The sequence below is a fragment of the Pseudomonas zhanjiangensis genome (assembly GCF_041027545.1).
In the GTDB taxonomy this organism is placed as follows: domain Bacteria; phylum Pseudomonadota; class Gammaproteobacteria; order Pseudomonadales; family Pseudomonadaceae; genus Aquipseudomonas; species Aquipseudomonas zhanjiangensis.
In genome coordinates, this window is sequence record NZ_JBFTEG010000003.1 from 280,195 (window position 1) to 335,168 (window position 54,974).

The following is a 54,974-nucleotide window of genomic DNA, read 5'->3' on the forward strand; positions in this document are numbered from 1 at the left end:
TCACGGGCCTCTGGTGGCCGAAGGCGTGCTCAGCGGTATCGCCGAGAGCCTGGCCGTGCAGGGTTATGATGAGTGCAGCGAAATGCCGATCTGGCGTTTGCACGTGCAAGCCGAATTGCGTCGAATCAACGGTGCCCGCAGTTCCCATCAGGGCAACTACCAGTTCCGCCCGGAAAACTGAGCGGCGCGCTGGTGGGTAGTTGAGCAGCCGGCGCCAACGTCGGCGCGGCCGGCTCTGCGCCCATTGATCCTCGGCCTCTCCACAGGTTTATCCACAGGTTCTGGGGATAGAGTGCCGCCCTGCAACAAGGCGTTTCGGCGGCCTTGTCTGAGTAGGCGTGCTGGGTATACTTCGGCGGCCGTCTTGATCCTACTTGTGAGAATTCATGGAACGCTTTATCGAAAATGCGATGTACGGGTCGCGCTGGTTGCTGGCGCCCATCTACTTCGGCCTGTCTCTGGCGCTGTTGGCGCTGGCGCTGAAGTTCTTTCAGGAGGTGTTCCACATCCTGCCCAGCGTGTTCGCCCTGGCCGAGGCGGACTTGATCCTGGTGTTGCTGTCGTTGATCGATATGGCCCTGGTCGGCGGCCTGCTGGTGATGGTGATGATCTCCGGTTACGAGAACTTCGTTTCCCAACTGGATATCGACGAAGGCAAGGAGAAGCTCAACTGGCTGGGCAAGATGGATTCCGGCTCGCTGAAGATGAAGGTGGCCGCCTCGATCGTGGCGATCTCTTCGATCCACCTGCTCAAGGTGTTCATGGATGCCAAGAATATCCCCGACAACAAATTGATGTGGTACGTGATCATCCACATGACCTTCGTCTTGTCGGCCTTCGCCATGGGTTACCTGGACAAACTGACCAAGCACGACCACTGATCACCCCGTTCGCGCCAAGCCGCCCGTCCGTTGTACAACGGACGGGCGGTGTGCTTTCTGCCTTGTACTTTTGTTGCGCTGTACAAGAATTATCTTTGCATATGTTTTGTATAAATAATTGCAAGGAGGTGAGCTGATGAATCTGCACGACCTGTCCCTGCATGCCCGCGCCGGGCAGGTGGAGGAGCTCAATCTGATTTCCCTCGAGGGCGGCATCTACCTGCTCGAGGTGCGTATGGAAGGTCAGTCCCACCCGCTGGCCGACAAGCATGGAGAGACCTTGCACTTGCGCTCGGTCGAGCACGCCCGCGAACTGCTGCACGATCTGCCGGACGTGCCGTTCAATCTGGTGCATGCCGTGGTGCACGATGAAATGTGCGGGATGCAGGACGGCACCCAGGACACGGTAAGGGTGCCGATTCCGATTCATTCCGCCTGGTAGACGGCAGGCGATCGCCGGGCAGCCCTCCCTGCGAGTCGGCCCTGGCAAAGCGCCAAGGTCGCCCGTGCCGCTCGGTGTGCACCTTGATGAAAGTCTGCGTTGTTCTTTCCGGCGCCGGCAGCGGTGCCTTCTGAGCGAGTTGCTGCGTGCGCTGGACGCCTGGGTAGGGGGCTGTGGGCATCTGTGCTAGTCTGGCCGGCCTTTTTTCAACCCCGCGGAGCAGTGTCATGTCCGAACTCAATCTCTCTACTGACGAAACGCGCGTCAGCTATGGCATCGGCCGTCAGCTGGGTGGCCAGCTGCGTGACAATCCGCCGCCGGGCGTGAGCCTGGATGCCATCCTGGCCGGCCTGTCCGATGCGTTCGGCGGTCAGCCGAGCCGCGTCAGCGAGGCCGAGCTGTCGGCCAGCTTCAAGGTCATTCGTGACCTGATGCAGGCCGAAGCCCTGGCCAAGGCCGAGGCGGCGGCGGGCGCCGGTCGCGCTTTCCTCGCCGAGAACGCTCAGCGTGAGGGCGTCACCGTACTGGCTTCCGGTTTGCAGTACGAAGTGCTGACCGCGGGCGAGGGCGCCAAGCCTTCCCGCGAAGATACCGTGCGTACTCACTACCACGGCACCCTGATCGACGGCAGCGTGTTCGACAGCTCCTACGAGCGTGGTCAGCCCGCCGAGTTCCCGGTGGGCGGAGTGATTGCCGGCTGGACCGAGGCGCTGCAACTGATGGGGACCGGCAGCAAATGGCGCCTCTATGTGCCGAGCGAGCTAGCCTACGGCGAGCAGGGCGTCGGCAGCATTCCGCCGCACAGCGTGCTGGTGTTCGACGTCGAGTTGCTGGAAATCCTCTAAGCGCCCGTGCGGTGCGGATACCCCGGTGACAGTTGGCCGGGGCATCTGCACCGCTGGTGCAGCCGTCACGGGCGCAATGCCCGCGCGTAACAGTAGAGAAACAGGTTGCGTACCAGCTCCTTGAGCACCAGCGGCTCACTGGAGCCCAGTTCGTGCAGATCCAGCTCGCCCAGGTCGCGCAGCTCATCCAGAGCCGCTGCCTCCAGGGTCGCGCAGACTTCGCCGGTATTGCGGTTGAGGATGCGCAGGTAGGGTTGCGGCCTGTCCAGCCAGGCGTCAATCAAGTAGGTCATGGCTCATCTCCTTGGGTGCGAGTAGATGAGAATAATTCCTATTCAATTAATAGCAAGCGCTAATTGTTCCTCGCGCCGGTCAATAAAAAGCCCGTCACTATGGACGGGCTTTGTTGGCAGGCGGTTGTTTAGTGGGTGCGGGCGACGGCGAAGCGGCTCAGTTCGATCAGGGCGTCGCGGTATTCGCCGGCGGGCAGGACCTCCAGGCAAGCGATTGCGCGTTCGGCGAAGTCGCGCGCCTGGCGTGCGGTGTAGTCCAGGGCGCCGGCGGCTTCGACGGCATCGCGGATGCTTTCCAGATCCTCGATGCCACCTTTCTGGATCGCCTGGCGCACCAGCATGGCTTGCTCGGGCGTGCCTTCGCGCATCGTATAAATCAGCGGCAGGGTCGGTTTGCCTTCGGCCAGGTCGTCGCCGACGTTCTTGCCCAGGGTCGTGGCGTCGCCGCGGTAGTCGAGCAGGTCGTCGACCAGCTGGAAGGCCACGCCCAGATGATCACCAAAGGTGCGCAGGGCCTCGGTTTGCTCGGGAGTCGCGCCGGCCAGTGCGGCGGCGCTGTGGGTCGAGGCCTCGAACAGCATGGCGGTCTTGCCGCGGATAACCTCCATGTAGATGTCTTCGGTGGTGCTGGCGTCGCGAATCTTGGTCAGCTGCAGCACCTCGCCTTCGGCGATCACCCGGGTGGCCTTGGAGAGGATCTGCATCACCGGCATGGAGCCGAGTTCGACCATCATCTCGAAGGAGCGCGAATAGAGGAAGTCGCCCACCAGCACGCTGGGGGCGTTGCCCCATTGGGCGTTGGCCGTGCTGCGCCCGCGGCGCATGTCGGACATGTCGACCACATCGTCGTGCAGCAGGGTGGCGGTGTGCAGGAATTCGATGGTGGCGGCCAGCAGGCGCAGGCGGTCGTCGCTCAGGCCGAGGGCCTTGCCACTGAGCAGCACCAGCAGCGGGCGCAGACGTTTGCCGCCGGCGGAGATAATATAGTCGCCGATCTTCTCCACCAGCGGCACGCGCGATACGAGCTGCTGGCGGATGATGCCGTCGACAGCGGTAAAATCGTCCGCCACCACGCGGTAGAATGCCTGGGGTTGCATCAGCGACAGTGCTCCTCGAAGGTTGCGCGGCATGCTAGGGGGCGGGTGTTGGCCTGTCAAGGCAAGGCCCCTGGGTGCTTGCATGGTGTCGCTGGCTTGCGTACAATCGCGCACCCTGAACTTCCCCCTGGGCATTTCCCTGCCTTACGCAATTGCAAGGGCGTCCTTCCGGCCCCGAGCAGCCATGCCAGCCGACGACTATTCCTATAAAGCGCTGGGTGAGCAGGATTAACGGAGATTTACCATGTACGCAGTGATTGTTACTGGTGGCAAGCAATACAAGGTCACCGAAGGCGAATTCCTCAAGGTCGAAAAGCTCGAACTCGCCACTGGCGAAGCCGTGACTTTCGACCGTGTGTTGCTGGTCGGCAACGGTGACGACGTGAAAATCGGCGCGCCGGTTGTTGATGGTGCCAAGGTTGTGGCTGAAGTGGTTGGCCAAGGCCGTCACGACAAGGTCACCATCATCAAGTTCCGTCGTCGTAAGCACCACATGAAGCGTCAGGGCCACCGTCAGTGGTTCACTGAGATCAAAATCACCGGTATTCAGGCCTGATTCGTTTCGGCCTAATCCCTTTATAGGAGTATTGACTCATGGCACACAAAAAAGCTGGCGGTAGTACCCGCAACGGTCGCGACTCAGAAGCCAAACGCCTTGGCGTGAAGATGTATGGCGGTCAGGTCATCAAGGCCGGCAACATCATCGTGCGTCAGCGCGGCACCCAGTTCCACGCCGGTTACGGCGTAGGCATGGGCAAGGATCACACCCTCTTCGCTAAGGTCGAAGGCGTGGTCAAGTTCGAAGTAAAAGGCGCCTTCGGTCGTCGTTACGTGAGCGTCGTCGCGGCCTAATCGCGCGGTTGCTGGAAAAGCCCTGTCCATGCGACGGGGCTTTTTTGTTTCTTGGGGTTCTTGCCAAACTGTCCTGGGTGTAGCGTTCGTCTAGAGCGCAGGTCAATTTTGCAAGAACCTGGTGTTCCTTGCTGTAGTTAACCCGCCGAGATGCGGGAGGCGTATCCCATGAAATTCGTCGATGAAGTGTCGATTTATGTAAAGGCCGGTGACGGTGGTAACGGCATGATGAGCTTCCGCCGCGAGAAGTTCATCGAAAAGGGCGGCCCCAACGGGGGCGATGGTGGTGATGGTGGCTCGGTCTACATCGAGGCTGACGAAAACCTCAACACCCTGGTGGACTACCGCTATACCCGTCGCTTCCAGGCGCAGAACGGCGAGAAGGGTGGCAGTACCGATTGCACGGGCAGCAAGGGTGAGGACCTGATCCTGCCGGTGCCGGTTGGCACCACGGTGATCGATGCCTCGACCCAGGAGGTGATTGGCGACCTGACCAAGGCCGGTCAGCGCTTGCTGGTGGCTCAGGGTGGCTGGCACGGCCTGGGCAATACCCGCTTCAAGTCCAGCACCAATCGGGCGCCGCGGCAGACCACGCCAGGCAAGCCGGGCGATGCGCGCGACCTCAAGCTGGAGCTGAAGGTGCTGGCCGATGTCGGTCTGCTCGGCCTGCCGAATGCCGGCAAGAGCACCTTTATTCGCTCGGTGTCGGCGGCCAAGCCGAAGGTCGCCGACTACCCGTTCACCACCCTGGTGCCGAATTTGGGGGTGGTCAGCGTCGATCGCTACAAGAGCTTCGTGGTCGCCGATATTCCCGGCTTGATCGAGGGTGCCTCGGATGGGGCTGGCCTGGGCATTCGCTTCCTCAAGCATCTGGCGCGTACCCGTCTGCTGCTGCACCTGGTGGACATGGCGCCGCTGGATCTGACCGATCCGGCCGAGTCGGCGGCGACCATCGTCGAGGAGCTGACCAAGTTCAGTCCGGCGCTGGCCGAGCGCGATCGCTGGCTGGTGCTGAACAAGGCGGACCAGATGCCCGACGAGGAGCAGCAGGCGCGGGTCGCCGAGATCGTCGCGCGGCTCGACTGGAAGGGGCCGGTCTATGTGATTTCCGCCCTGGCCCGTCAGGGTACCGAGCAATTGTGCTACGACATCATGGATTACCTCGAAGCGCGCGCCGAGCGCATTCAGGAGAATCCCGAGTTCGCCGCCGAGTTGGGCGCCCTTAATCAGCGCATCGAAGACGAGGCGCGGGCGCAGCTGCAGGCGCTGGATGATCAGCGCGCGCTGCGTCGCGCCGGGGTCAAGGCAGTCGGCGCCGAGGAGGATGACGGCTTCTGGGATGAAGAGGATGATGAGGATGGCCCGGAAATTATTTACGTCCGGGATTAAGCAACTATTCAGCGCCGCTTAATTGCGGCGTTTTTGTAATGACGGGTCGCTGCTGGGGTTGGAAGATCATGCGTGACAAGGTGACCGGCGCGCGGCGCTGGGTGGTGAAGATTGGTAGTGCGCTGTTGACCGCCGATGGGCGGGGCCTGGATCGTGCGGCGATGGCGGTGTGGGTCAGGCAGATGGTGGCGCTGCGCGAGCAGGGCGTGGAGTTGGTCCTGGTGTCCTCGGGGGCGGTGGCGGCAGGGATGAGTCGCCTCGGCTGGGCGCTGCGCCCCAGTACCATGCATGAGTTGCAGGCGGCGGCGGCCATCGGACAGATGGTGCTGATCCAGGCCTGGGAGTCGAGCTTCGCCGAGCACGCCCGGCGCACCGCGCAGATCCTCCTGACCCATGACGACCTGTCGGATCGCAAGCGCTACCTCAATGCCCGCAGTACCTTGCGCACCCTGGTCGACCTGGATGTGGTGCCGGTGATCAACGAGAACGATACCGTGGTCACCGACGAGATCCGTTTCGGCGACAACGACACGCTCGCGGCGCTGGTGGCCAACCTGGTCGAGGCCGATCTGCTGGTGATACTGACCGACCGGGATGGCATGTATAACGCCGATCCGCGGCATAACCCTCAGGCCGAGCTGATTCACGAGGCGCGCGCCGACGATCCGGCGCTGGACGCCGTGGCCGGTGGTGTCGGTGGTGCGCTGGGGCGCGGCGGCATGCAGACCAAGTTGCGCGCGGCGCGGTTGGCGGCTCGCTCGGGAGCGCACACGGTGATCGTTGGTGGGGCGATCGAGCAGGTGTTGGCGCGGCTCAAGGCGGGAGAGCGTCTGGGGACTCTGCTGGCGCCCGAGCGTGGTCTGCTGGCGGCACGCAAGCAGTGGCTGGCGGGGCATCTGCAGACCCGGGGTACGCTGGTGCTCGATGAGGGGGCGGTCAAGGCGCTGTCCACTGGCACCAAGAGCCTGTTGCCGGTCGGGGTCAAGTCGGTGCAGGGCAGTTTTCGCCGGGGCGAAATGGTGGTCTGTGTCGCTCCCGATGGTCGCGAGATCGCGCGTGGCTTGGCCAACTACAGTGCGCTGGAGGCGCAGAAGATCATTGGTCGGCCGTCGGATGCGATCCAGGGGTTGCTGGGGTATGTCGACGAGCCCGAGTTGGTTCATCGGGACAATCTGATTCTGGTCTAGGGGCGCGTCATGCCGGTTGCTCGAGGATTGCTTGGCGTACTGCTGATGCTGCCGCTGGTTGCGGTCGCCGAGCAGATCGGCGAGGTTTCCACGGTATTCAAGTGGGTGGGGCCGAATGACAAGATCGTCGTCGAGGCGTTCGATGATCCCAAGGTCGAGGGGGTGACCTGCTATCTGTCGCGGGCCAAGACCGGTGGTCTGTCGGGTGGCTTGGGGTTGGCCGAAGATCGCGCCGAGGCGTCGATCGCCTGTCGCCAGGTCGGACCCATTCGGTTTCGCAGTGAGTTGCGGGCCGGCGAGGAGGTGTTTCGCGAGCGTACCTCCCTGGTGTTCAAGACCATGCAGGTGGTGCGCTTTTTCGATGAGAAGCGTAATGCGTTGGTGTACCTGGTTTACAGCGACCGAGTCATCGAGGGTAGTCCGCACAATGCGGTAACGGCCATTCCGATCCTGCCTTGGCCGGACAGGCCCTGATCACAAAGAAAACCCGAGTCGTACTCGGGTATTTTGGTTTTTCAGGGTCATAAAAAACCGGCCAGAAGGCCGGTTTTTTCGAGAACTGACAGCTTGTTAGGCTGCAGCAGCTTCGCCGAGCGCCTTGATGTGGGCGTTCAGGCGGCCTTTATGGCGCGCTGCCTTGTTCTTGTGGATGATGCCCTTGTCGGCCATGCGGTCGATTACCGGTACAGCCAGGGTGTAGGCAGTCTTGGCCAGCTCGAGGTCTTTGGCGTCGATCGCCTTGACCACGTTCTTGATGTAAGTGCGGACCATGGAGCGCAGGCTGGCGTTATGGCTACGACGCTTCTCAGCCTGTTTGGCGCGTTTTTTGGCAGAAGGTGTATTGGCCACCGTCAAGCTCCTCGAAATCTGGGGGATACAAACAAATAAGGCCGCGAATCATGCCGAGCTGAGGGGCGCCTGTCAAGCCTGTTGGCATTTATCCCTGCTGGCCTGACCAGTGGCAGGCCGCTACACTCGTCGCCTTCGCGCGCCGGTGAATTGTCCGCTGGCGTGTTCGCTCGCGGAAGTCGAATTATTACATGAATCTGCTCAAGTCGCTGGCTGCCGTCAGCTCGCTGACCATGCTGTCCCGTGTGCTGGGGTTCGTGCGCGATACCATCATCGCGCGCATCTTCGGCGCCAGCGTGGCATCGGATGCCTTCGTGGTGGCTTTCAAGCTGCCCAATCTGTTGCGCCGCATCTTCGCCGAGGGCGCGTTTTCCCAGGCGTTCGTGCCGATCCTGGCGGAGTACAAGACCCAGCAGGGCGATGAGGCGACTCGTACCTTTGTCGCCTACGTCAGCGGTCTGCTGACGCTGGTGCTGGCGCTGGTCACCCTGGTCGGCATTCTGGCCGCGCCCTGGATCGTCTGGATTTCCGCTCCGGGTTTCGCCGATGAGCCCGATCGCTTCTCCCTGACCACCGATCTGCTGCGGGTGACCTTTCCCTATATATTGCTGATCTCCCTGTCGTCGCTTGCCGGGGCGGTACTCAACACCTGGAATCGTTTTTCGGTGCCGGCTTTCGTGCCGACGCTGCTGAATGTCAGCATGATCGTATTCGCCTTGTGGCTGACGCCCTACTTCAATCCGCCGATCATGGCCCTGGGGTGGGCTGTGCTGGTCGGCGGTTTGCTGCAGTTGCTCTACCAGCTGCCGCACCTGAAGAAGATCGGCATGCTGGTGCTGCCGCGGCTGAACCTCAAGGATATGGGGGTATGGCGGGTGCTCAGGCAGATGGGGCCGGCCATCTTCGGCGTGTCGGTGAGTCAGATATCGCTGATCATCAACACCATCTTCGCCTCCTTCCTGGTCGCCGGCTCGGTGTCCTGGATGTACTACGCCGATCGCCTGATGGAGCTGCCGGCGGGCGTGCTCGGGGTGGCGCTGGGCACCATCCTGTTGCCGGCCCTGTCGAAGACCCATGCCAGCGCCGATCGCCAGGAGTACTCGCGGTTGCTCGACTGGGGCCTGCGCCTGTCCTTTCTGCTGGCATTGCCCAGTGCGGTGGCCCTGGCGGTACTGGCCGAACCCTTGACGGTTTCGTTGTTCCAGTACGGCAAGTTCGCCGCCCATGATGCGCTGATGACCCAGCGCGCGTTGATGGCCTATGCGGTGGGGCTGCTCGGCATCATCCTGGTGAAGATTCTCGCCCCGGGCTTCTATGCCCGGCAGAACATCCGCACGCCGGTGCGCATTGCCGTGGTGACGCTGGTCGCCACCCAGCTGATGAACCTCGCCCTGATCGGGCCTTTGGCGCATGCCGGCTTGGCCCTGGCGATCGGTCTGGGGGCCTGCCTGAATGCCGGGTTGCTCTATTGGCAGTTGCGCAAGGGCGATTATTTTCAGCCGCAGCCTGGTTGGGGCCTGTTCCTGGTCAAATTGCTGCTGGCGGTGGCGGCCATGGGGGGCGTGCTGGCGCTGGCCATGCATTTCATGCCGGCCTGGAGTGAGGGCAATATGTTGCTGCGCCTGTTGCGTCTGGGGGGGCTGGTGTCGATCGGGTTGGTGAGCTACTTCGGCATGCTGCTGCTGCTCGGCTTCCGCTTGCGAGACTTCGCCCGCAGGGCATTGAATTGATTGCCACTGGCGGGTGCTTGCCGCCTGTTGTCCGTCGGCCGGTGTGCGTATAATCGACCACTTTATGAGCAAGAAGCGCGTTATGCAGCTGGTTCGAGGCCTTCACAATCTGCGGCCCCAGCATCGGGGCTGTGTCGCCACCATCGGCAACTTCGACGGCGTCCATCGTGGCCATCAGGCCATCCTGGCGCGCATGCGTGAGCGTGCGGCCGAGTTGGGTGTGCCCTGTTGTGTGGTGATCTTCGAGCCGCAACCGCGCGAGTTTTTCGCCCCGGATACGGCGCCGCCACGCTTGAGTCGCTTGCGCGACAAGCTGGCCTTGTTGGCTGCCGAAGGCGTCGACCGCGTGCTGTGCCTGGCCTTCAATCGCCGCTTGCGCGAGCTGAGCGCTGCCGAGTTCGTGCAGAAGGTGCTGGTCGACGGCCTGGCCGTGCAGCATCTGGAAGTAGGCGACGACTTCCGTTTCGGTTGTGATCGTGACGGTGACTTCGCCTTCCTGGAGCAGGCCGGCGCGCGCGAGGGCTTCACGGTCGAGGCCGCGGCGACTGTCGAACTGGACGGTGTGCGGGTCAGTAGCACCGGCGTGCGCAGGGCGCTGGCCGCCGGCGACTTCGAACTGGCCGAGCGCCTGCTCGGGCGGCCGTTTCAGATTGCCGGACGGGTGCTGCACGGGCAGAAGCTGGGTCGTCAACTGGCGGCGCCGACGGCCAATATCCAGCTCAAGCGTTGCCGGGTGCCGCTGAGCGGGGTCTATCTGGTCAGCACCCTGATCGATGGCCGGCCCTGGCCCGGCGTCGCCAATATTGGCGTGCGACCGAGCGTGGCCGGCGATGGTCAGGCCCACCTCGAGGTGCATTTGCTGGACTTTGCCGGTGACCTGTATGGCCGGCGTTTGACGGTGGCGTTCCACCACAAGCTGCGCGATGAGCAGCGTTTCGCCTCACTCGAGGCACTGAAGACGGCAATTGCTGCCGATATTGCCGCTGCCCGTGCCCATTGGCGCACTTAAAGCACCTAGTGCCAACCGCTTAGAAGAGCCTGAGATGACCGACTATAAAGCCACGCTAAACCTGCCTGACACCCAGTTTCCGATGAAGGCCGGCCTGCCGCAGCGCGAGCCGCAGACCCTGCAGCGCTGGAATGACATTGGCCTGTATCAGAAGCTGCGGCAGATTGGCGAGGGTCGGCCCAAGTTCGTCCTGCACGATGGCCCGCCCTACGCCAACGGCAGTATTCATATCGGCCATGCGGTCAACAAGATCCTCAAGGACATCATCACCCGTTCCAAGACCCTGGCCGGCTACGACGCCCCCTATGTGCCGGGCTGGGACTGCCACGGTCTGCCGATCGAGCACAAGGTGGAAACTACCTTCGGCAAGAACCAGCCGGCTGACCTGACCCGCGAGCGCTGCCGCGCCTATGCCGGCGAGCAGATCGAAGGGCAGAAGGCCGACTTCATCCGTCTCGGCGTGCTCGGCGACTGGGCCAATCCGTACAAGACCATGGATTTCGCCAACGAGGCCGGCGAGATCCGCGCCCTGGCCGAGATGGTCAAGCAGGGCTTCGTGTTCAAGGGGCTGAAGCCGGTCAACTGGTGCTTCGACTGCGCCTCGGCCCTGGCCGAGGCCGAGGTCGAATACCAGGACAAGACGTCCGATGCCATCGATGTCGCCTTCGCCTGCGAAGACACTGACAAGCTGGGCACCGCCTTCGGTCTCGCCAGCCTGGCCAAGCCGGCCAGCGTGGTGATCTGGACCACCACGCCCTGGACCATTCCGGCCAACCAGGCGCTCAACGTGCACCCCGAATTCGACTACGCCCTGGTCGACTGCGGCGACCGATTGCTGCTGCTGGCCGAAGAGCTGGTCGCAAGCTGTCTGCAGCGCTACGGCCTGCAAGGCGAGGTGATCGCCACGGCGAAAGGCCAGGCGCTGGAGCTGATCCGCTTCCGTCATCCCTTCTACGAGCGTTTCGCCCCCATCTACCTGGCCGACTACGTGGCCCTGGATGCCGGCACCGGTATTGTCCACTCGGCGCCGGCCTATGGCGAAGACGACTTCCGCTCCTGCACCGGCTACGGCATGAGCAACGACGAGATCCTCAGCCCGGTGCAGAGCAATGGCGTCTACGTCGAATCGCTGCCGTTCTTCGGCGGCCAGTACATCTGGAAGGCCAACCCGAATATCGTCGCCAAGCTGGCCGAGGTCGGCAGCCTGCTCAAGCACGAGCCCATCCGCCACAGCTATATGCACTGCTGGCGGCACAAGACCCCGCTGATCTACCGCGCCACCGCGCAGTGGTTCGTCGGCATGGACAAGGTCATCAACGATGGCAGCTCGCTGCGTCGCCGCGCGCTGGACGCCGTCGAGCAGACCAAGTTCGTTCCGGCCTGGGGCCAGGCGCGCCTGCACGGCATGATCGCCGGGCGTCCCGACTGGTGCATCTCGCGCCAGCGTAACTGGGGCGTGCCGATTCCGTTCTTCCTGCACAAGGAGAGCGGCGACCTGCACCCGCGCACCGTCGAGTTGATGGAGGCGGTGGCAGAGCGCGTCGAGCAGCAGGGCATCGAGGCCTGGTTCAAGCTGGATGCCGCCGAGCTGCTCGGTGACGAGGCCGCGCAGTACGACAAGATCAGCGACACCCTGGACGTCTGGTTCGACTCCGGCACCACCCACTGGCACGTGCTGCGCGGCTCGCACCCGCTCGGCCATACCAGCGGCCCGCGCGCGGACCTCTACCTGGAGGGCTCCGACCAGCACCGTGGCTGGTTCCATTCGTCGTTGTTGACCGGCAGCGCGATCGACGGCCATGCGCCCTACAAGGAACTGCTGACCCACGGTTTCGTGGTCGACGAGAACGGTCGCAAGATGTCCAAGTCGCTGGGCAATGTGGTCGCCCCGCAGGAGGTCAACGACAGCCTGGGCGCCGACATTCTGCGCCTGTGGGTGTCGTCCACCGACTATTCCGGCGAGATGGCCGTGTCCAAGGTCATCCTCCAGCGCAGCGCCGACTCCTACCGGCGCATCCGCAACACCGTGCGCTTCCTGCTGTCCAACCTCAGCGGCTTCGATCCGGCGCAGCACCTGCTGCCGGCTGCCGACATGCTGGCCCTGGATCGCTGGGCGGTGGATCGCGCGCTGCTGCTGCAGCGCGAGGTGGAGGAGGCCTACGGCGAGTACCGCTTCTGGAACGTCTACCAGAAGGTGCACAACTTCTGCGTGCAGGAGCTGGGCGGCTTCTACCTGGACATCATCAAGGATCGCCAGTACACCACCGCGGCCGACAGCGTGGCGCGACGCTCCTGCCAGACCGCGCTGTTCCATATCGCCGAGGCGCTGGTGCGCTGGATCGCGCCTATCCTGGCGTTCACAGCCGATGAAATCTGGCAGTACATGCCGGGCGAGCGCGGTGAGTCGGTGATGCTCACCACCTGGTACCAGGGCCTGAGCGAGCTGCCGCAAGGGTTCGAGATGGATCGGGCGTTCTGGGATCGGGTGATGGCGGTCAAGGCCGCGGTCAACAAGGAGCTGGAGAATCTCCGTGCGGCCAAGGCCATCGGCGGCAGCCTGCAGGCCGAGGTCACGCTGTATGGCGAGGCGTCGTTGCTCGCCGACCTGGCCAAGCTGGGCGATGAACTGCGTTTCGCCCTGATCACCTCGACTGCCGTGCTGGCACCGCTCGACAGCGCGCCGGCCGATGCGGTAACCACAGAAGCAGCAGGGCTCAAGCTGAAGATCGTCAAGTCCGCCCATGCCAAGTGCGGCCGCTGCTGGCATCACCGCGAGGACGTCGGCGTCAACCCGGCCCACCCGGAAATCTGCGGTCGTTGCGTGGAGAATATCGAAGGCGCCGGCGAGGTCCGTCATCATGCCTGATGCCGGCCGATTCGGGCGCCTGCCATGGCTGTGGCTGAGCCTGGCGGTGTTTTTGGTCGACCAGGCCAGCAAGTTCTATGTCGAGGATGTGCTGAGTCTGTACCAGCAGGTCGTGGTCATTCCCGGCTATTTCAGCTGGACCCTGGCCTACAACACCGGTGCCGCCTTCAGCTTCCTGGCGGGCGCCTCCGGTTGGCAGCGCTGGCTGTTCGCGTTGATCGCGATCGTCGTCAGCGCCGTGCTGGTGGTCTGGCTCAAGCGCCTCAAGCCCGGGGAAACCTGGCTCGCCGCGGCGCTGGCGCTGGTGCTCGGCGGCGCCTTGGGCAACCTGGTCGACCGGGTGCTGCTCGGCCATGTGGTCGACTTCATCCTGGTGCACTGGCAGCACCGCTGGTACTTCCCGGCCTTCAATGTCGCCGATACCGCCATCACCCTCGGCGCCATCCTCCTGGCGCTGGACATGTTCAAAAGCAATCCTTCGGGAGAAGTCACCCATGACTGATGTACGAATCGGCCCGAACAAGGAAGTCACCCTGCATTTCGCCATCAAGTTGGAAAACGGCGAGGTGGTCGACAGCACCTTCGATAAGCGCCCGGCGACCTTCAAGGTCGGCGATGGCAATCTGCTGCCGGGTTTCGAATCGGCCCTGTTCGGCTTCAAGGCCGGTGACAAGCGGGCGCTGCAAGTGCTGCCCGAGCAGGGTTTCGGTCAGCCGAATCCGCAGAACGTGCAGGTCATGCCGCGCTCGCAGTTTCAGAACATGGAACTCTCGGAGGGGCTGCTGGTGATTTTCAACGACGCCGCCAATGCCGAGCTGCCGGGGGTGGTCAAGGCCTTCGATGACAGCCAGGTGACCATCGATTTCAATCACCCGCTGGCCGGCAAGACCCTGAGTTTCGAGGTCGAGATCATCGAGGTCAAGGCGCTCTAGGCGGGGTCACCGCTCCAGTGGCAGCGCCTTGGCCGCGCTGCCTCCGCCCGGCGGCCATCAGCGCTCCCGCGCCGTTGTCGTATTACACTGCCAATCCAGTCTCCGCGTGCCGAGAGTCACCATGCATATCAAACTCGCCAACCCCCGCGGCTTCTGCGCCGGCGTCGACCGCGCAATCGAGATCGTCAACCGCGCCCTGGAGGTCTTCGGCCCGCCGATCTATGTGCGTCACGAGGTGGTGCATAACAAGTTCGTGGTCGAAGACCTGCGCTCGCGCGGGGCGGTGTTCGTCGAGGAGCTGGACCAGGTGCCGGACGACGTCATCGTCATCTTCAGCGCCCACGGTGTATCCCAGGCCGTACGCAACGAGGCCGAGCGACGTGGCCTGAAGGTGTTCGATGCGACCTGCCCGCTGGTGACTAAGGTGCACATGGAAGTGGTGCGCTACAGCCGCGAGGGCCGCGAGTGCATTCTCATCGGTCATGCCGGTCACCCGGAGGTCGAGGGCACCATGGGCCAATACGACGCTAGCAACGGCGGCGCCATCTACCTGGTCGAGGACGAAGCGGATGTGGCGCGGCTGCAGGTGCGCAACCCCGAGGCTCTGGCCTTCGTCACCCAGACCACCCTGTCGATGGACGACACCAGCAAGGTCATCGATGCCCTGCGCGCCAGGTTCCCTGGCATCGGCGGGCCACGCAAGGACGATATTTGCTACGCGACGCAGAATCGCCAGGATGCGGTCAAGCAACTGGCTGCCGAGTGCGACGTATTGCTGGTGGTAGGCAGCCCCAACAGCTCCAACTCCAACCGCCTGCGCGAGCTGGCCGAGCGCATGGGTACCCCGGCCTACCTGATCGACGGCGCCGAAGACCTCCGGCGTGAGTGGTTCGAGGGCGTCAACGGCATCGGTATTACCGCCGGCGCCTCGGCCCCGGAAGTGCTGGTGCGCGGGGTGATCGCCCAGCTCCGGGCCTGGGGGGCGACGGCTGAAAGCGAACTGGCGGGCCGGCCGGAGAACGTGACTTTTTCCATGCCCAAGGAGCTGCGCGTCCAGCAGCTCTGACCCCGGTGCCCGGTTCGCCACTGCTCAGCAGGTCCCTGGCGCATCCTTCTGCCGGCGCACTCGGCCGCTGGCGCTCAGCACCAGGCGCCTGACTGCCTGCGTGCCCGTGGCATGGCAGAGAGTCAGGGTGCCGGCCTGAAAGGCGCCGCTGAGCAATTCGGCGTTGCCTAACGCGGTGTAGCGAATATAGCGCCGGACCGGCGTATTGCCTTTGACGACGATGCCCTTGGGCTGATTGGCTTGCTGCAAAAGGAGAGGCTCCCCTGCATCGAACTGGCCGTTGTTGTTCGAGTCGACGTATACCTGCCAGCCGCTTGTCCAGTCGCCGTCGCCATTGTCGACCAGCACCGGCCAGCGCCGTTTGATCGACTCGCTGCGAGCATAGGCCAGAGTAGCGCTCAGGGTATTACTGGTCGCGACCAGCTGTTGGCTGCCCATGAGTTGCTGCGCGCCAGGCACGCCGATGCTGGTCAGCAACGCGAGGACGCTCAGCGTGGTGAGTAATTCTGGAAGGGTGAAGCCGTAAGCGAGACGGTGCATGGCATCCGTGCCTCTGAAGCGAGTATCCCGCCGTCCTGGCAGGGGATGTGCCGATCGTCACCGATGCGGCTCCGGCTGTCGTGCCGGACGGTGTATTTCTCCGGCCGGCCTATAAGCTCTAGCTGGCATGGCCGATATTGCAAGTAGCGGTCTTCGACTGGTCGGGCTCGCCGGGTTCTTCGCCCGCGCTGGCCGTTCATAGGCGCGAAAGCGCCAGCTGTCGAAATTCGCTGCTGGTTAGCGGTATTCGAGGATAAAGATTCGTACCCAGGCATGGGCAGGTTGGTCAATCAGACGGCGAGAGGGAGCAAGGTGAGGCGAATGAAGCAGCGCGGGTTTAGCCTGATCGAGTTGATGATCGTTATCGCAATCATCGGAATCCTGGCTGCGATCGCCTATCCGAATTATCAGGAATACATCATCAAGAGCAATCGCGCAGCGGCGCAGTCGGCGATGATGGATATTGCCAATCGCGAGCAGCAGCTATTGCTGGCTAATCGGACATATGTTGCCGCCGCCAATGCCGCCGCTTTCCAGGCCAGCACCGGCTATGTGCTGCCGACAGATGTGGCTGCGAGGTATGACTTCAGCATCACTCTGGGAGCGGGGGCGGTGCCTTCCTTTACGATTACATTTGTGCCCACGGGGCCTCAGGCTAGCGATGGGAACCTTACTCTCGACAGTCAAGGGGTCAAGACCCCGATTGCGAAGTGGTGATCATGCCCATGTCAGTCATTTTCCCTAGCCAGCGCGGCGTCACCCTGATCGAGGTGCTGGTCACTATCATCATCCTTTCCGTTGGGCTGCTGGGAATCGCCGGTTTGCAGTCGCGTCTGCAGACGTCCGAAATGGAGGCCTATCAGCGAGCTCAAGCGTTGATGCTACTGAATGACATGGCCAATCGTATCGCCACCAATCGTGCAAACGCAGCTAACTATGTTACTGGCACGGCCAGTCCGTTAGGGGTAGGGGGCGCCTGTCCAACCACCACCGCTACGCGTCAGCAGCGCGATGCTGGCGAGTGGTGCGCCGCGCTTCAGGGGGCGGCTGAAACTTCCTCAGGCGCCAGCGTTGGCGCCATGGTCGGTGGTCGTGGCTGTGTTGAGTCTCTGGGGAGCGGTCAATATATGGTGACAGTCACTTGGCAAGGTTTGACCCCTCTCTCAGCGCCACCGGCAGGGGTGGCTTGTGGCGCCAACAGTTATGACGGTCCAGCCGGCTCGGTTTGCTCGAATGATCGCTGTCGTCGTGTCGTCACCACCATCGTTCGAGTGGCTACGCTATGACAAGTTCGATTGCTTCCTGGCGGGGAAGGTGCACCAGTGTGATTGGCTGCCGCTTGCAGTCGGGGTTCAGCTTGATTGAATTGATGGTCGCCATGATCATTAGCATGCTGATCATGGGCGCGATACTGACGCTGTTTCTAGATCTGACCCGCACCAACGATGAGATGGCGAAGACCAATGCCCAGATCGAAAGTGGCCGATTCGCCGTTCAGTTGATACAGAGTGATCTGGCCCATGCGGGCTTTTGGAATGGCTATATTCCTCAGTTTGATGACTTGGCCGAGGACGGTGTGCCCAGCGATGTACCTACTGCGGTCCCAGATCCTTGTGCGGCCTACGCTTCCTGGGGCGCAGCTTACATAACCAATCTTCTGGGTATTCCGATACAGGCTTACGAACACGACGGCGTCCCCGGGAACTGCTCTGGAGTCGTGGCGAACCTGCAAGCAAACACCGATGTCCTTGTGGTTCGACATGCGGGAACCTGTACTCCAGGTGTGGGCAACTGTGAGGCGGATACTGCTGGCAAGCTGTATTTTCAGGCATCATTCTGTGAAGACGATGTCGGTGCCTATGTGCTCGGCACCAACGGCTTCACCCTTCATCCACGCACCACTGTGCCAGCTGGGTTGGCAAGTTGTGCCGACGCCGCTTCGACGCTATTCGCGCCGAAGCGCAAGTTTATTTCCAGTATCTATTACATTCGCGATTACTCCGTCACGCCGGGCGACGGCATTCCGACTTTGATGCGATCCCAATTTGATCTGGATACGGTTAGCGGCGAACTAAAGCACCTGCCGGCACAAGCATTGATCGAGGGCATCGAAGGGTTTCGGGTCGAGTTGGGGGTTGATAGCCTGAGTAAGACTGGCGCCGCCGTGGATTACGGCGCTGCGGTTAACTGGGCCGACCCTGCTGACCACACGATACCTACCAATCGAGGCAATGGAAGTCCAGACGGTAGTTTCGTCCGCTGCACCACGGCCAGCCCCTGTACAGCCAATACCCTCACTAATGTGGTCGCGGTCAAGCTCCATTTGCTGGTGCGTAATCTGACGGCCACGACGGGCTATACCGACAGCAAAACCTACAACCTGGGTGCTACCACGCTTGGCCCCTTCAATGACGGCTTCAAGCGCCACGTGTTTTCCACCGCCGTGCGATTGGTCAACATTTCCGGCAGGAGGGAGACGCCATGAGCCATCTGCTATCACCCAGATCCCAGCGTGGTGTGACCCTGATCGTTGGTCTGATCATGTTGCTGTTGCTGACCCTGGTCATTGGCAGCGCCTTTACGCTTAGCGGTACCAGCCTCAAGTCGGTCGGTAATATGCAGGCCCGTGACGAGTCGATAGCCGCCGCCAATATCGCCATTGAACAAGTGGTCAGTTCACCTTTCACAACGTCGCCCGGTGCCGAATCGATCGACGTTGACATCAATAATGACGGCGTCAGGGACTACACAGTGCAAATTGCCACGCCAGTCTGCATCAGTGAATCTGAGGTTCCCGCCGTTGTGATAGGGAAGGAAAGCGGTATTCGCGCCGGCGTAGTCACTCCGGACTCTCAGTGGAGCACCGTTTGGGCGATCAGCGCCCAGGTCACCGATCCTGCCAGCGGCGCGCTGGCAACGATACGTTCCGGGGTGCGCGTGCTGCTCACCGAGGCTCAGAAAAATACAGTCTGTCCTTAACGGGGCGTTTTGCAGGAGATCGTCATGAAGACGTTATTTCGGTTGTTGTCCGCAACCTTGCTGGCAGTAAACATGCCCGTGCATGCGGAGGACATCGATCTCTTTGTTGGGACGCCGCCTAGCGCGAATGCTGCGCCCAATGTGTTGATAGTTCTCGACAATACCGGTAACTGGAGCACGCCATTCTCCAATGAGATGGCTGCGCTCAGTTCGGTCATTTCTGGATTGCCAGTCGACAAGTTTCGAGTGGGCCTGATGATGTACACCGAGACGGGCAGCGGCAACTCGGGGAACGATGGCGCCTACGTGCGTGCTGCAATTCGCTTGCTCGATAGCGCCACCAAGAGTAAGTACCAGGCGTTGGTGAACAGCTTCGATTCGAACAATGACAAGGGTAACTCGGGCAAGAGTGCCAAGGCCATGGCCGAGGCCTATCGTTATTTTTCCGCCGGGGCGCCCTATGCGGGCAACAATAAGAACAAAACGGACTACACCGGAAACACCTACAACCCCAACCCGGCCGCTGTAGGCGCAGCACTGGCCCCCTCGCGGGCAGTCTGGGAGCTTACAGGCAATGCGCTTGCCTCCAAGACAGGAACGACCTACGCCAACCCCATAGCGTCGGGCTGTGCGAAGAATTTCATCATCTTCATCAGCAATGGTGCCAACCAGGATAGCAACAGCGATACCACGGAAGCGGAAGCGCTGCTGGTCGCGGCCGGCGGCAGCAAGACGGCTATCCCCATTTCCCCTTCGGGCTCCCAGGATAATGCCGTGGATGAATGGGCGCGCTTCATGAAGAAGAGCAGCATGGGTATCACTACCTATACGGTCGATATCAACAAGGTCACGACTGGCCAGGGGCCCGGCTGGACAGCTTTGCTGAAGAGCGCCGCGAACGTAAGTGATGGCAAGTATTTCGATGTGACTGCCAGCGGAACTCAGATTGCCGATGCCTTGAACGCGATTTTTTCCGAAATCCAGTCGGTTAACAGCGTGTTTGCCTCGGTAAGTTTGCCCGTCAGCGTAAACACCCAGGGTACCTATCTCAATCAGGTGTTTATCGGCATGTTCCGTCCTGATCAGGATTCCTTTCCACGTTGGGCTGGCAACCTGAAACAGTATAAGTTGGGGCGCACCAACGGCGTACTCAAGTTGCAGGATGCGGATAGCCAGCCGGCCATCAATACTTCGACCAACTTCGTGACCGAGTGCGCTCGCAGTTTCTGGACGCCCACGACGAAGGACAATTACTGGGCATTCAGGCCGAAAGGCGCCTGTCTGGCCGTGGCCGACTCGGACGTATCCAATTACCCAGACGGTAATGTGGTCGAGAAGGGCGGGCAGGGTTATTTGCTGCGTGGAGGAACCGCGCGCACGGTCAAGACCTGTGATCCGACCTTTGCGTCCTGCACCAGTTTGACCAACTTCGATACCAGCAATGCGGCGATCACCCCGTCACTGTTTGGTGCAACGGTCACCGCAACTGAGAAAAATGAACTGATCAATTGGGCGCGCGGCCTGGATCTGAATGATGAAGATACCGACGCAGTCACCTCGGGGGAAATGCGTCCTTCGTCCCATGGCGATATCGTTCATTCGCGTCCGGTAGCAATTAACTATGGTACCGAGGCCTCTCCACAGGTGGTGGTGTTCTACGGCGGCAATGACGGTGTGCTGCGCGCCATCAATGGAAATCGCACCGCAGGTTTTGGCTCTGTAGCCGCCGGGGCGGAGTTGTGGGCTTTCATCCCGCCAGAGTTCTACGGCAACATCAAGCGTCTCCGCGACAATACAACCACCATTAGCTATCCGGGGAACACCGCTGTGAGCCCGGCTCCGCAGCCGAAGGCCTATGGCATCGATGGGCCCATCACCGCGTTCAAAGGTACTCTGGCCGGAGTCGACAAAACCTTTATCTACGCCGGTATGCGCCGTGGCGGGCGGGCGATCTATGCGTTCGATGTAACAAACCCTGCCAGCCCATCGCTGAAGTGGAAGAAGGGTTGCCCGAATCTTGGCAACGATACAGGCTGCTCGACCGGCTTGACAGGCATTGGCCAGACCTGGTCATCAGCGCATGTGATGAACGCTTCGGGTTACGGCTCTGGTGCGTCTCCGATGTTGATCATGGGCGGAGGCTACGATACTTGCGAGGATGCCGACCCTAATTCATGTACGGCTTCCAGCAAGGGCAATAAGATTTATGTGCTGGACGCAGACACCGGGGACCTGTTGAAAACGCTGGATACCGATCGCAGCGTGGTCGGGGATGTCACTGTCGTGCCGGACAGCAGTGGTCTTGCTGTTTATGCCTATGCGGCCGACATGGGGGGCAATGTTTATCGGATCACCATAGGTTCCGCGGCGCCTGCAAGCTGGACGATTACTAAGATTGCCTCTCTTGGGTGCGCCACTACGGCGAACTGTGCGGCAAATCGCAAGTTCATGTTTGGGCCTGAAGTGGTTGTGTCGCAGGGGGCTTATTACCTGCAGCTCGGCTCTGGTGACAGGGAAAAGCCTCTGACCAGCTTTACCTCAGCAGCAGGAGTTACCAATTACTTCTTTAACTTGAAGGATGTGCCGACAGATGCTGGTTGGCTGACTGCAGAAAGCGCCAATTGCTCTGCAAATTTGATTTGCCTGAACTCGCTGCTGGCTATTACCACCAGTGCGACTCCGTCCCAGGCGGATTTGGATAGTAAGCCGAAAGGTTGGCACCTGGGCTTGGCTTCGACAGAGCAGGTGGTGACGTCTGCTGTTACAGTGTTCGGACAAGTGGCGTTCAATACCCATCAGCCAACCGCTCCTTCTGCCGGCAGTTGTACAAGTCTGGGAACCAATCGGGCCTACAGTGTTTCATACAAGGACGCCTCGAACCTATCAGGCGACCGTTTTGTCGTGCTCGAGGGCGGGGGGCTTTCGCCGTCTCCGGTGGCCGGTACGGTGAAGCTAGATAACGATGAAGAGGTTCCGTTCATATGCATGTTGGATTGCTTCGAGCCGCCTCCCGAGTACTCTTCCCTGGCACGGCCTAAAGCACGCGTATTCTGGAATATCGAACAATGATCGGGAGCGTGCAGGAAAAGGTCTCGCAGCGGTCCTGTAACGGGACTGTTATGCCAGCGGCCAGTCAGCTCGGCTTCACCTTGGTCGAGCTGATGATCGCTCTTGCCGTATTCGCGGCGCTATTGGCGGTAACCATGCCCTCATACAATGACATGACCTTGGGTAGCAAGCTGCGCTCCCAGGCTAATGAGCTGGTGGCGGGGGCGGTGTTGGCGCGCAGTGAAGCGATAAAGCGCAATGCATTTGTTCGGATGTGCGTGTCAGCAGATGGTGCGAGCTGCATTGCCGGGGGATGGGATCAGGGCTGGGTGGTATTTCATGACGCCGATGATGATGGGGTGCTGGATGCGGGTGAGACCGTGATTATGCGTCACCAGATGGCTGCATCCGGCTTCAAGATTATCGGCTCCGTTGCTTCCATGCGTTTCCAGCCAACTGGCGTCGGAGCCACCCCTGCGACGCTCACTGTCTGTCGTGCGACCCCGGAGGTCGGCGGTCAGGAGCGTGTGGTCAACATCACAGCCACGGGGCGAGCCTCTGTCAGCAAGACCAACAATGCTAGTTGCTAGCACTTAAGTTGGGGCTATAGGTGTATGCCGTGTGACTTCGACATGGCGGCGCGTCATAACGATCTGAGGTGATTGTGGCTTTGCAAGAATCAGTTGCGCAGTTCTGCCTGGTACTTAAGCGATTTCCCGTGGTTCTTGTGTAATCGAGCTGTTGGCCATTCACAAACGTTGGCTGAACTCCCTTTTGACTAGCCTTTCTGGCGAAAGTCTTGACTCCAGGCGTTGAAGCTGATCCTCGTTCAAGTGAGCCGTTGGTTGGGTTGTGCTCCCTGTCACGCGTCAATGCAGGGCCAAGTCGCATTTTTCGGTGATAGCAATTTAAAACGGTCGTACCACTCGGGTATCATCCTCGGGCGCAAAATAGCCGTCGGTCTGGAGTATTGGGCCGTTTGTCCAGGGAAGGGGCTTTGGCAGGGAAGGGAGAGTCGATCTGCGCACGTTGGTTGGATGACATCTATGGAGTGGATGCGATGTCGCAGAAAGGTTTTACCCTGATCGAACTGATGATCACCCTGGCTGTACTGGCGGTGCTCCTCGGTTTGGCCGCGCCCAATGTCGCCGAGTTGCTGCGCAACAACCGGGCGGCAACCGAGATCAATTCGTTTGCCGGCATGTTTGCCTTTGCCCGTAGGGAGGCCGTGCAGCGCGCGCAAGTCATCAAGATTCAGGGCCCCCTGGCTGCCGATGGCAGTTGGCAGGTGCTCAGGAGCAGTGACAGCTTGGAACTGCGTGTCTTTCCTGCGCTGGCATCCTTCGCCGTCAGTCCAGCTGGAGTGAAAAGCGTCGAGTTCGACAGCAGAGGCCAGTTGGCCGGTGGGGCGGCAGTCAGCTTTGACCTGCTGGCCAAGGACTCCGAACTCAACTGCGATGTCTATAACCGCACCCTGGCCATCGAGCTGTCAGGTGCGGCATCACTGAGAAAGCGAGGCTGCTGATGGATCGGCAACTGCAGAAAGGCGTGTCCCTCATCGAGGTGCTGGTCTCCGTGCTGATTTTTTCGGTCGGCCTGCTCGGGCTGGCGGCGTTGCAGCTCAACTCGATGAAGGCCAGCCAGACAGCCACCGTGCGTTCCCACGCGACCTTCCTGGCCTACGAGATGGGCGATCGCATGCGCGCCGCGCGAGGCGATGCGCAGGCCGGCTTCTACAACCTGGCGGTGGGCGCCGCGCTGCCCTGCGATCCGGCGCAGGAGAGCTGCCTGCCCTTTCAGCGCGATCTGGCCGAGTGGCGCAGCAACCTTGCCCGGCAACTGCCCAATGGCGACGGCGGTGTCGTCATGAATGGCGATCAGTTCACCGTCATCGTCCAGTGGAGCGAAGAGCGGGTAAACGGCAGCAATGCCCAACGCTTCTCCTTTGTGTCGCGAATCTGACGGAGTGGATATGCAGAGCCAACGAGGCTTCAGCCTTATCGAGCTGATGGTGGCCATGGTCATCGGCCTGATCATCAGTGGTGCCGTGCTTCAGGTGTTTATCAGCAACAAGAATACCTTTCAGTTGCAGAATGCCAGCGGCCACCTGCAGGAGAATGGGCGATTCGCCCTGCAGTACCTTGCCGCCGAGATTCGTCCAGCTGGCGTGGGAATGGGCGTTCGATTGGCGGAGGAAAGCATCTGCGTGGTCGGCACCAATGGCGCCGCCAGCGAATGGAACTCGATGAATCGGCCCATATGGGCGCAGCGCATCACCGCCAACGGCGCCTTGGGGGCTGTAGGGACAGACCAGCTCTCGCTGTTCGTCAATGACAATTGCGGCGCCTTTTTGACTGCTGGAGAGATCCTCAGGCCCGGGGTGAACGCCAACATCAAGGTCACCGCCTATTGCCCGAGCATGCAGCAGAATCGTGCCGTGATGGTCATGGACATCGAGAAGGCGGTGATCATTCGCGTCACCAACAAGCCGAACGCCAGTGGCAGTGGCGTGGTCACGTTGTCCCACGCCGCGGGAACCAACGACAAAGCCGCCAGCTGCGGCGGCTTCAAGTTTTCCGATATCGCCTTCACCGATCCAGCACGGGTGGTCGGCTTCAGCAGCAAAATCTTCTATGTAGCCGACACCGGCCGCAAAGACGTCGATGGCCAGGCCGTCCGCGCGCTCTACGTGCGCGACGTGTCCAGCGTTCCCGCCCAGAGCCAGGAGGTCGTTGAGGGCGTCGAGTCGATGCACACCCGTTTCGGCGTGGCCAGCACGAACAGCGTGGGGGTGCAGTCGTACATGACCGCCGCGGAGGTCGAGGCGGCCAATCGCTGGGGCGACGTACGTACCGTCAAGATCGATTTGCTCATGGTCAGCGATGGTCGGGCGCCGGGTGCGCAGGATCAGGCGATCGAGTTCGATGGCGCGGCCGTTGCCGCAGATGGGCGAATGCGCCAGGTGTTCAGCACCGTGGTGGCCTTACGCAACCGAATCGATTAGCGAGGCAGGGATGGGCAAGCAAAAACAAGAGGGCGCCGTGCTGTTGATCTGCCTGGTGATGTTGCTGGTGCTGACGATGATCGGAATCTCGTCGATGTCCAACAGCACCCTGCAGGAGCGCATGGCTGGCGGGGCGCGTGATTACAATCAGGCGTTCCAGGCGGCGGAAGCGGCGTTGCGGGTGGGGGAGGCCCATGTGCGTCAGCAGGTGGAGGCCAGTGCCGATCCCACTTTGTTGTTTCAAACCGCCAGTGCCTGTCCAGCCGTCACCGCCACGCAATGGTCGCCTCCGGCAGATCTGATAGGCACGCCGAAACAGCCCATATGCGAGGTCAGCAACTTTTATGGTGGAGCCGCCGGATCGACCTCGTTCGTTTGCGAGACCGACGGCTCGATCGCCGAGAACCGGGCGTTCGACTGCCTGAGTCGGACCTACCTGTTCAATGTCGAGGCCACCGGCTACGGCAGCGGTGATATCCAGGTTCGCTTGCAGTCGACCATCGCGATCGCCATTAGTGGCCAGAACTGATCAGAAGGATGCTGAGATGACTATGTCGAGATGCACGTTCGCCCTGCGTTCGCTGGTCGCCGGGCTGCTGAGTCTGGCGATTGGCCAGAGTGCCCTGGCGGCTTTTGCGCCCTCCCAGGTGCCGTTGAGCCTTGGGGGGCAGGTCGAGCCCAATATCCTGTTTCTGCTGGATGATTCTGGCTCAATGGATTGGGGGTTCATGCCCGATGAGCTGCGGCCTTCTTACTTGGATGAAAGCAAGCGTCCACCATCCAGCAGTGGCTGTAACGATCGAGGCAGCTACGCTGGAACCTATACCTACTTCTGTACTGAGGCGGGCCATCGCTACCTGGTCTCCAGCAAGCTGAATACCATTTACTACAATCCGGACGTTAGCTACCTGCCGCCACTCAAGGCGGATGGGACGCGCTATGCCAATGCCGTGTTCAGTTCGGCGTATCTGAATGGTTACGCTCAGTCCGGTACCACCATCAACCTGAGCAACAATTACTGGGCCATCCTGGACAATTTCTACCTGCCGTCCAGGGATGGATACAAGGGCTTCGTGGTCGGGCCGACCTCCGGCACCAGTCGGGCATTCTATTATTCGTTCATCAGCGGTTGCGGCAGCGCCACTGCCGACTCCTGCTACCAGCGGGTTTCGCTGCCCAGCACGGCTGCTGCCGAGCAGAACTTCGCCAACTGGTTTTCCTACTATCGAACTCGCATGATGGTGGCCAAGGCCGGGGTCAGTGAAGCCTTTTCCAAGCAGCCCGGCGACATTCGGGTTGGTTACGGCTCCATCAATCAGGATGCCGTAACCGTGGATACCGTCGGTACCACAACGGTCAGGCGTGGCGTGCGGCGCTTCGAGGGAACCGGGCGCACCGACTTCTATACGTGGTTGTTTGCCGTTCAGCGCAATGGCGGCACACCATTGCGCCGCGCACTGGGCGATGCCGGCGAGTATTTTTCCCGACAGGATCAATATGGGCCGTGGAGTTCAAGCCCGGGGAGTGCCGGGGGACAGGACTATTCCTGTCGGCAGAGCTATACCATCCTGACCACCGACGGCTACTGGAACGGCGCTGCCGCTTCCGAAGCGGATGCCCGGGCCAACGTCGACAATGGCAACGGCAACACGATCTCGGGGCCCGATGGTCAGTCATACCGCTATGCGCCCAAGTCGCCTTTCAATGACAACCACTCCAATACCCTGGCCGACGTGGCCATGCATTACTGGAAGCGTGATCTGTACCCGGATCTAGCCAATCGGGTGCCGACCAGCTCGGATGACCCGGCCTTCTGGCAGCATATGGTGACCTTCGGCGTCGGCTTGGGGGTTACCGGCTCTATCGTGCCGAAGACGGCCTTCGATGCGATCAAGAGTGGCGCCGCTATCAGTTGGTCCGACCCGGTACCCGACAGCGCTTCCGCGGCCAAGATCGACGACTTATTGCATGCGGGAGTCAATAGTCGTGGCGGGTTCTTGAGTGCGCAGAACCCGCAACAGTTCGCCACGGCCTTGAGCGAAACGCTGGCGGCGGTGGCCAACCGCACCGGCTCCAGCACGGCGGCCGTGCCCACTGCGCGGCGGTTGGATAGCGATAGCCTGGTCTATGAGGCGCTTTACTCCAGCGCCGACTGGTCCGGCAAGCTGCTGGCCAAGCGACCCATACAGACCAGCAATGGCCTGGTGTTCAACGAGGTGTGGGAGGCCGGCAGCAAGTTGAGCTACCCGACACGAAATTTGTTCTCCCATAGCGGCACGGCGGGCGTAGCGCTTTCCTGGAGCAGTCTTTCGACCGCCATGAAGGCCTACTTCGACAACGACCAGGCCTTGTTCGAGTACGTCATGGGCAGTCGCGCCAACGAAACGCCGGCCGGCCTCAAGTACCGCAAGCGCAGCTCCGTGCTTGGCGATATCGTCAATTCCACCCTGGTCATCGCCAACAAGCAGGACTGGGGTTTCAACGGGCGGGTACCTTCGCCAGCCAGCGGGCAGACCTACGCCCAGTTCGTCGCGGCCAAGGCCGCCAAGGCGCCTGCGTTGTTCGTCGGGGCCAACGACGGTTTCCTGCATGCGTTCAATGCCAACAGCGGCGATGAGCTCTTTGCCTATATGCCCAATGCTGCCCTGCCTGCGGTGAAGAACCTGGCCAAGACTGATTACAGTCACCGCTATTTCGTCGACGGCAAGCTGCACGTGCGCGACGCCATCCTCGGTGGTGCCTGGAAGACCGTGCTGCTGGGCAGCCTGGGAGCCGGCGGCAAGAGCGTGTTCGCCCTGGATGTCACCGATGCCGGCAGCGGTGGGTTCGGCGCCAGCAAGGTACTGTGGGAAGTCAAGGACGATGCCGACCTCGGTTATAGCTTCGGTGAGCCTCTGGTCGGGCGGATGAAGGATGGCAGCTGGGCGGCTATCTTCGCCAACGGCTATGGCAGCAGCAATGACGACTCGGTGCTGTTCATCGTCAACCTGGCCACTGGCGCAATCAACAAGGTCAGGGCGGGCACCGCGACCGGTGGACTCTCCAGCCCGTCCTTCGTCTACGCGGTCGATGGCAGCGGCAATCTCTACGTCAAGGATATCTACGCCGGTGATCTCAGTGGCAACCTGTGGAAGTTCAACCTCAACGGCTCCGGTAGCGGCGTGGATGACTTCGAGGTCGGCTTCAAGTCGGCCGGTAAGCCCCAGCCTCTGTATGTGGCCAAGGATTCTGCCGGCACGCGTCAACCCATCACGGTCAAGCCGGAGATCGCCTATCACCCGACGGGCCACGTGAACGGTGTGATGGTCTATTTCGGTACCGGGCGCATGTATACCTCCGGCGATGCGAGCGACAAGTCCGGGCAGACCTTCTACGGCATCTGGGACAAGCCCAGCAGTGGTGGCGCCACCTCCGCCTTCAGCGGGCGATCATTGCTGGAGGGGCGTACGATTCTGTTCGAGGGCAAGGCCTTCGACCGCGGGGTTCGGGTCCTGGATACGCCGACCAGTGCCGGGGGAATCGATTGGGCGAGCAAGCGCGGCTGGTACCTGGATCTGCGTTCACCGAAGAACGGCGCCGAGGGCGAGCGGGTGATAATCGGCCCTCGAATCCTGCTCAACCGCCTGGTCTTCGAAACGGCAATCCCATCGGCAGACCCCTGTCTGGCGGGTGGAACCGGCTGGACCATGGTGGTCGATCTGGCCACAGGCGGTCGCTTGAGCACGGTATTGTTCGATATGAACAAGGACGGCAAGTTTGACGAGGCCGACAATGTCGTCATCGATGCCGATGGCAACAAGCTGCCGGTCTCGGGGATAGGCTCGGAGAGTATTCCGACGGGGTCATTCGACCTGCTCGATGGCAAGAAATACTGGCTGTGCCGTGGTACCGGAGCGGACGACTGCATCCCTGCGGCCAATACCCTGAAGGTGATCGAAGGCCGGCAGTCCTGGAATCAGATTCGATGAAGCGCACGCACGGATTTACCCTGATCGAGTTGATGATCGTCATTGCGGTGATTGGCATCCTGGCCGCCATTGCCTACCCGAACTACACCGAGTACCTCAACCGAGCCAAGCGCGCCGAGGCCAAGACGGCCTTGATGGCGGGGGCGCAGGCGCTGGAGCGCTACTACTCGATACACGGCTCCTACCTGGATGCCGGCGGCAATCTGGCCGCCGTGTTCACCGCCCAGGTCCCGGGCTCGGGCACGGTCAATTACAACCTGGCGGCCCAGGGCAACCCGACCGCCACCACCTTCCTGTTGCAGGCCACGCGGGCCAACACCATGGCTGGTGACCCTTGCGGCGACTTTCGCATCTCCCATGCCGGAGCCCAGACCCTCAACGGGGCAACACGCACCGTGGCGCAGTGCTGGTAGTACACTGCCGGGGTTATGACGTATAACGGGCCGCTTTCGCGGCCCGTTTCTTTTGGAGGACCCATGCGGATCTTGGTGGTAGGTGGTGGCGCGATCGGCCTGTTGTCGGCGCGTTTTTTGGCCGCGCAGGGGGCCGAGGTGTGCCTGGTGGATCAGGGGGCGCTGGGCCGCGAGTCCTCCTGGGCCGGCGGCGGGATAGTGTCGCCGCTCTACCCCTGGGGCTACAGCCCGGCGGTCACCGCCCTGGCGCATTGGTCGCAGGACTTCTACCCGCAGCTGGGCGCCCGGCTGCTGGCCGACACCGGGGTTGACCCCGAAGTGTATGTCACTGGCCTGTATTGGCTGGACCAGGAGCAGGCCGAGCCGCTGGCCTGGGCCGCGCGGGAGCGGCGACCGTTGCAGGCGCTGAGCATGGAGGCGGTCTACCAGGCGGTGCCGGCGCTGGCGCGGCGCTATTCCCAGGCGTTATACATGCCGGGCGTAGCCAACGTGCGTAATCCGCGCCTGGTCAAGGCGCTGCGTGCCGCCCTGGAGGCCATGTCCAATGTCAGGGTGCACGAGCAGTGCGCGGTGAGCGGCTTTATCCGCGAAGGCGGGCGAATCTGCGGCGTGCATAGCACCCGAGGCGAGTTGCGGGCCGATCGAGTGGTGGTCGCGGCCGGCGCCTGGAGTGGCGAGCTGTTGCGCGGCCTGGGCGTCGGGTTACCCGTCGAGCCGGTGAAGGGCCAGATGATCCTGTACCAATGCGCGGAGGATTTCCTCGGCAGTATCGTGCTGGCCAACGGGCGCTATGCCATTCCACGGCGCGATGGCCACGTGCTGGTTGGCAGTACCCTCGAATATCAGGGCTTCGACAAGACGCCCACCGAGCAGGCCCTGGCCAGCCTCAAGGCCTCGGCGGTCGAGATGCTGCCGGCGCTCGCCGATGCCGAGGTGGCGGGGCACTGGGCCGGGTTGCGCCCTGGCTCGCCAGGCGGCGTGCCGTTTATCGGGCCGGTTCCGGGTTGTGAGGGGCTGTGGTTGAACTGCGGGCACTTCCGCAACGGCCTGGTGCTGGCGCCGGCCTCCTGTCAGCTATTGAGCGACCTGTTGCTGGGGCGCGAGCCGATTATCGATCCGGCGCCCTATGCGCCGGCAGGGCGACTGGGCTGAGACTCAATCGATCCCCAGCTTCTTCAGTCGATAGCGCATCGAGCGGAACGTCAGGCCCAGGCGCTGTGCGGCGGCGGTGCGGTTCCAGCGGGTCTCTTCCAGCGCCTGCATGATCAGCTTGCGCTCGATGTCTTCCAGGTGGTCTTCCAGGTTGTCGATCTGTGCCAGGCTGGCCGGACCGCCCTCGGCGGCTGCGCAGGCGTCCGCCAGGCGCAGGTCGGCGGCGCTGATGCGGTCGTCCTCGCACAGCGTATAAGCGCGTTCGAGCATGTTCTCCAGCTCCCGCACGTTGCCCGGGAAGCGGTAGTTCTTGAGTTTCTCCAGGGCCTCGGCGTCGAGCTTGGCGGCGCTCAGCCCCGTCCCTTCGGCCAGACGCTTGAGCATCACCTCGGTCAGCTGGGCGATGTCTTCGCGGCGCTCGCGCAGCGGCGGCACGCGCAGCTCGATGACATTGAGGCGATAGTAGAGGTCTTGGCGGAAGCGCTCGGCGGCGACCTCGGCGGCCAGGTCCTTGTGGGTGGCGCAGAGAATGCGCACATCGACCACCGTTTCCTGCTGGCCGCCGACCGCGCGCACGGCTTTTTCCTGAATGGCGCGCAGCAGCTTGACCTGCATCGCCAGCGGCAGGTCGGCCACCTCGTCGAGAAACAGGGTGCCGCCGTTGGCGGCCTGGAACAGGCCCTGCTTGTCCTCGATGGCACCGGTAAAGCTGCCTTTCTTGTGGCCGAAGAACTCGCTTTCCATCAGTTCCGAGGGAATCGCGCCGCAGTTCACCGGAACGAAGGGTTGCTCGCTGCGCGGGCCCTGTTCATGGATCAGGCGGGCGACCAGTTCCTTGCCGCTGCCGGACTCGCCGCTGATATACACCGGTGCCTGGCTGCGTGCGAGCTTGAGGATCTGCTTGCGCAGGGCCTTCATCGGCGGCGAGTCGCCGAGCAGGCGGCTGTCCACCGGGGTTTCGTCACCTGGGGCGCCATGCAGGCGCAGGGCGGTGGCGACCAGTTCGCGCAGGCGACCGAGGTCGACCGGCTTGGTCAGGAAGTCGAACGCGCCGGCCTTGAGGGCGTTGATCGCGGTGTCCAGGCTGCCGTAGGCGGTGATCATGGCCACCGGCACTTGCGGATGCCGCTGGAGGATATGCTGTACCAGTTCCAGGCCGGTGCCGTCGGGCAGACGCATGTCGGTCAGGCACAGGTCGAACGGCTCCTTGGCCAGCCACTCGCGTGCCTCCTTGACGTTGCGTGCGCTGCGGGTATCGAGCTTCATCCGGCCCAGGGTGATCTCCAGCAGTTCGCGGATATCGGGTTCGTCGTCGACGATCAGGGCTCTCTGGCGGGTCATGGTCAGCTCAGCTTGCGTGGATGGGCAAAGGTCAGGCGGAAACAGCTGCCGCCGCCCTCGCGCGGTTTGTAGTCCAGGCGCGCCTGGTTGCTCTCGCACAGTTCGCGGGAGATATACAGGCCCAGGCCGGTGCCCTTGTTTTCCGTGGTATAGAACGGTTCGAAGATATGATGCAACTGCTCGGCGGGCACGCCGGGGCCGTCGTCGAGTACCTCGAGCACCGGCAAGTCACTGGTGGCATCGCGGAACAGCTTCAACCAGACCTGGCCCTGCGGGTTTTTCTTTGCGCTGTAGCGTAAGCCATTCTGCACCAGGTTGGTCAGTACCTGGGTCAGCTGGTGCGGGTCCATGCGGGTCTGCACGGTACCTGCCTGGGTCTCGATATGCAGCGTCTGCCCGGCCGGGGCGGAGCTGCGAAACTCGCTGGCGAAGCGGTGCAGCCAGTATTTCAGGTCGAGCAGTTGCGGCTCGGCCTGACGGCGGCGTGACAGCTGCAGGACGTTCTCGATCACCAGGTTCATCCGCCGCGAGTGGTCCTGGATGATCTGTGCCAGGCGCCGGTCCGGGCCATGCAGGTCTTCCGACTCCTGCAGCAGTTGCGCGGCATGGCTGATGGCGCCTAGCGGGTTGCGGATCTCATGGGCAATGCCGGCGGTCAGGCGGCCGAGGGAGGCGAGCTTGAGCTGCTGCGCCTGCTGGGCGACCTGCGATATATCGTCGAGAAACACCAGGAAGTGCCGCTGGTCGGCGCGGTGCAACGAGATAAAGCTGGGCTGCACCACCGGTCCGTCGGACTTGGGCTGCAGGCTCGGCGGACGCAGGGTCGGGTTGTCCAGCCAGTGCTGCAGGCGCTTGATCAGTTCCGGGCAGTGCGGGTCGAGGATCTTGCCGGCGAGTGCCTCGCAGCCGAGCAGGTGCAGGGCGCCCTGGTTGGCCAGCTGCACCCGGTGCTGCTCGTCGAGTACCAGAATGCCGGTGCGCATGCGCTGCAGGATCAAGGCGTTCAGGGCTTCCAGGTTGGCCACATCGGCGGCGCGCTGTTCGGCCAGGCTCTCGCTGACCTGCAGGCGCCGGGTCAGCCCCTGAACCAGCAAGGCGGCGGCGAAGCACAGGGCGCCGAGGGCGCCGGCCTGCACGTACTGGGCGCTGGCCGCCGGGCGGCTGAGGCTGAGGTAGAAGGTCAGGTAGATCAGCGCCATCGCGGCGACGGCCGCGATCAGCAGGCCAATGCGCCCGCGCAGCAGGATGTTGGCGATGGCCACCGCGACTATCAGCAGGTTGCCGATACCGCTGGGCGTGCCGCCGGCCGCGTAGAACAGGGCGGACAGCAGGATTACATCGACCAGCGCCAGGCTGAAGATCTGCGCCAACCGCCTGGGCCGCTGCACCGTCACCGCGATCAGGATGTTCAGCACCAGGTAGAACCAGCTGCCCTTGCGAAACAGCTCGGTGTGAGCCAGGGTCAACAGCTCGCTGTCCATGTCGCTGGAAATCAGCACGACCAGCAGCAGGCCGATGCTCAGGCGGTACAGGTGATAGAGCCGCAGAACGCGGCGGCCCTGCTCCCCGCTGAGGGCTAGGGGTTCAACGCTCACCGGCTGTCGGGCCTTGCTCGAGGTGTGCCTGGCTGCAGTACCAGCGGTTCGCCTTGCTCAGCGCATGCTCGCGTGGCAGGTACACACCGCAATGGGCGCAGCGCACCATGGGAGCCGGACTGGCATGATCGGTATCGGGGCGAGGTGCTGGACGGGTCAGGCGCCGCCAGAACCAGATGGCGGCGGCGATGATGGCGATCCAGAACAGCAGGCGGAACAGGCCCATGACGCTCTCTCTTCGTGGCAAGGCTGGCAGTTTAGCTAAGGACGTCCCCCCAGCACAGCGCCTAAACCCTAAGCTGTGGATTGTTTCCCCAGGTGGCGATGCGGGACAATGAGCGGCATGTGGCGACCGAGTCGGCTGACCCGGCGCAAATGGAATTTACTTGGTGGAGGCGGCCATGAGCCAAACCCTGCGGGTCGTGATGGCCCAGTTGAATTTGCGCGTTGGCGACGTCCACGGCAACGTCGAGCGGATCATCGAGGCAGCCTGCAGCGCCCGCGACCAGTGGCAGGCGGACCTCATCGTGTTCCCCGAGCTGGCGCTGTGCGGCTATCCGCCGGAGGATCTGCTGCTGCGCTCGAGCATGCAGCGGCGTATCGAGCAGGGTCTGCAGCGACTGCAGAGCGAGGTGAGCGGCATCTATCTGGTGGTCGGTTATCCATGGCTGGAGGATGAGCAGCGCTACAATGCCTGCGCGGTGATCGCCGACGGCCAGCTGCTGGCCAGCTACTACAAGCAGATGCTGCCGAATTACCGGGTGTTCGACGAGAAGCGCTATTTCGCTCCTGGCAGCCAGCCCTGCGTCGTCGATATCAAGGGCGTGGCAGTGGCGCTGACCATCTGCGAGGACATCTGGTTCGCCGAGCCCATGGCCCAGGCGCGTGACGCCGGCGCGCAGCTGATGCTCAGCCTGAATGCTTCGCCCTTCCACCTCGACAAACAGCGCGAGCGTGAGGAGGTGCTGGCCGAGCGCGCCTGCGAAGGGCAGATGCCGATCGTCTACGTCAATCAGGTCGGCGGCCAGGACGAGCTGGTGTTCGACGGCGGCAGCTGCGTGGTCGATGCCGGCGGCCAGGTCTGTCAGCGCGTGCAGGCCTTCAGCGAGGGGCTCTATCCAGTCGATCTGAACCTCGCCGAGGCGCCTGTCGCGCCGCGTCCGGCGGCCTGCGCACCGCTGCCGGAGCTGGAGGCCAGCGTCTACCAGGCGCTGGTCATGGGGGTGCGCGACTATGTGCGCAAGAACGGCTTCAAGGGCGTGGTGCTCGGCCTGTCCGGCGGCGTCGACTCGGCCCTGACCCTGGCGGTGGCGGTCGATGCGCTGGGTGCCGAGCAGGTCGAGGCGGTGATGATGCCGTACCGCTATACCGCGCAGATCAGCCTGGAGGACGCCGAGGCCGAGGCCCGGGCGTTGCGCGTGACCTATCGAGTGCTGCCCATCGCACCCATGGTCGAGGCCTTCATGGGCACGCTGGCGCCGGTGTTCGAAGGCCTGGGGCGCGACACCACCGAGGAGAACTTGCAGGCCCGCTGCCGCGGCACGCTGCTGATGGCCATCTCCAACAAGAAGGGCTACCTGGTCCTGACCACCGGCAACAAGAGCGAAATGGCGGTCGGCTATGCCACCCTCTATGGCGACATGGCCGGCGGATTCGACGTGCTCAAGGACGTGCCCAAGACCCTGGTGTTCCGTCTCTGTGAGTACCGCAATACCCTGGGGCCGGTGATTCCGCAGCGGGTCATCGACCGGCCGCCTTCGGCCGAGCTGGCGCCCGACCAGAAGGACGAGGATTCCTTGCCGCCCTACCCGGTACTGGACGAGATACTCAAGCTGTATGTCGAGTACGACCTGTCGGCCGATGCCATCATCGCCGAGGGTTTCGACGAGGATACGGTGCGCCGGGTGCTGCGCCTGGTCGACCTCAACGAGTACAAGCGGCGCCAGGCTGCCGTCGGGGTGCGGGTTACCCAGCGCGGCTTCGGTCGTGACCGGCGCTACCCGATCACCTCGGGCTGGCGCATCGGCGACTGATGGCTATCGCGGTTGGCTAGCCCCGCCGCAAGGCGCAGGGCATAACGCATAAAAAAGGGAGGCCGCGGCCTCCCTTTTTTAGTTCTTTGGGTCTGTCAGTCGAACAGGCCGAAGGTCAGGTAGCTGAACCAGGAGCGGCGCTTGGTCTGGGCCTCATCCTGCTGCGGTGACTTGAGCTCGTCGGGAATCTGTTCCTCGGCGTCCTCGTACTGATGGATCACGTCCTGGCTGGCGCGGGTCACGCCGGGCGGCAGGGGGGTGTCGGTTTCAATCAGGCCGAGCGTGGCCTTGGCCAGCCAGGAGCGGTTGTCGTCTTCCTCTTCGCGTGGGACGAATTGGCCGTCGACCAGGCTCGGATGGTCCGGGTAGTTGAGCTTGAGGGTTGCCAGGCTGGTGGCTGCCAGCTCGTCCAGGGCCAGCCGCTGGTAGGCCTCGGTCATCACCGCCAGGCCGTCGCCGACCGCCGGGGTTTCCTGGAAGTTCTCCACCACGTAACGGCCGCGGTTGGCGGCGGCAACGTAGGCCTGGCGGCTCAGGTAGTAGTGGGCGACATGGATCTCGTAGGCGGCCAGCAGGTTGCGCAGGTAGATCATGCGCTGCTTGGCGTCCGGCGCGTAGCGGCTGGTCGGGTAGCGGCTGGTGAGCTGGGCGAACTCGTTATAGGAGTCGCGGGCGGCGCCCGGGTCGCGCTTGGTCATGTCCAGTGGCAGGAAGCGTGACAGCAGGCCACGATCCTGATCGAAGGAGGCCAGGCCCTTGAGGTAGTAGGCGTAGTCGACGCTGGCATGTTGTGGATGCAGGCGGATGAAACGCTCGGCGGCAGAGCGGGCGGCTTCCGGCTCGACGTTCTTGTAATAGGCGTAGATCAGCTCCAGCTGGGCCTGCTCGGCGTAGCGGCCGAACGGATAGCGCGACTCCAGAGCCTTGAGCTTGGTCACGGCGCTGGTATAGCTGCTGTTGTCCAGATCGGCTTGAGCCTGCTGGTAGAGCTCGGTCTCGCTGAGGTTTTCGTCGAGCACCTCGTTGGAGGAGCAGGCGGCGGTAAGGGCGAGAATGGCGATCAGCAGCAGGTGTTTCACGTGCATGGCGGCTTGCGTCCCTGTGACGGCGGCTGTCTTGGACAAGGCCGTCCTGTTATGATGGGCGCCCCCGGTATCCCTGGGGCAAAGACGCCGTATTTAACCACAAGCGTGTAGTCGAAACCAAAGGCTACGCCCCCCGCCGTTGCAGAGCATGTCTTCTATAAATAAGCAGGTCATTCAACTGGCTGCCGAGGTGCCGTCCGACATGGGCGGGCAACGTCTCGATCAAGTCGCCGCCCAATTGTTCGCGGAGCACTCGCGCTCGCGGCTGTCCGCCTGGATCAAAGACGGCCGTCTGACCGTCGACGGTGCCGTGCTGCGCCCGCGCGATATCGTCCATGGCGGTGCCCTGCTGGAGTTGTCTGCCGAACAGGAGGCCCAGGGCGAGTGGCTGGCCCAGGATATCGAGCTGAAGATCGTCTACGAGGACGATCAGATCCTGGTGATCGACAAACCCGCCGGCCTGGTGGTACATCCGGCAGCCGGGCATGCCGACGGCACCCTGCTCAATGCCCTGTTGCACCATGTGCCGGATATCGTCAATGTGCCGCGTGCCGGCATCGTCCATCGCCTGGACAAGGACACCACCGGGCTGATGGTGGTGGCCAAGACCATCGAGGCGCAGACCCGCCTGGTCGATCAGCTGCAGAAGCGCACGGTCAGCCGGATCTACGAATGCATCGTCATCGGCGTGATCACCGCCGGCGGCAAGATAGACGCGCCCATCGGACGCAGCTCGTCCCAGCGCCAGCGCATGGCGGTGACCGATGGCGGCAAGCCGGCGGTCAGTCATTATCGGGTGCTGGAGCGGTTCCGCTCGCACACCTACACCCGGGTCAAGCTGGAAACCGGCCGAACCCATCAGATTCGCGTGCACATGAGCCATATCGGCTACCCACTGGTGGGTGATCCGGTGTACGCCGGGCGCTTCCGCATCCCGCCGGCCGCCAGCCAGACCCTGGTGCAGAGCCTCAAGGAGTTTCCGCGCCAGGCCCTGCATGCGCGCTTCCTGCAGCTCGATCATCCGCTGACCGGCCAGCGCATGAAGTGGGAGTCGCCCTTGCCGGACGACCTGGTCTGGCTGCTGACATTGCTGCGCCAGGACCGCGAGGCCTATATCGGGTGAGCAGCTGGGCGCAAGACTGGCTGGCCCCGCAGTGGCCCGCACCCGCCCGGGTCAGGGCTTGCGTCACCACTCGCGCGGGGGGCGTCAGCCTGGCGCCCTTCGACAGCCTCAATCTCGGTGATCACGTCGACGATGATCCTGTTGCGGTGGCCAAGAATCGCCAGCGCCTGGTCAGCCTGCTGGGTTGCAAGCCGGCCTGGCTGCGCCAGGTGCACGGCATCGCCGTGGCGCCGGCCGATCCCGGCCAGGTGGCCGAGGCGGACGCCAGCTGGACGTCCAGGCCGCGCGTCGCCTGCACCATCATGACGGCCGATTGCCTGCCGGTGCTGTTCTGTGATCGCGCCGGCACCCGGGTGGCGGCCGCGCATGCCGGCTGGCGCGGTCTGGTCGGCGGGGTGCTGGAGGCGACCCTGGATGCCCTGGCTGTTCCGGCCGATCAGCTGCTGGCCTGGTTCGGGCCGGCAATCGGCCCGGGGGCGTTCGAGGTGGGCGCCGAGGTGCGCGAGGCGTTCATCGCCGTGCACCCGCAGGCGAGCGAGGCCTTCTCCGCCAGCGTCAATCCTGGCCGCTACATGGCGGATATCTACCAGCTGGCGCGTATTCGGCTGGCCGCGCGTGGCGTCACGGCGATCTTCGGCGGCGGGCTCTGTACCTACAGTGACCCACGCTTCTATTCCTACCGCCGCGCCTCTCGCACCGGCCGTTTCGCCTCGTTGATCTGGTTGGCCGACTGATCCATATCAACGTTGCGCGGCTTGAAACCCGCACAATCGACCTCATCTACTCTTCATCTCGCGGGCTTTCGCGTAGGTGCGATTCAACGCACCGGCCTGTGCATCCACCATGAGGGACGACTCTCCATGCGAATCGATCGTTTAACCAGCAAGTTGCAACTCGCCCTGTCCGATGCCCAATCCCTGGCGGTGGGCATGGACCACGCCGCCATCGAGCCACTGCACCTGATGCAGGCCATGCTCGACCAGCAGGGTGGCTCGATCAAGCCGCTGCTGATGCAGGTCGGCTTCGATGTGGCCAGCCTGCGTCAGGCCTTGAGCAAGGAGCTCGATCATCTGGGCAAGATCCAGAACCCGACCGGCGATGTGAACCTGTCCCAGGACCTGGCGCGCCTGCTCAATCAGGCCGACCGCCTGTCCCAGCAGAAAGGAGATCAGTTCATCTCCAGTGAGCTGGTGCTGCTTGCGGCGTTGGATGAAAACACCAAGCTGGGCAAGCTGCTGCTCGGCCAGGGGGTGAGCAAGAAGGCCCTGGAAAATGCCATCGCCAACCTGCGCGGTAGCGAGGCGGTGAACGATCCCAATGCCGAAGAAGCGCGCCAGGCGCTGGACAAGTACACCATCGACCTGACCAAGCGGGCCGAGGAAGGCAAGCTGGACCCGGTGATCGGCCGCGACGATGAGATTCGTCGTACCGTGCAGGTGCTGCAGCGCCGCACCAAGAACAACCCGGTGTTGATCGGCGAGCCGGGGGTGGGCAAGACCGCGATCGTCGAGGGGCTGGCCCAGCGCATCGTCAACGGCGAGGTGCCGGATGGCCTCAAGGACAAGCGCCTGCTGTCGCTGGACATGGGCGCGCTGATTGCCGGGGCCAAATTCCGTGGCGAGTTCGAGGAGCGCCTGAAGGCCGTGCTCAACGAGTTGTCCAAGCAGGAAGGACGGATCATCCTGTTCATCGACGAGTTGCACACCATGGTCGGCGCCGGCAAGGCGGAGGGTGCCATGGATGCCGGCAACATGCTCAAGCCGTCGCTGGCGCGCGGCGAGCTTCACTGCGTCGGCGCCACCACCCTGGACGAGTACCGCCAGTACATCGAGAAGGACGCGGCCCTGGAGCGGCGCTTTCAGAAGGTGCTGGTCGACGAGCCCAGCGAGGAAGACACCATCGCCATCCTGCGTGGCCTCAAGGAGCGCTACGAGGTGCACCACAAGGTGGCGATCACCGATGGCGCGATCATCGCCGCGGCCAAGCTCAGCCACCGCTACATCACCGACCGCCAGCTGCCGGACAAGGCCATCGACCTGGTCGACGAGGCCGCCAGCCGCATCCGCATGGAAATCGACTCCAAGCCCGAAGTGCTCGATCGTCTCGAGCGCCGGCTGATCCAGCTCAAGGTCGAGGCCCAGGCGCTGAAGAAGGAGGAGGACGAGGCGGCGCTCAAGCGCCTGGCCAAACTCAACGAGGATATCGCCCGGCTGGAGCGCGAGTACGCCGACCTGGAGGATATCTGGAAGTCGGAGAAGGCCGAGGTGCAAGGCTCGGCGCAGATTCAGGAGAAGATCGAGCAGGCCCGTCAGGAACTGGAGTCGGCCCGGCGCAAGGGCGACCTCAATCGCATGGCCGAGCTGCAGTACGGCGTCATTCCGGACCTGGAGCGCAGCCTGCAGATGGTCGACCAGCACGGCAAGACCGAAAACCAGCTGCTGCGCAGCAAGGTCACCGAGGAAGAGATCGCCGAAGTGGTGTCCAAGTGGACCGGCATTCCGGTGTCGAAGATGCTCGAGGGCGAGCGCGACAAGCTGCTGAAGATGGAAGGGCTGCTGCATCAGCGCGTGATTGGCCAGGACGAGGCCGTGGTCGCCGTGGCCAATGCTGTGCGCCGTTCGCGCGCGGGCCTGTCCGACCCGAACCGACCCAGCGGCTCCTTCCTGTTCCTCGGCCCGACCGGGGTGGGCAAGACCGAGCTGTGCAAGGCGCTGGCCGAGTTCCTCTTCGATACCGAGGAGGCGCTGGTGCGCATCGACATGTCCGAGTTCATGGAGAAACACTCGGTGGCCCGCCTGATTGGCGCGCCGCCCGGCTACGTCGGCTACGAGGAGGGCGGTTATCTGACCGAAGCGGTACGCCGCAAACCCTACTCGGTGGTGTTGATGGACGAGGTGGAAAAAGCCCACCCGGACGTGTTCAACGTGCTCCTGCAGGTGCTCGAGGACGGCCGCCTGACCGACAGCCACGGCCGTACCGTGGACTTCAAGAACTGCGTGCTGGTGATGACTTCCAACCTTGGCTCCGTGCAGATCCAGGAGCTGGTCGGTGATCGCGAGGCCCAGCGCGCCGCGGTGATGGATGCCGTTGGCAGCCACTTCCGTCCGGAATTCGTCAACCGCATCGACGAGGTGGTGGTGTTCGAGCCCCTGGCGCGCGAGCAGATCGCCGGCATCGCGCAGATCCAACTGGGTCGCCTGCGCCAGCGCCTGGCCGAGCGCGAGCTGAGCCTGGAGTTGAACGAGCAGGCCCTGGACAAGCTGATCGCCGTTGGTTACGACCCTGTCTATGGCGCGCGGCCGCTGAAGCGGGCGATCCAGCGCTGGGTCGAGAATCCGCTGGCGCAACTGATCCTGGCCGGCAAGTTCGAGCCCGGCAGCACCATCACCGGCACGGTAGTGGACGACGAGATCGTCTTCGCCTGAGTCGACGTCAACGCCCCGTCTCGGCATGCGCCGGACGGGGCATTGTTCATGGCGACGTCGCCACTTTTTTTGGGGGGGTGTCCGCATCAAGCGCCTAAGCGCTGACGGTCTCTCGCTGCGGCATTGGGGGGCTTGGGCGCTTCTGGCGGGTGGGGATTAAAGGTGCTCGAGCAGCAGCTCCAGCGCCTCGGCCTGATCCTGCGCCAGGTCGATGATATGGAAGCCTGCCCAGCAGTGTTGATCGTCCGCGGCCGGCCGGCTCCACAGGCAGTCGGCGGCCAGCCTGATCTCGCCGACGCCCTTGATCACCTGCTCGCTGACCAGGCGGCACTCGACCAGGGTGTCGGCCCGCTGCGGTGTGTCGCTGAACAGCATGAAGCCATCGCTGGAAAGATCGACGATCCGGCCGAGGCGTCTGCCGCTGTGCAATTCGAAGACCTCCAGTTGCAGTTCGGGAGTATGACGGCTGTTCTGTCGACGATCTTCCATGAATGGCTCCTTAGCGGGGTGTTGCCGCGCGCCCGGTGAAGCGCTGCAGCACGCGGTAGATGGCGGTGAGGGCGCGATCCATCAGCGGCGAGTTGCGTTCGTCACTGACAATGCGCGCCTGGCCTTGCTCCATTTCGCGAGCCAGTTGCGCCAGGGGCTTGATCGCGACCCGCTGGCCGCTGTGGTCGACGAACATGTAGTTGCGGGTGGTCGGGCTGAACCAGGACAGCTTCAGCGTGCGCGTCTGTCCGTTCTCGTCGAACTCGAACCAGGTGCCGAACTCGATGTGCATCAGCTGCTCGCTGAGCTGCTTGGCGGTGCTGGACAGTTCGGGCTGAGCAGGCTCGCCGGCATCTTCTTCGAACATGCTGCCGAAGGTGCTGGCGGCCAGCGGCGGGTTGAGCTTGGCGGCAAGCTGAGGTTGTTTGGCCTGGACGGCGTGCTGGCAGGCGACCAGATCCTGCAGCAGGCGGCGAATACCGTCCTCGTGGTAGCCGCCGAGCAGTTGCAGGCCCTTGCGCAAGTCTTCCAGCAGAGGCACGCGCAGCGCCTGCAGGCGCTCGCGCTCGGCCTCGTCGAGCAGGGTGCCGCTCCATGCCAGCTGTTCGGCCACTTCGCAGGCGCGCTGCCATTCGCCGCTTTGCGCCCCCTGGCGCAACAGGATGAACACCAGCACATCGGTCCAGGTCAGCTCGAGGAAGTTGCGAATGATCGGCGGTGGCTCACGCTGCTCCAGGCAGCCGGCGATCACTTCGAGTGCCTGCTGGCGGGCACTCAATAGTCTGTCGCGGCCCTTGGCGGCCTCCACCGCGCGGCGCTCGCGCAGCTCGACCTTGTGCTGGAGGGTCTGGGTGTACTGATCGAGTTCCTCGTGCAAGGCCTCGAACAGCAGCAGATCGCCACTGAAGCCATTGATCACCCGTTCCACTACCCATTGCATCTTGCTCAACAGGCCGCGCTCTTCGTCGCCTTCGCCATACATGACGCCCGCCTGGGCCAGTGCGTTGAGCAGGCGCCGCGCCGGATGCTGGTGCTGGGTGAAAAGCTCCTTGTCCTGCAGCGCCACTTTCAGATAGGGCGTATGCAGGTGGGACAGGGCGGTCTTGTAGCAGTCGGCCAGGCAGGTGTCGTCGAGAATGAAGTCGAACAGCATGCCCACCAGGTCGATGGTATCGGCTTCCTGGTCGGAGAGTTTCTGTTCGCCGGGTCGCGGGCTGTGGCTGTCCAGCTGCTGCTGCAGGTCGGACTTCAGGCCCTCGACTCGCTGCGGATTGCGCATGCGCTGCGCCAGGTCCTCGGCGGACTGGCGCTGCATGCGGTTGAGCGCCTCGAGCAGCTCGCTTGCGCTATAGGTGCGAGTGGCGCCTCTGGGGGCGAAGCTGGAGATACTCGGCGTGCCGCCGAGCAGCGGTGCGTCGGCGGCGTGGCGGCGGTGCTCGCCGAGCAGGGCGGACAGGCTGCTGAGCAGTGCGCTCGGATCGCTGGGGGGCGGGCCGCCGAGGTTGGGCGGCGCAGCCGAGGCGGGCGTCGCCTCGCTGCTCGGCGTGCCCGCCGGTGGCGGCGTCAGGCCGAGGGGCGTTTCCTCCACGGGCCTGCTCGCCGGCGGGTTGGCCGCTGGCGGCGTGGACGCGCTGCGGCGGATGCTGGGTTTGAGGTTGGGCAGAATGCCGGCGTCGATCAGGCGCTGGTTCAAGGCCGCATACAGGTTGTCCAGCCCGCGCATCACGTGCTGGTCGAACAGGCTGTAAAGGATGATCTTGATCCGTAGCGGCAGCGGGCAGGGCGTCAGGGCCTCGCGAAAGGCCTGGGCAATCATCTGCGGGCCGAACGGGTTGCCGTCCTCGCTGAGCTTGGTGCCGTTGTTGAGCAGTGCCAGGCGTTGCTCGAGGGCGTACAAGGGTTGCGCGCAACGCGCCTTGACCCGGCTGACCATATTGATGATCTGCAGGGCTTCTTCGTACTCCTCGTTCTCGATCAGACTCAGGCGCTCGGCTTCCAGGTCACCGGCGCTGGTCGCTGGCTTGAGTGTGCCCTGGAAGAAATCGGTGAAGTTCTGCGCCACCGCGCGCAGGTAGCTGCGCTCGATCTTGGGCCGCAGTTTGCGTATCTCGCGCATGCTGTCGAAGAACAGGCTTTGCAGCTGGTTGCTCTCGGCCTTGTCGGCACACTCGAACAGGGTGTCGTCGACTTGGCCGAACACCTGACCAAGGTGCTCGGCCAGGCTGTTCATCACCAACTGCCGGCAACTCTGCGCCAGCTCGCCAAAGCGCGGCTGGATGCCGCGGCTGGCAAGGGTGGTTCCGGGCTTGCCGGTGTGCGGGGGCTGGTCCTGGGTACTCATCCGAGCTTCCTGGCTAAAACAGCGCGGCCGGCATGTGCTGCACAGATCACGATCATAGGAAACATATAGCAGCCCACCGCCGACCTGCAAAGCATTGTCACAAAAGCAATTTAGGGGGTTGACAGGGGCTTCTGGAACCGTAAAATGGCGCGCCTCTGATACGGGAAACGGTTCACGCCAAAGCCGGTATCGGGGACTTGGAGGCACGAAGTTCCGCGATAGCTCAGTCGGTAGAGCAAATGACTGTTAATCATTGGGTCCCTGGTTCGAGTCCAGGTCGCGGAGCCAATCTTCCAGCCGGGGTATAGCGCAGTCCGGTAGCGCGCCTGCTTTGGGAGCAGGATGTCGGGAGTTCGAATCCCCCTACCCCGACCATTTTCGGGTCGTTAGCTCAGTTGGTAGAGCAGTTGGCTTTTAACCAATTGGTCGTAGGTTCGAATCCTACACGACCCACCACTTCAAGCTCGCTTGAATTCAAAGAACCCGCCAAGTGCGGGTTTTTTGTTGTCTGGCGTTTCTGCTCCGGCTGGCCATGGCCGCACTGGCCGCACTGGCCGCATGGCGGCCAGTGCGCTGGAGCGTCGTCAGTGCAGCTTCAGGCGCGGCTCGGTGCTGCGGCCGATACGGTCGCTGAGCATCAGTAGCAGGGTGCGCAGGGGGCCATACAGGGCCATCTGGTGCATGCGGTAGAGGGAGACGTAGAACACCCGCGCCAGCCAGCCTTCGAGCATCACGCTGCCCGTCAGGTTGCCCATCAAGTTGCCGATCGCCGAAAAGCTCGACAGCGAGATCAATGAGCCATAGTCGCGATAGTGGTATGTCGGCAGCGGCTGGCCATCGATACGCAGCTTCAGCGACTTGGCCAGCAGCGAGGCTTGCTGGTGCGCCGCCTGGGCGCGTGGCGGTACATTGCGTCCTTCGCTGTCCGGTTGCGGGCAGGCGGCACAATCGCCGAAGGCGAAGATATTGTCGTCGCGGGTGGTCTGCAGCGTTGGCCGCACCTGCAGCTGGTTGATCCGGTTGCTTTCCAGGCCGTCGAGGTCCTTGAGGAAGCCGGGCGCGCGGATGCCGGCCGCCCAGACCTTGAGCCCGGCGCTGATGCTCTCGCCCTGGGCGGTGTGCAGGGCGTCGCGGGTCACTTCGCGAACCGCGGCGTTGGTCAGCACCGTTACCCCGAGCTTCTCCAGGGTCTTGTGCACCGGCTTGCCGATGCGTTCCGGCAGCGCCGGCAGAACCCGTGGGCCGGCCTCGATAAGGGTGATGCGCATGTTCTCCGGACGGATGCGGTCAAGTCCGTAGGCCGCCAGTTCGCGCGCCGCGTGATGCAGCTCGGCGGCCAGCTCCACGCCGGTGGCGCCGGCGCCGACGATGGCCACGCTGATCTGTCCGGTGCTGCCGTCCTGGCTGGCGTGGGCGCGCAGGTAGTGGCTGAGCAATTGGCGGTGAAAGCGTTCGGCCTGCTCGCGGGTGTCGAGAAACAGGCAGTGCTCGGCGGCGCCCTGGGTGCCGAAATCGTTGGTGCTGCTGCCGACGGCCAGTACCAGGCTGTCGTAGCCCAGTTCGCGCTCGGGCACCAGCACCTCACCGCGCTCGTCGAGGGTGGCGGCCAGGCTGATGGTGCGGGCGGCGCGGTTGAGTCCGGTCATGCGCCCGAGTTGGAACTCGAAATGGTTCCACTTGGCCTGGGCCACGTAGTTCAGTTCGTCTTCCGAGGAATTGAGCGAGCCGGCGGCCACCTCATGCAGTAGCGGCTTCCAGATATGGGTCAGGTTGGCGTCGACCAGGGTGACTTTGGCTTGGCCGCGTTTGCCCAGGGTCTTACCCAGGCGGGTGGCAAGCTCCAGGCCGCCGGCGCCGCCGCCGACGATCACGATTCGATGGGACATGGTGCACTCTCACAAGGCTTTGAAAAAAGCAGGGGGAGTTCGGCTGGGCGAGCGCGAAGCAGCTCATAGCACCAGGCGACTCAGCAGGCGGCTCAGCAGGCCCAGGCCCATCACCACGGCCAGAATCACCAACAGCAGGCGCCAGGGCTTGAACGGCTGGCGTTCGACTTGATGCTGGGGGGCGCTCAGGTACTGCTCGACGCGTTGCTGGTCGTCGGGGCTCAGGCGGCTGGACATGGGGACCTCGATGGATCAGGCGGTATCGACGCGTGGCTGGCACGGTTGTCGTCAGGGGCCTGTGAATGGTGGCTATTCTAGCCGTGGGTTCGCCAAGGGCTCAACGCACAGGTCGTCATTCAGGCAGATAATGCCGCCTCGCAGTACGCGTGCGGTGATGCCGCCGTGGCCGCGCATCGCCTGGAAGGCGCCTGCGCCCAGGCGCTCCTCCAGGCGCGCGCAGGGTTGGCACCAGCCGGTGGTCTCCAGCACTGCCTGGCCGATGCGAAAACGCCGGCCCTTGAGGCTGAACAGGTTGATGCCGCTGATGGCGATGTTGCGGCGCAGGTCCCGCGGGTGTATCGGCTGCTCCTCCGGGCGGCCGAGCAAGGCGCTGATCACCGCCAGGTGTTCCCACTGGATCAGGGTGACCTGGCGTGCATTGCGTGGTCCCGCGCGACTATGGTCGCCGGTCAGGCCCGCTTCGCGGCGAGCTTCCACCGCGTCCAGTTCGAGCATTGCAGCGCGCGACTCGGGGCGTACCCCTATCCAGCGCACGCGACCTTGCTGGGGCACCGTGGCAAGCAGTTGCTGCAGCGGGCTCACAGGCTGATACCGACGTCGAACAATACGCTGCGGCCGAGGTTGCCGCGCAGGAAGTCCGGGGCGTTGGGGTGGGCGAACAGCACGCGGGCAAAGGTCGGCCCCACCAGCGACAGCGAACGCCAGCCCTGGCGCAGGTACTCGGTAGGCGGTGGAAAGTGGCTGTTGAAGTCGGGCGAGGCGCGCTTGAGATTGACGTAGGCGAGCAGGTCCAGCTCGCCGAGGTCGAGGCCGCGCTCCTGGTAGTTGTGGGCTTTCTTGCGCAGGGTTGGCGCCAGGCGCGCCTGCAGTTCGGCGGTGGGGATGCGCCGCGGCTTGGCTTCGCGGCGAACCAGCTGGCTCAGGGAGAAGGCGCTGCGGCGACGTTCCAGCTCGGCGCGCCACTCATCGTTCAGGCGCCGACCTTCGTCCAGCACGAAAAATACCTCGAAGTTGGCATCGCGAAACAGCACATCGGGGGGCTCCTGATCCGAGGGGCTGAACTCATCGAGGCGGTGGCCGACGTTGAGGGCTTGCAGCAGGCGCTGGCAGACCCAGCGCTCACGCTCCCACTTGCGGGCGTTGGACAAAAAAGCGTTGGCTTGTTCGGCCTGATGCGTGAGCAGGCGCAAGTAGTCGGAATCGTCCATAGCTGACAGCTTAGCCCGCTGGCGCGGCTGTCTGGTAGTCCCGGCGTGCCTGCGCAGGCCCGCGCGAGCGCTTTGGTCGCATGCAGGGCGCAGGCGCTAGGGGTGGGCCGGTGTAGACTGGCCGGGTCATCGTCAGGCCGCTGGATATCGTTCTATGATCGCTGCCGAACTGCTTTCGCCGACCAGTCAGGTGGCTGGCTGGTTGTTGTACCTGCCCGCATTGCTCTGGGCCCTGTGGCGGGCGCCCTGGCTGGAGCTGTTCAGCGATCTGCGCCGCCAGCACCTGCTGTTCGGCACTGCCGTCGCGCTGTTTCTCTTGTGGCTGGTGCGGCGCGACTTCGAGTCGGGCCTGTCCTATCACTTGATCGGCATGACGGCGGTGACCCTGCTGCTGGACTGGCCGCTGGCGATTCTGGTCGGCCTGGCCGCGCAACTGGGCATGCTCCTGGTCGGCTATCAGGCGCTGGCGGCGCTAGGCGTCAATGGCGTCTTGCTGGTGCTGATCCCGGTGTTGGTGACCGAGGTATGTGCCTTGCTGGTCGAGCGGGCGCAGCCGCGCAACCTGTTCGTCTACATCTTCTTCTGTGGGTTCTTTCCCGCCGCCCTGGCCGCGCTGTTGTGCGTCCTCGCCGGGCTGGGCGTGCTCTGGCTCGACGGGCTCTTTCCGATGCCGGTGTGGCTGACGGATTTCGTCGGCTATCTGTGGCTGGTGATTTTCCCCGAGGCCTTCATCAACGGCATGCTGGTTACCGCGCTGGTGGTGTTTTATCCGGACTGGCTGGAGACCTTCAATCGCTCGCGCTACCTGTCGGCGCCCTGGAAGGATGACGAGACGCCGCGTTGATGACGCTGGCTTCAGCGGATGAATCGGCACCTTGAATTTGTTCCAGGTCAACAGATAGGCGCTGGGTTCTGGCAATCTGCCGGGCGAGTGAGCGGCTTTGCCCTATGGCTTTCAAGGGGATCCGAGTCACGCTTGGGGAATCAGCGCAGAGGAGAGCAGGTTATGGGTGTACACGAATGGGCCAGGCAGGAGATCGACCAGGCGCTGCAGCGGGCGCACGAGCAGGGCTTCGACCCCCTGCTCGGCATGCGTGCGCTGCTCAGCGCGGTGGTGGAGGGCAATAGAGCCGGACGCGATGGCGCGGACCTCGCGGCCGAACTCCGATTTCTCGCCGACAACCTGGCCGATGACCAGGACTACGGCTTCATGCGCCCTTGAGCGCTCGAGCCTGGGCTGGCCGAGGCGCGTCGTCAGTGCTCGCGTGGCGGCAGTTCGCCTGAGAACAGGTCGTCCTCCAGTTCGTTGCCGGGAATCTTGTGTTCCTCGGAGGCCCAGGCCCCCAGGTCGATCAGTTTGCAGCGCTGCGAGCAGAACGGCCGGTTCGGGCTCTGCGGGCCCCACTCGACAGGGGCGCCGCAGGTCGGGCAGGCGACGGTAGTAGGGGTGCTCATGCTTGGCCTCCGCGTAGGGTCAGGTAGAAAGCGTGCAGGCGCTCGACTTCGCTGCGTAACCAGCTCAGATCGCGATCGTTGACCAGCACGTCGTGGGCGTGGCGCAGGCGCTCTTCCCGGTTGGTCTGGGCCCTGAGAATGGCCTGGACCTGCTCGGCCGAGGCCTGGTCGCGCAGCATGGTGCGTTGCACCTGCAGCTGCTCGGGGGCGTCGACCACCAGTACCCGCTGGGTCAGCTGGTGCTGGCCGGACTCCACCAGCAGGGGTGACACCAGGATGGCGTAGGGCGACTCGGCGCGCGCCAGATACTGCGAGATTTCCTCGCCGATCAGTGGGTGCAGCAGGGTCTCCAGCCAGCGGCGTTCAGTGGCGTCGGCGAACACGCGGGCACGCAGGGCGGCGCGATCCAGCTGGCCGTCGGCCAGCAGCACCTCGGGGCCGAAGTGCTCGACGATCTTCGCCAATGCCGGTCGGCCAGGCTCGACTACCCAGCGGGCGGCGTGGTCGGCGTCTACCAGGTGCACGCCCTGATCGACGAAGCACTGGGCGACAGCGCTCTTGCCGCTGCCGATGCCGCCGGTAAGGCCAAGAATCCAGGGTTTCATCAGGAAGAGCGGCTCTCGTGGCCCATAAACAGGGCTCCAATTGTAGAGCAGCAGTCGGCTCACTGGCCAATGGCGCTCGGGTCAATGCCCCAGGGCGCCTCAAGCGCCCGGAGGTCTAGCGGAACCCGGCGAAGTGCAGGTAGCTGGCGGTGATCTGGTCGCCCCAGAGCAGGGCGATCCAGCCGGCCAGCGCCAGGTAGGGGCCGAACGGGATGGGGGTGCTGGTTGCGGCGTTGCGCAGGCGCAGCATGATCACCCCGAGTACGGCGCCGACCAACGACGACAGCAGAATGGTCAGCGGCAGCACCTGCCAGCCGCCCCAGGCGCCGAGCATGGCCAGCAGCTTGAAGTCGCCGTAGCCCATGCCTTCCTTGCCGGTGATCAGCTTGAACAGCCAGTACACCGACCACAGGCTCAGGTAGCCGGCGATCGCGCCCCACAGCGCCGCTTCCAGGCTGGTAAACAAGCCGAAGTAGTTGGCGATCAGCCCCAGCCACAGCAGCGGCAGTACCAGAGAGTCCGGAAGCAGCTGGTGGTCGGTGTCGATCAGGCTCATCGCCAGCAGGCCCCAGGTCAGCAGCAACATGCCACCGGCCTGCCAGCTGAGGCCGAAGCGCCAGGCGACAAAAGCCGACAGCAGGCCGCAGGCCAGTTCGACCAGCGGGTAGCGCAGGCTGATGGGGGCCTTGCAGCTGGAGCACTTGCCGCGCAGGAACAGGTAGCTGATGACCGGAATGTTTTCCCAGGGGCGGATCTCGTGGCCGCAGTGCGGGCAACGTGAGTTGGGCAGGATCAGGTTGAAGGTGGGCGTGCTGGCGGGCGCCGGCAGCTCGAGGATTTCCCGGGCCTGGGCCTGCCAGTCGCGCTGCATCATCAGCGGCAGGCGATAGACCACCACATTGAGGAAGCTGCCGATCAGCAGGCCCAGCAGCAGGGCGACCAAAAGCAAGGCCGGCAAGCTGCCGGCCAGAAAGTCCAGGGTCATAGGTCAGCCAACCACCGCACCCAACTGGAAGATCGGCAGGTACATGGCGACGATGAGGCCGCCGACCAGTACGCCGAGCACAGCCATGATCATGGGTTCCATCAGGGTGGTCAGGTTGTCGACGGCGTTGTCCACCTCGTCCTCGTAGAAGCCCGCCACCTTGTCGAGCATCTCGTCCAGCGAGCCGGACTCCTCGCCGATGGCGGTCATCTGCACGGCCATGCTGGGGAAGATACCGGTGGTGCGCATCGAGAAATTGAGCTGGGTGCCGGAGGACACATCGTTGCGAATCTTGTGCACGGCATCGCGGAACACTACGTTGCCGGTGGCGCCGGCCACCGAGTCGAGCGCCTCGACCAGGGGCACCCCGGCGGCGAAGGTGGTCGCCAGGGTGCGCGCGTAGCGCGCGACCACCGCCTTGTACAGGATATCCCCGACGATCGGAGCCTTCAGCAGGGTGCGGTCGAGGAAGTCGCGGAATTTCTCCGAGCGCTTGTAGGTGGCCTTGAACGCAAACGCGGCGGCAAAAATGCCGAATACAAACAGGTACCACCATTCCTGCAGCCCGCGGGACATACCCACCACCATTTGGGTGAAGGCGGGCAGTTCTGCGCCGAAGCCTTGAAAAACTTCCTCGAACTGCGGTACCACCTTGATAAGCAGGATGGCGGTGACGATGATGGCGACCACTATCACCGCGATGGGGTAGGTCATGGCCTTCTTGATCTTGGCCTTGAGCGCTTCGGTCTTTTCCTTGTAGGTGGCGATACGGTCCAGTAAGGTTTCCAGGGCGCCGGACTGTTCGCCGGAGTCGACCAGGTTGCAATACAGGTCGTCGAAGTACAGCGGCTTTTTGCGCAGCGAGGCGGCGAAGCTGTTGCCGGCGGCGACTTCCTGCTTCACCTCGTCGATCAACTTGCGCATATTGGGGTTGTCGAAGCCCTCGCCGATGATGTCGAATGATTGCAGCAGTGGCACCCCAGCCTTCATCATGGTCGCCATTTGTCGGGTGAACAGGGCGATGTCCATCGGCTTGATCTTCTTGCCGGCACCGAACAGCGCGACGGGCTTCTTGCGCACCTTGAGCGGGTTGATGCCCTGCTTGCGCAAATGAGCCTTGACCAGGGCAGGGGACTGCCCGGCCAGCTCGCCCTTGATCTTGCCGCCTTTCTTGTCGGTACCTTCCCAGATAAAGGTACTGGTCTTGAGCGCTTTGGCCGCCATCGGTTAATCCTTGGTTACGCGGTTAACTTCTTCGAGGCTGGTGATGCCCTGCATGGCCTTCAGCAGGGCCGAGGCGCGCAGGTCATTGAAGCCGTCTTTGCGCATCTGCGCTGAGATATCAATGGAATTGCCTTCTTCCATGATAATCCGTTGCAGGGCGGGCGTGTTTTTAACCACTTCATATATCCCGACACGGCCCTTGTAGCCGCCCAGGCAGTTCTCACAGCCGCTCGGGTGGTGCGCATAGAGCTTGAAGGTGCCGATTTGCGCCTCCGGGAAGCCCTCTTCCAGCAGCGCTTCGCGAGGGACCTGTACCTCCTTCTTGCAGCTGCTGCACAGCTTGCGCGCCAGGCGCTGGGCGATGATCAGGTTGACCGAGGTGGCGATGTTGAACGAGGGTACGCCCATATTGCGCAGGCGGGTCAGGGTTTCCGCGGCGCTGTTGGTGTGCAGGGTGGACATCACCATGTGCCCGGTCTGCGCCGCCTTGATCGCGATGGAGGCGGTATCCAGGTCGCGGATCTCACCGACCATGATGATGTCCGGATCCTGGCGCAGGAAGGCGCGTAGCGCGGCGGTGAAGTCCATGCCCTGCTTGGGGTTGACGTTGACCTGGTTGATGCCCTCCAGGTTGATCTCCACCGGGTCTTCGGCGGTGGAGATGTTCACATCCACCGTGTTGAGGATGTTCAGGCCGGTATACAGCGACACCGTCTTGCCGGAGCCTGTCGGGCCGGTGACCAGGATCATCCCCTGCGGCTGCTTGAGCGCCGCCATATACAGCTCTTTCTGCGACTCTTCATAGCCCAGGGCGTCGATGCCCATCTGTGCGCTGGAGGGGTCGAGGATCCGCATCACGATCTTCTCGCCCCACAGGGTCGGGCAGCTGCTGACGCGGAAATCGATGGACTTGGTCTTGGAGATGCGCATCTTGATCCGCCCGTCCTGCGGCTTGCGCCGCTCGGAGATATCCAGCGCAGCCATCACCTTCAGGCGCGCGGAGATGCGCGGGGCCAGCTGGATCGGCGGGCGGGCGATCTCGTGGAGGATACCATCGGTGCGAAAGCGCACCCGGTAGACCTTCTCGTAGGGTTCGAAGTGCAGGTCCGAGGAGCCGCCCTTGATCGCATCCAGCAGCATCTTGTTGACGAAGCGCACCACCGGAGCGTCGTCGGCGTCCTGTTGCACGCCGTCGTCCTTGTCGTCGTCCACCGCCTGCACGTCAAGCCCTTCCAGGTCGACGTCGGCGAGGTCTTCCATGCCGCTGGTGCCGGCGTCGAAGAACTTGTCGATGGCGTCGCCCAGCTTGTCATCCTCCACCAGCAGCGCTTCGGTGCTTAGGCCGGTACTGAACTGGATGTCGGTGACCGCCTGGTGGTTGGTCGGGTCGGACAGGGCGATAAACAGCTTGTTGCCGCGCCTGTACAGTGGCAGCACGCGGTGCTGGCGGCAGAGCTTCTCGCTGACCAATTCGTGCGGCTGGCTGTCCTTGTCGATGGCGGAAAGGTCGCATAGCGGCACGCCGAACTGCTCTGCGGCGATCTCGGCGATAGCTCGGCTCTTGGCCAGTTTGTTCTGTACCAGGTAGGACACCAGCGGGATCTTGTTGCGTAGCGCCTGGGCCTGGGCCTGGCAGGCGGCTCGCTCTTCCAGCAGTTCGGCGGTGACCAGTTGGCGGGCGAGCCCAGTCAGGGCGGGGGATTCGTTCATTGCACTCTGCTAATGGTAAAGGGCGGCGGATGCTGCTGATTTATAGCCTACTGGCGCGCCAAGCCCAAGTGTAGAGTGAACGGGTGACAAAAAAGGTCAGTACCTGTCGCGGCCGGGCTTGGCGGGGCGGTAGTGGGGAGGGTGATCCCCGTATTTGGCGCGCTCTGGGGAGTTGGCACGGTATCTGCTTTTTCCTTGCCAGGTCACCGACCTTAACCACAACTAGGAGCTTGCCAATGAAGTCTCTCAAGAAGCAAAAGGGTTTTACCCTGATCGAGCTGATGATCGTGATTGCGATTATCGGCATCTTGGCTGCCATCGCCATTCCGCAATTCAACGAATATCGCGCAAAAGCGAATGATTCGTTGGCTCTTGCTGATAACAAGAATCTTGTAACTTCCTTTGCTGCAGCTCAACGCTGAGTCGGAGACTAGAAGAATGAAAAAAATTACAGGCGGTATGTTGTTGTTGGCTTCTATTTTTGCTCAGTGCGCTGTGGCGGACAATACTCAGGAAATTCTGGCGAGCGGTCAGCAGGTTATCCTTAGCGATTGTTCGCTTCTGGCCGATGACGTGACTGTCTCGCTCTCGAACCGAGTTCAAGCAGGCTATTTTTGCCGCACCGGGGCAGGTGTGGTTTCTAATATCACGATTGCTACTTGCCATACCGCAGGGCGGACCGCAACCCGTACAGTCGAAACCCCTTGTGTAGATACCTCTGGTGGTGTAGCGCTGCAACCCGGTGAGGTCGCCTGCGACGGCACCGGTTCTGGTGTTAACGTTGCTAGCAACCAAGGGGCTGCTATTTTTGTTGGAAGGACTGGGGGTGGTGCTATTGGGCCTCAACCCCTTAATGGCTCAAACTGTGCTGACGATGGCAGTTCGCTCAATCAGTATCTGAACTAAGTGACTTTAGTTGTGAAGTAGGGAGGCTAACCGCCTCCCTTCTATGAGCTCAGAGAGGCTCCAAGCTGTTTCTGAATCGCGCTATGTCGGATCCCAGGCGCTAGGTTGGAATCGCCGAAGGCGCTTCCGTCGTTTACTGCGGGCGGTAATAGTCGCCATTTAATGGGGCTGGTTTTGTTTTCTCTATATATTTGGCGATTGGATCATCTTGGCGGGTCGTTTTTTGATTCAGATTCCGTTTTGTAAGAAATGAATATTTCCTGTGATTTCCTGACTGCACTACGCTTGGCGTTTAAGGCGAAGTTCGGCTGGATGGCGGTTGGCATCCTGCAGGTGGTGGCGCTGGCCACGCTATTGTCCGCCTATTTCAGCGGTCGTCAGCCGGCCACCGTGGCGCTGGATGTGGGTTTCTCCACCATCCGTATGCTGCTGCCGCTTCTGATCGTGTTGCTGGTGCAGGAGTTGCTGTCGCGCGAATTCGACAGGCGCTATTACCTCAGTTCTCTGACCTACCCGCGGGCGCGTAGCAGTCTGTTGCTAGGGCGCTTCTCTGCGGTGTTGATGTTGGTGCTGGGGGTGCTGCTAATACTGGGATTGTTTCAAGTCGGCCTGGTGCGTTTTATCGGAGGTTTCTATCCCCAGGCCACGCCGGTAGCTTTGGGCGAGCCCTACCTTATCACTCTTGCTTTCTTGGCCCTGGACCTGCTGGTGCTTGCGGCGCTGGCGACCCTGCTGGCGGTAGTCGCCTCGACGCAGAGCTTCGTTTTGATCGGCACCTTCG

The 54,974-nt window shown here is 62.9% G+C and carries 56 protein-coding genes and 3 tRNA genes (2 of these 59 only partly in view); 40 read left to right on the forward strand and 19 right to left on the reverse strand.

Annotated elements, in window-relative coordinates; genetic code table 11:
* From AB5S05_RS06075 to bamJ, 4 genes are all read left to right on the forward strand, one after another.
* Positions 1-181 carry the 3' portion of a PA4575 family protein gene (locus AB5S05_RS06075; RefSeq protein WP_369286598.1) on the forward strand. The gene continues 161 nt to the left of window position 1, outside the view, so 181 of the gene's 342 nt are visible here — the last part of the coding sequence; its start codon lies beyond the left edge, outside the window; the stop codon is at positions 179-181.
* Positions 182-386: 205 nt separating this feature from the next.
* Positions 387-881 (forward strand): TIGR00645 family protein, encoded by a 495-nt coding sequence (locus AB5S05_RS06080; RefSeq protein WP_369286599.1) that lies wholly within the window; start codon positions 387-389, stop codon positions 879-881.
* A 136-nt stretch (positions 882-1,017) separates the two neighbouring features.
* Positions 1,018-1,323, forward strand: a complete 306-nt coding sequence (locus AB5S05_RS06085; RefSeq protein ID WP_369286600.1) for a DUF6482 family protein — start codon at positions 1,018-1,020, stop codon at positions 1,321-1,323.
* A gap of 227 nt (positions 1,324-1,550) precedes the next feature.
* Positions 1,551-2,168 carry a BamJ family beta-barrel-assembly machinery protein gene (bamJ, locus tag AB5S05_RS06090; protein ID WP_369286601.1) on the forward strand — a complete coding sequence of 206 codons (618 nt, stop codon included), beginning with the start codon at positions 1,551-1,553 and terminating at the stop codon, positions 2,166-2,168.
* Positions 2,169-2,233: 65 nt separating this feature from the next.
* Here bamJ and AB5S05_RS06095 read toward each other — a convergent pair whose 3' ends face one another.
* Positions 2,234-2,461 (reverse strand): PA4570 family protein, encoded by a 228-nt coding sequence (locus AB5S05_RS06095; RefSeq protein WP_369286602.1) that lies wholly within the window; start codon positions 2,459-2,461, stop codon positions 2,234-2,236.
* Between the two features lie 128 nt (positions 2,462-2,589).
* Positions 2,590-3,558: a polyprenyl synthetase family protein gene (locus tag AB5S05_RS06100; protein WP_369286603.1), complete on the reverse strand. Its 969-nt coding sequence runs from the start codon at positions 3,556-3,558 to the stop codon at positions 2,590-2,592.
* A 244-nt stretch (positions 3,559-3,802) separates the two neighbouring features.
* Here AB5S05_RS06100 and rplU point away from each other — a divergent pair, with 244 nt between their 5' ends.
* The 5 genes from rplU to AB5S05_RS06125 all read left to right on the forward strand — a co-directional run bounded on the left by rplU (position 3,803) and on the right by AB5S05_RS06125 (position 7,460).
* Positions 3,803-4,114 carry a 50S ribosomal protein L21 gene (gene rplU, locus AB5S05_RS06105; protein WP_369286604.1) on the forward strand — a complete coding sequence of 104 codons (312 nt, stop codon included), beginning with the start codon at positions 3,803-3,805 and terminating at the stop codon, positions 4,112-4,114.
* Between the two features lie 38 nt (positions 4,115-4,152).
* Positions 4,153-4,410, forward strand: a complete 258-nt coding sequence (gene rpmA / locus AB5S05_RS06110) for a 50S ribosomal protein L27 (RefSeq protein ID WP_003292362.1) — start codon at positions 4,153-4,155, stop codon at positions 4,408-4,410.
* A gap of 168 nt (positions 4,411-4,578) precedes the next feature.
* A complete protein-coding gene (gene cgtA, locus AB5S05_RS06115; protein WP_369286605.1) occupies positions 4,579-5,799 on the forward strand; it encodes an Obg family GTPase CgtA in 1,221 nt (406 codons plus the stop codon).
* Positions 5,800-5,867: 68 nt separating this feature from the next.
* On the forward strand, positions 5,868-6,986 hold the full coding sequence (gene proB, locus AB5S05_RS06120; RefSeq protein ID WP_369286606.1) for a glutamate 5-kinase: 1,119 nt from the start codon (positions 5,868-5,870) through the stop codon (positions 6,984-6,986).
* 9 nt (positions 6,987-6,995) lie between these two features.
* Positions 6,996-7,460, forward strand: a complete 465-nt coding sequence (locus AB5S05_RS06125) for a CreA family protein (RefSeq protein ID WP_369286607.1) — start codon at positions 6,996-6,998, stop codon at positions 7,458-7,460.
* A gap of 96 nt (positions 7,461-7,556) precedes the next feature.
* On the opposite strand, the gene rpsT is transcribed toward AB5S05_RS06125, so the two are convergent.
* Positions 7,557-7,835 carry a 30S ribosomal protein S20 gene (rpsT, locus tag AB5S05_RS06130; RefSeq protein WP_090439927.1) on the reverse strand — a complete coding sequence of 93 codons (279 nt, stop codon included), beginning with the start codon at positions 7,833-7,835 and terminating at the stop codon, positions 7,557-7,559.
* Between the two features lie 191 nt (positions 7,836-8,026).
* Between rpsT and murJ the strand changes: the two genes are divergently transcribed.
* From murJ to ispH, 6 genes are all read left to right on the forward strand, one after another.
* Positions 8,027-9,565 (forward strand): murein biosynthesis integral membrane protein MurJ, encoded by a 1,539-nt coding sequence (gene murJ, locus AB5S05_RS06135; RefSeq protein ID WP_369286608.1) that lies wholly within the window; start codon positions 8,027-8,029, stop codon positions 9,563-9,565.
* An 82-nt stretch (positions 9,566-9,647) separates the two neighbouring features.
* Entirely contained in the window at positions 9,648-10,574 is a 927-nt protein-coding gene (ribF, locus tag AB5S05_RS06140) for a bifunctional riboflavin kinase/FAD synthetase (protein WP_369286609.1), read from the forward strand.
* A 34-nt stretch (positions 10,575-10,608) separates the two neighbouring features.
* Positions 10,609-13,440: an isoleucine--tRNA ligase gene (gene ileS / locus AB5S05_RS06145; protein ID WP_369286610.1), complete on the forward strand. Its 2,832-nt coding sequence runs from the start codon at positions 10,609-10,611 to the stop codon at positions 13,438-13,440.
* Positions 13,433-13,942, forward strand: a complete 510-nt coding sequence (gene lspA, locus AB5S05_RS06150) for a signal peptidase II (RefSeq protein WP_369286611.1) — start codon at positions 13,433-13,435, stop codon at positions 13,940-13,942. Before ileS ends, lspA begins: the two co-directional genes overlap by 8 nt.
* Positions 13,935-14,372 carry an FKBP-type peptidyl-prolyl cis-trans isomerase gene (locus AB5S05_RS06155; RefSeq protein ID WP_369286612.1) on the forward strand — a complete coding sequence of 146 codons (438 nt, stop codon included), beginning with the start codon at positions 13,935-13,937 and terminating at the stop codon, positions 14,370-14,372. The genes lspA and AB5S05_RS06155 overlap by 8 nt, the downstream gene beginning before the upstream one ends.
* Before the next feature lie 121 nt (positions 14,373-14,493).
* A complete protein-coding gene (gene ispH / locus AB5S05_RS06160; RefSeq protein ID WP_369286613.1) occupies positions 14,494-15,438 on the forward strand; it encodes a 4-hydroxy-3-methylbut-2-enyl diphosphate reductase in 945 nt (314 codons plus the stop codon).
* Positions 15,439-15,462: 24 nt separating this feature from the next.
* Here the strand turns inward: ispH and AB5S05_RS06165 are convergent, their stop codons facing one another.
* Positions 15,463-15,978, reverse strand: coding sequence for a GspH/FimT family pseudopilin (locus AB5S05_RS06165; RefSeq protein WP_369286614.1), 516 nt, complete (start codon positions 15,976-15,978; stop codon positions 15,463-15,465).
* Positions 15,979-16,299: 321 nt separating this feature from the next.
* Here AB5S05_RS06165 and AB5S05_RS06170 point away from each other — a divergent pair, with 321 nt between their 5' ends.
* The 13 genes from AB5S05_RS06170 (at position 16,300) to thiO (ending at position 30,542) form a co-directional block, all read left to right on the forward strand.
* Positions 16,300-16,695, forward strand: coding sequence for a type IV pilin protein (locus AB5S05_RS06170; protein ID WP_369286615.1), 396 nt, complete (start codon positions 16,300-16,302; stop codon positions 16,693-16,695).
* Positions 16,696-16,703: 8 nt separating this feature from the next.
* On the forward strand, positions 16,704-17,264 hold the full coding sequence (gene pilV / locus AB5S05_RS06175; RefSeq protein WP_369286616.1) for a type IV pilus modification protein PilV: 561 nt from the start codon (positions 16,704-16,706) through the stop codon (positions 17,262-17,264).
* Positions 17,261-18,463, forward strand: coding sequence for a PilW family protein (locus AB5S05_RS06180; RefSeq protein ID WP_369286617.1), 1,203 nt, complete (start codon positions 17,261-17,263; stop codon positions 18,461-18,463). The genes pilV (AB5S05_RS06175) and AB5S05_RS06180 overlap by 4 nt, the downstream gene beginning before the upstream one ends.
* On the forward strand, positions 18,460-18,957 hold the full coding sequence (locus AB5S05_RS06185; protein WP_369286618.1) for a hypothetical protein: 498 nt from the start codon (positions 18,460-18,462) through the stop codon (positions 18,955-18,957). Before AB5S05_RS06180 ends, AB5S05_RS06185 begins: the two co-directional genes overlap by 4 nt.
* 24 nt (positions 18,958-18,981) lie before the next feature.
* The gene (locus AB5S05_RS06190) at positions 18,982-22,026 is read left to right on the forward strand and encodes a pilus assembly protein (RefSeq protein WP_369286619.1); all 3,045 of its coding nucleotides are present in this window, start codon (positions 18,982-18,984) and stop codon (positions 22,024-22,026) included.
* Positions 22,023-22,595 (forward strand): GspH/FimT family pseudopilin, encoded by a 573-nt coding sequence (locus AB5S05_RS06195; RefSeq protein ID WP_369286620.1) that lies wholly within the window; start codon positions 22,023-22,025, stop codon positions 22,593-22,595. The genes AB5S05_RS06190 and AB5S05_RS06195 overlap by 4 nt, the downstream gene beginning before the upstream one ends.
* A 470-nt stretch (positions 22,596-23,065) precedes the next feature.
* Positions 23,066-23,530 (forward strand): GspH/FimT family pseudopilin, encoded by a 465-nt coding sequence (locus AB5S05_RS06200; protein WP_369286621.1) that lies wholly within the window; start codon positions 23,066-23,068, stop codon positions 23,528-23,530.
* Positions 23,530-23,967 (forward strand): type IV pilus modification protein PilV, encoded by a 438-nt coding sequence (gene pilV / locus AB5S05_RS06205; protein WP_369286622.1) that lies wholly within the window; start codon positions 23,530-23,532, stop codon positions 23,965-23,967. Before AB5S05_RS06200 ends, pilV (AB5S05_RS06205) begins: the two co-directional genes overlap by 1 nt.
* 10 nt (positions 23,968-23,977) lie before the next feature.
* Positions 23,978-25,009, forward strand: a complete 1,032-nt coding sequence (locus AB5S05_RS06210) for a PilW family protein (RefSeq protein ID WP_369286623.1) — start codon at positions 23,978-23,980, stop codon at positions 25,007-25,009.
* A gap of 10 nt (positions 25,010-25,019) precedes the next feature.
* The gene (locus AB5S05_RS06215; protein WP_369286624.1) at positions 25,020-25,538 is read left to right on the forward strand and encodes a pilus assembly PilX family protein; all 519 of its coding nucleotides are present in this window, start codon (positions 25,020-25,022) and stop codon (positions 25,536-25,538) included.
* Positions 25,480-28,977 carry a pilus assembly protein gene (locus tag AB5S05_RS06220; protein WP_369286625.1) on the forward strand — a complete coding sequence of 1,166 codons (3,498 nt, stop codon included), beginning with the start codon at positions 25,480-25,482 and terminating at the stop codon, positions 28,975-28,977. Before AB5S05_RS06215 ends, AB5S05_RS06220 begins: the two co-directional genes overlap by 59 nt.
* Entirely contained in the window at positions 28,974-29,390 is a 417-nt protein-coding gene (locus AB5S05_RS06225; protein WP_369286626.1) for a type IV pilin protein, read from the forward strand. Before AB5S05_RS06220 ends, AB5S05_RS06225 begins: the two co-directional genes overlap by 4 nt.
* A gap of 63 nt (positions 29,391-29,453) precedes the next feature.
* Positions 29,454-30,542, forward strand: a complete 1,089-nt coding sequence (gene thiO, locus AB5S05_RS06230) for a glycine oxidase ThiO (protein WP_369286627.1) — start codon at positions 29,454-29,456, stop codon at positions 30,540-30,542.
* Between the two features lie 3 nt (positions 30,543-30,545).
* Here thiO and AB5S05_RS06235 read toward each other — a convergent pair whose 3' ends face one another.
* From AB5S05_RS06235 to AB5S05_RS06245, 3 genes are read right to left on the reverse strand one after another with little or no spacing between them, the layout of a single operon-like run.
* Positions 30,546-31,883, reverse strand: coding sequence for a sigma-54-dependent transcriptional regulator (locus AB5S05_RS06235; protein ID WP_369286628.1), 1,338 nt, complete (start codon positions 31,881-31,883; stop codon positions 30,546-30,548).
* Positions 31,884-31,885: 2 nt separating this feature from the next.
* Positions 31,886-33,478 (reverse strand): sensor histidine kinase, encoded by a 1,593-nt coding sequence (locus tag AB5S05_RS06240; RefSeq protein WP_369286629.1) that lies wholly within the window; start codon positions 33,476-33,478, stop codon positions 31,886-31,888.
* Positions 33,468-33,704: a PP0621 family protein gene (locus AB5S05_RS06245; protein WP_369286630.1), complete on the reverse strand. Its 237-nt coding sequence runs from the start codon at positions 33,702-33,704 to the stop codon at positions 33,468-33,470. Before AB5S05_RS06245 ends, AB5S05_RS06240 begins: the two co-directional genes overlap by 11 nt.
* A gap of 175 nt (positions 33,705-33,879) precedes the next feature.
* Here AB5S05_RS06245 and AB5S05_RS06250 point away from each other — a divergent pair, with 175 nt between their 5' ends.
* Positions 33,880-35,511, forward strand: coding sequence for an NAD+ synthase (locus tag AB5S05_RS06250; RefSeq protein WP_369286631.1), 1,632 nt, complete (start codon positions 33,880-33,882; stop codon positions 35,509-35,511).
* 95 nt (positions 35,512-35,606) lie between these two features.
* Here AB5S05_RS06250 and AB5S05_RS06255 read toward each other — a convergent pair whose 3' ends face one another.
* Positions 35,607-36,596: an outer membrane protein assembly factor BamD gene (locus AB5S05_RS06255; RefSeq protein WP_369286632.1), complete on the reverse strand. Its 990-nt coding sequence runs from the start codon at positions 36,594-36,596 to the stop codon at positions 35,607-35,609.
* A 148-nt stretch (positions 36,597-36,744) separates the two neighbouring features.
* On the opposite strand from AB5S05_RS06255, the gene rluD reads away from it, so the two are divergent.
* From rluD to clpB, 3 genes are all read left to right on the forward strand, one after another.
* Positions 36,745-37,719, forward strand: coding sequence for a 23S rRNA pseudouridine(1911/1915/1917) synthase RluD (rluD, locus tag AB5S05_RS06260; RefSeq protein ID WP_369286633.1), 975 nt, complete (start codon positions 36,745-36,747; stop codon positions 37,717-37,719).
* The gene (gene pgeF, locus AB5S05_RS06265; RefSeq protein WP_369286634.1) at positions 37,716-38,453 is read left to right on the forward strand and encodes a peptidoglycan editing factor PgeF; all 738 of its coding nucleotides are present in this window, start codon (positions 37,716-37,718) and stop codon (positions 38,451-38,453) included. The genes rluD and pgeF overlap by 4 nt, the downstream gene beginning before the upstream one ends.
* Positions 38,454-38,579: 126 nt before the next feature.
* Positions 38,580-41,144, forward strand: a complete 2,565-nt coding sequence (clpB, locus tag AB5S05_RS06270) for an ATP-dependent chaperone ClpB (protein WP_369286635.1) — start codon at positions 38,580-38,582, stop codon at positions 41,142-41,144.
* 156 nt (positions 41,145-41,300) lie between these two features.
* Here the strand turns inward: clpB and AB5S05_RS06275 are convergent, their stop codons facing one another.
* Both AB5S05_RS06275 and AB5S05_RS06280 read right to left on the reverse strand, forming a co-directional pair.
* Entirely contained in the window at positions 41,301-41,633 is a 333-nt protein-coding gene (locus AB5S05_RS06275) for a PilZ domain-containing protein (protein WP_369286636.1), read from the reverse strand.
* Positions 41,634-41,643: 10 nt separating this feature from the next.
* Positions 41,644-43,974 (reverse strand): DUF1631 domain-containing protein, encoded by a 2,331-nt coding sequence (locus AB5S05_RS06280; RefSeq protein ID WP_369286637.1) that lies wholly within the window; start codon positions 43,972-43,974, stop codon positions 41,644-41,646.
* A 212-nt stretch (positions 43,975-44,186) separates the two neighbouring features.
* Here AB5S05_RS06280 and AB5S05_RS06285 point away from each other — a divergent pair.
* The 3 genes from AB5S05_RS06285 (at position 44,187) to AB5S05_RS06295 (ending at position 44,430) form a co-directional block, all read left to right on the forward strand.
* Positions 44,187-44,262, forward strand: a tRNA-Asn gene (locus tag AB5S05_RS06285).
* Between the two features lie 10 nt (positions 44,263-44,272).
* Positions 44,273-44,349 (forward strand) — tRNA-Pro (locus AB5S05_RS06290).
* Positions 44,350-44,354: 5 nt separating this feature from the next.
* Positions 44,355-44,430: transfer RNA gene (locus AB5S05_RS06295), tRNA-Lys, on the forward strand.
* 128 nt (positions 44,431-44,558) lie between these two features.
* Here the strand turns inward: AB5S05_RS06295 and AB5S05_RS06300 are convergent.
* The 4 genes from AB5S05_RS06300 to AB5S05_RS06315 all read right to left on the reverse strand — a co-directional run bounded on the left by AB5S05_RS06300 (position 44,559) and on the right by AB5S05_RS06315 (position 47,308).
* Entirely contained in the window at positions 44,559-45,860 is a 1,302-nt protein-coding gene (locus tag AB5S05_RS06300) for an NAD(P)/FAD-dependent oxidoreductase (protein WP_369286638.1), read from the reverse strand.
* A gap of 63 nt (positions 45,861-45,923) precedes the next feature.
* Entirely contained in the window at positions 45,924-46,097 is a 174-nt protein-coding gene (locus AB5S05_RS06305) for a DUF3094 family protein (protein WP_369286639.1), read from the reverse strand.
* A gap of 72 nt (positions 46,098-46,169) precedes the next feature.
* Complete coding sequence (locus AB5S05_RS06310) at positions 46,170-46,682, reverse strand: MOSC domain-containing protein (RefSeq protein ID WP_369286640.1); 513 nt, start codon at positions 46,680-46,682, stop codon at positions 46,170-46,172.
* Positions 46,679-47,308, reverse strand: coding sequence for a DUF1780 domain-containing protein (locus tag AB5S05_RS06315; RefSeq protein WP_369286641.1), 630 nt, complete (start codon positions 47,306-47,308; stop codon positions 46,679-46,681). The genes AB5S05_RS06310 and AB5S05_RS06315 overlap by 4 nt, the downstream gene beginning before the upstream one ends.
* 154 nt (positions 47,309-47,462) lie before the next feature.
* On the opposite strand from AB5S05_RS06315, the gene AB5S05_RS06320 reads away from it, so the two are divergent.
* Positions 47,463-48,152: an energy-coupling factor ABC transporter permease gene (locus AB5S05_RS06320; RefSeq protein ID WP_369286642.1), complete on the forward strand. Its 690-nt coding sequence runs from the start codon at positions 47,463-47,465 to the stop codon at positions 48,150-48,152.
* Positions 48,153-48,314: 162 nt separating this feature from the next.
* Positions 48,315-48,530, forward strand: coding sequence for a hypothetical protein (locus tag AB5S05_RS06325; RefSeq protein WP_369286643.1), 216 nt, complete (start codon positions 48,315-48,317; stop codon positions 48,528-48,530).
* A gap of 32 nt (positions 48,531-48,562) precedes the next feature.
* On the opposite strand, the gene yacG is transcribed toward AB5S05_RS06325, so the two are convergent.
* From yacG to pilB, 5 genes are all read right to left on the reverse strand, one after another.
* Entirely contained in the window at positions 48,563-48,763 is a 201-nt protein-coding gene (yacG, locus tag AB5S05_RS06330) for a DNA gyrase inhibitor YacG (RefSeq protein WP_369286644.1), read from the reverse strand.
* Positions 48,760-49,371: a dephospho-CoA kinase gene (coaE, locus tag AB5S05_RS06335; protein WP_369286779.1), complete on the reverse strand. Its 612-nt coding sequence runs from the start codon at positions 49,369-49,371 to the stop codon at positions 48,760-48,762. The genes yacG and coaE overlap by 4 nt, the downstream gene beginning before the upstream one ends.
* Positions 49,372-49,483: 112 nt before the next feature.
* Entirely contained in the window at positions 49,484-50,353 is an 870-nt protein-coding gene (locus tag AB5S05_RS06340) for a prepilin peptidase (RefSeq protein ID WP_369286645.1), read from the reverse strand.
* Between the two features lie 3 nt (positions 50,354-50,356).
* Entirely contained in the window at positions 50,357-51,577 is a 1,221-nt protein-coding gene (locus tag AB5S05_RS06345; RefSeq protein WP_369286646.1) for a type II secretion system F family protein, read from the reverse strand.
* A gap of 3 nt (positions 51,578-51,580) precedes the next feature.
* Positions 51,581-53,287: a type IV-A pilus assembly ATPase PilB gene (gene pilB, locus AB5S05_RS06350; protein ID WP_369286647.1), complete on the reverse strand. Its 1,707-nt coding sequence runs from the start codon at positions 53,285-53,287 to the stop codon at positions 51,581-51,583.
* A 236-nt stretch (positions 53,288-53,523) separates the two neighbouring features.
* On the opposite strand from pilB, the gene AB5S05_RS06355 reads away from it, so the two are divergent.
* The 3 genes from AB5S05_RS06355 to AB5S05_RS06365 all read left to right on the forward strand — a co-directional run.
* Positions 53,524-53,709 (forward strand): prepilin-type N-terminal cleavage/methylation domain-containing protein, encoded by a 186-nt coding sequence (locus AB5S05_RS06355; protein ID WP_369286648.1) that lies wholly within the window; start codon positions 53,524-53,526, stop codon positions 53,707-53,709.
* A gap of 16 nt (positions 53,710-53,725) precedes the next feature.
* Positions 53,726-54,193, forward strand: coding sequence for a hypothetical protein (locus AB5S05_RS06360; RefSeq protein ID WP_369286649.1), 468 nt, complete (start codon positions 53,726-53,728; stop codon positions 54,191-54,193).
* 249 nt (positions 54,194-54,442) lie between these two features.
* A protein-coding gene (locus AB5S05_RS06365) for an ABC transporter permease (RefSeq protein WP_369286650.1) crosses the window boundary here: on the forward strand, positions 54,443-54,974 show its 5' portion. 278 nt of this gene lie beyond the right edge of the window; only the first 532 of its 810 coding nucleotides appear in the window; it begins with the start codon at positions 54,443-54,445; its stop codon lies off the right edge, out of view.

Coding starts and splice junctions, on each gene's coding strand:
- AB5S05_RS06210 (WP_369286623.1), top strand. CDS start 23,978: ATGCAGAGCCAACGAGGCTTCAGCCTTATCGAGCTGATGGTGGCCATG.
- AB5S05_RS06185 (WP_369286618.1), top strand. CDS start 18,460: ATGAGCCATCTGCTATCACCCAGATCCCAGCGTGGTGTGACCCTGATC.
- ispH (WP_369286613.1), top strand. CDS start 14,494: ATGCATATCAAACTCGCCAACCCCCGCGGCTTCTGCGCCGGCGTCGAC.
- AB5S05_RS06170 (WP_369286615.1), top strand. CDS start 16,300: ATGAAGCAGCGCGGGTTTAGCCTGATCGAGTTGATGATCGTTATCGCA.
- AB5S05_RS06360 (WP_369286649.1), top strand. CDS start 53,726: ATGAAAAAAATTACAGGCGGTATGTTGTTGTTGGCTTCTATTTTTGCT.
- proB (WP_369286606.1), top strand. CDS start 5,868: ATGCGTGACAAGGTGACCGGCGCGCGGCGCTGGGTGGTGAAGATTGGT.
- AB5S05_RS06100 (WP_369286603.1), bottom strand. CDS start 3,558: ATGCAACCCCAGGCATTCTACCGCGTGGTGGCGGACGATTTTACCGCT.
- AB5S05_RS06085 (WP_369286600.1), top strand. CDS start 1,018: ATGAATCTGCACGACCTGTCCCTGCATGCCCGCGCCGGGCAGGTGGAG.
- AB5S05_RS06250 (WP_369286631.1), top strand. CDS start 33,880: ATGAGCCAAACCCTGCGGGTCGTGATGGCCCAGTTGAATTTGCGCGTT.
- AB5S05_RS06340 (WP_369286645.1), bottom strand. CDS start 50,353: ATGACCCTGGACTTTCTGGCCGGCAGCTTGCCGGCCTTGCTTTTGGTC.
- ribF (WP_369286609.1), top strand. CDS start 9,648: ATGCAGCTGGTTCGAGGCCTTCACAATCTGCGGCCCCAGCATCGGGGC.
- AB5S05_RS06195 (WP_369286620.1), top strand. CDS start 22,023: ATGATCGGGAGCGTGCAGGAAAAGGTCTCGCAGCGGTCCTGTAACGGG.
- clpB (WP_369286635.1), top strand. CDS start 38,580: ATGCGAATCGATCGTTTAACCAGCAAGTTGCAACTCGCCCTGTCCGAT.
- AB5S05_RS06180 (WP_369286617.1), top strand. CDS start 17,261: ATGACAAGTTCGATTGCTTCCTGGCGGGGAAGGTGCACCAGTGTGATT.
- AB5S05_RS06345 (WP_369286646.1), bottom strand. CDS start 51,577: ATGGCGGCCAAAGCGCTCAAGACCAGTACCTTTATCTGGGAAGGTACC.
- AB5S05_RS06235 (WP_369286628.1), bottom strand. CDS start 31,883: ATGACCCGCCAGAGAGCCCTGATCGTCGACGACGAACCCGATATCCGC.
- AB5S05_RS06155 (WP_369286612.1), top strand. CDS start 13,935: ATGACTGATGTACGAATCGGCCCGAACAAGGAAGTCACCCTGCATTTC.
- AB5S05_RS06300 (WP_369286638.1), bottom strand. CDS start 45,860: ATGTCCCATCGAATCGTGATCGTCGGCGGCGGCGCCGGCGGCCTGGAG.
- pilB (WP_369286647.1), bottom strand. CDS start 53,287: ATGAACGAATCCCCCGCCCTGACTGGGCTCGCCCGCCAACTGGTCACC.
- AB5S05_RS06200 (WP_369286621.1), top strand. CDS start 23,066: ATGTCGCAGAAAGGTTTTACCCTGATCGAACTGATGATCACCCTGGCT.
- rluD (WP_369286633.1), top strand. CDS start 36,745: ATGTCTTCTATAAATAAGCAGGTCATTCAACTGGCTGCCGAGGTGCCG.
- murJ (WP_369286608.1), top strand. CDS start 8,027: ATGAATCTGCTCAAGTCGCTGGCTGCCGTCAGCTCGCTGACCATGCTG.
- AB5S05_RS06225 (WP_369286626.1), top strand. CDS start 28,974: ATGAAGCGCACGCACGGATTTACCCTGATCGAGTTGATGATCGTCATT.
- pilV (WP_369286622.1), top strand. CDS start 23,530: ATGGATCGGCAACTGCAGAAAGGCGTGTCCCTCATCGAGGTGCTGGTC.
- yacG (WP_369286644.1), bottom strand. CDS start 48,763: ATGAGCACCCCTACTACCGTCGCCTGCCCGACCTGCGGCGCCCCTGTC.
- AB5S05_RS06215 (WP_369286624.1), top strand. CDS start 25,020: ATGGGCAAGCAAAAACAAGAGGGCGCCGTGCTGTTGATCTGCCTGGTG.
- AB5S05_RS06165 (WP_369286614.1), bottom strand. CDS start 15,978: ATGCACCGTCTCGCTTACGGCTTCACCCTTCCAGAATTACTCACCACG.
- ileS (WP_369286610.1), top strand. CDS start 10,609: ATGACCGACTATAAAGCCACGCTAAACCTGCCTGACACCCAGTTTCCG.
- AB5S05_RS06275 (WP_369286636.1), bottom strand. CDS start 41,633: ATGGAAGATCGTCGACAGAACAGCCGTCATACTCCCGAACTGCAACTG.
- AB5S05_RS06320 (WP_369286642.1), top strand. CDS start 47,463: ATGATCGCTGCCGAACTGCTTTCGCCGACCAGTCAGGTGGCTGGCTGG.
- AB5S05_RS06305 (WP_369286639.1), bottom strand. CDS start 46,097: ATGTCCAGCCGCCTGAGCCCCGACGACCAGCAACGCGTCGAGCAGTAC.
- AB5S05_RS06315 (WP_369286641.1), bottom strand. CDS start 47,308: ATGGACGATTCCGACTACTTGCGCCTGCTCACGCATCAGGCCGAACAA.
- AB5S05_RS06095 (WP_369286602.1), bottom strand. CDS start 2,461: ATGACCTACTTGATTGACGCCTGGCTGGACAGGCCGCAACCCTACCTG.
- AB5S05_RS06255 (WP_369286632.1), bottom strand. CDS start 36,596: ATGCACGTGAAACACCTGCTGCTGATCGCCATTCTCGCCCTTACCGCC.
- pilV (WP_369286616.1), top strand. CDS start 16,704: ATGTCAGTCATTTTCCCTAGCCAGCGCGGCGTCACCCTGATCGAGGTG.
- AB5S05_RS06245 (WP_369286630.1), bottom strand. CDS start 33,704: ATGGGCCTGTTCCGCCTGCTGTTCTGGATCGCCATCATCGCCGCCGCC.
- rpmA (WP_003292362.1), top strand. CDS start 4,153: ATGGCACACAAAAAAGCTGGCGGTAGTACCCGCAACGGTCGCGACTCA.
- thiO (WP_369286627.1), top strand. CDS start 29,454: ATGCGGATCTTGGTGGTAGGTGGTGGCGCGATCGGCCTGTTGTCGGCG.
- bamJ (WP_369286601.1), top strand. CDS start 1,551: ATGTCCGAACTCAATCTCTCTACTGACGAAACGCGCGTCAGCTATGGC.
- rplU (WP_369286604.1), top strand. CDS start 3,803: ATGTACGCAGTGATTGTTACTGGTGGCAAGCAATACAAGGTCACCGAA.
- cgtA (WP_369286605.1), top strand. CDS start 4,579: ATGAAATTCGTCGATGAAGTGTCGATTTATGTAAAGGCCGGTGACGGT.
- AB5S05_RS06280 (WP_369286637.1), bottom strand. CDS start 43,974: ATGAGTACCCAGGACCAGCCCCCGCACACCGGCAAGCCCGGAACCACC.
- AB5S05_RS06080 (WP_369286599.1), top strand. CDS start 387: ATGGAACGCTTTATCGAAAATGCGATGTACGGGTCGCGCTGGTTGCTG.
- AB5S05_RS06190 (WP_369286619.1), top strand. CDS start 18,982: ATGAAGACGTTATTTCGGTTGTTGTCCGCAACCTTGCTGGCAGTAAAC.
- AB5S05_RS06355 (WP_369286648.1), top strand. CDS start 53,524: ATGAAGTCTCTCAAGAAGCAAAAGGGTTTTACCCTGATCGAGCTGATG.
- AB5S05_RS06125 (WP_369286607.1), top strand. CDS start 6,996: ATGCCGGTTGCTCGAGGATTGCTTGGCGTACTGCTGATGCTGCCGCTG.
- AB5S05_RS06325 (WP_369286643.1), top strand. CDS start 48,315: ATGGGTGTACACGAATGGGCCAGGCAGGAGATCGACCAGGCGCTGCAG.
- lspA (WP_369286611.1), top strand. CDS start 13,433: ATGCCTGATGCCGGCCGATTCGGGCGCCTGCCATGGCTGTGGCTGAGC.